This window comes from Rhizobium sp. T1470, from assembly GCF_042140505.1.
GTDB lineage: Bacteria > Pseudomonadota > Alphaproteobacteria > Rhizobiales > Rhizobiaceae > Rhizobium > Rhizobium favelukesii.
The window spans coordinates 1-56834 of record NZ_CP148095.1; the positions used below are offsets into that span (position 1 = coordinate 1).

At 59.6% G+C, this 56834-nt stretch carries 48 protein-coding genes and 12 pseudogenes; 16 read left to right on the plus strand and 44 right to left on the minus strand.

Translation table 11 applies throughout. The annotated features are described in order from the left end of the window. The 6 genes and pseudogenes from WGT02_RS38315 to WGT02_RS38340 form a co-directional block, all read right to left on the minus strand. On the minus strand, positions 1 to 705 hold a 705-nt coding region (locus tag WGT02_RS38315; protein ID WP_375680032.1), incomplete at its 3' end, for a condensation domain-containing protein. Then, complete coding sequence (locus WGT02_RS38320; protein ID WP_375680027.1) at positions 590 to 1846, minus strand: phosphopantetheine-binding protein; 1257 nt, start codon at positions 1844 to 1846, stop codon at positions 590 to 592. The genes WGT02_RS38320 and WGT02_RS38315, both read right to left, overlap by 116 nt. A 273-nt stretch (positions 1847 to 2119) precedes the next feature. Further along, positions 2120 to 2359: an AMP-binding protein gene (locus tag WGT02_RS38325; RefSeq protein WP_375680033.1), complete on the minus strand. Its 240-nt coding sequence runs from the start codon at positions 2357 to 2359 to the stop codon at positions 2120 to 2122. Next, positions 2308 to 6285: an amino acid adenylation domain-containing protein gene (locus WGT02_RS38330; RefSeq protein WP_375680028.1), complete on the minus strand. Its 3978-nt coding sequence runs from the start codon at positions 6283 to 6285 to the stop codon at positions 2308 to 2310. The genes WGT02_RS38325 and WGT02_RS38330 overlap by 52 nt, the downstream gene beginning before the upstream one ends. A gap of 97 nt (positions 6286 to 6382) precedes the next feature. After that, a pseudogene (locus tag WGT02_RS38335) lies at positions 6383 to 6583 on the minus strand (condensation domain-containing protein); the annotation flags it as partial. A gap of 370 nt (positions 6584 to 6953) precedes the next feature. Then, positions 6954 to 13979, minus strand: coding sequence for an amino acid adenylation domain-containing protein (locus WGT02_RS38340; RefSeq protein ID WP_375680029.1), 7026 nt, complete (start codon positions 13977 to 13979; stop codon positions 6954 to 6956). Between the two features lie 363 nt (positions 13980 to 14342). Here WGT02_RS38340 and WGT02_RS38345 point away from each other — a divergent pair, with 363 nt between their 5' ends. Next, a complete protein-coding gene (locus WGT02_RS38345) occupies positions 14343 to 15137 on the plus strand; it encodes an IS5 family transposase (protein WP_208245172.1) in 795 nt (264 codons plus the stop codon). 505 nt (positions 15138 to 15642) lie between these two features. Here the strand turns inward: WGT02_RS38345 and WGT02_RS38350 are convergent. The 5 genes and pseudogenes from WGT02_RS38350 to WGT02_RS38370 form a co-directional block, all read right to left on the minus strand. Next, positions 15643 to 15987, minus strand: coding sequence for a hypothetical protein (locus WGT02_RS38350; RefSeq protein ID WP_208244972.1), 345 nt, complete (start codon positions 15985 to 15987; stop codon positions 15643 to 15645). Then, positions 15987 to 16822, minus strand: a pseudogene (locus WGT02_RS38355) (IS5 family transposase); the annotation flags it as partial. The gene WGT02_RS38350 and the pseudogene WGT02_RS38355, both read right to left, overlap by 1 nt. Positions 16823 to 16878: 56 nt before the next feature. Then, entirely contained in the window at positions 16879 to 17304 is a 426-nt protein-coding gene (locus WGT02_RS38360; RefSeq protein ID WP_208244974.1) for a hypothetical protein, read from the minus strand. Next, positions 17301 to 17852, minus strand: a complete 552-nt coding sequence (locus WGT02_RS38365; protein WP_208244976.1) for a recombinase family protein — start codon at positions 17850 to 17852, stop codon at positions 17301 to 17303. Before WGT02_RS38365 ends, WGT02_RS38360 begins: the two co-directional genes overlap by 4 nt. Before the next feature lie 141 nt (positions 17853 to 17993). Then, the gene (locus tag WGT02_RS38370) at positions 17994 to 18656 is read right to left on the minus strand and encodes a hypothetical protein (protein WP_225040610.1); all 663 of its coding nucleotides are present in this window, start codon (positions 18654 to 18656) and stop codon (positions 17994 to 17996) included. Positions 18657 to 18927: 271 nt separating this feature from the next. On the opposite strand from WGT02_RS38370, the gene istA reads away from it, so the two are divergent. Both istA and istB read left to right on the plus strand, forming a co-directional pair. Further along, complete coding sequence (istA, locus tag WGT02_RS38375; protein ID WP_208245170.1) at positions 18928 to 20400, plus strand: IS21 family transposase; 1473 nt, start codon at positions 18928 to 18930, stop codon at positions 20398 to 20400. Further along, complete coding sequence (gene istB / locus WGT02_RS38380) at positions 20397 to 21293, plus strand: IS21-like element helper ATPase IstB (protein WP_208245168.1); 897 nt, start codon at positions 20397 to 20399, stop codon at positions 21291 to 21293. Before istA ends, istB begins: the two co-directional genes overlap by 4 nt. Positions 21294 to 21298: 5 nt before the next feature. Here istB and WGT02_RS38385 read toward each other — a convergent pair whose 3' ends face one another. The 4 genes from WGT02_RS38385 to WGT02_RS38400 form a co-directional block, all read right to left on the minus strand. After that, positions 21299 to 22213 (minus strand): hypothetical protein, encoded by a 915-nt coding sequence (locus WGT02_RS38385; RefSeq protein ID WP_225040611.1) that lies wholly within the window; start codon positions 22211 to 22213, stop codon positions 21299 to 21301. Positions 22214 to 22228: 15 nt separating this feature from the next. Next, positions 22229 to 25138, minus strand: a complete 2910-nt coding sequence (locus tag WGT02_RS38390; RefSeq protein WP_208244980.1) for a Tn3 family transposase — start codon at positions 25136 to 25138, stop codon at positions 22229 to 22231. A gap of 611 nt (positions 25139 to 25749) precedes the next feature. Further along, positions 25750 to 26109: a hypothetical protein gene (locus WGT02_RS38395; protein ID WP_208244982.1), complete on the minus strand. Its 360-nt coding sequence runs from the start codon at positions 26107 to 26109 to the stop codon at positions 25750 to 25752. Positions 26110 to 26197: 88 nt separating this feature from the next. Continuing rightward, positions 26198 to 27314 (minus strand): IS630 family transposase gene (locus WGT02_RS38400; RefSeq protein ID WP_375679399.1). Its coding sequence is split into 2 segments (ribosomal slippage): positions 26198 to 26665 and positions 26667 to 27314, totalling 1116 coding nucleotides; the frame shifts between segments, so codons are not numbered across the junction. A gap of 28 nt (positions 27315 to 27342) precedes the next feature. Here WGT02_RS38400 and WGT02_RS38405 point away from each other — a divergent pair. Beyond that, positions 27343 to 27627 carry a LexA family transcriptional regulator gene (locus WGT02_RS38405; protein WP_225039569.1) on the plus strand — a complete coding sequence of 95 codons (285 nt, stop codon included), beginning with the start codon at positions 27343 to 27345 and terminating at the stop codon, positions 27625 to 27627. 297 nt (positions 27628 to 27924) lie between these two features. Further along, positions 27925 to 28083 (plus strand): annotated as a pseudogene (locus WGT02_RS38410) (ATP-binding protein); the annotation flags it as partial. Positions 28084 to 28174: 91 nt separating this feature from the next. On the opposite strand, the gene WGT02_RS38415 reads toward WGT02_RS38410, so the two are convergent. From WGT02_RS38415 to WGT02_RS38445, 7 genes and pseudogenes are all read right to left on the minus strand, one after another. Next, positions 28175 to 29206: a tyrosine-type recombinase/integrase gene (locus WGT02_RS38415; protein WP_225040614.1), complete on the minus strand. Its 1032-nt coding sequence runs from the start codon at positions 29204 to 29206 to the stop codon at positions 28175 to 28177. After that, positions 29203 to 29325, minus strand: a complete 123-nt coding sequence (locus tag WGT02_RS38420; RefSeq protein WP_263623212.1) for a hypothetical protein — start codon at positions 29323 to 29325, stop codon at positions 29203 to 29205. The genes WGT02_RS38415 and WGT02_RS38420 overlap by 4 nt, the downstream gene beginning before the upstream one ends. Positions 29326 to 29448: 123 nt before the next feature. Continuing rightward, positions 29449 to 29946: pseudogene (gene repC, locus WGT02_RS38425) on the minus strand (plasmid replication protein RepC); the annotation flags it as partial. 78 nt (positions 29947 to 30024) lie between these two features. After that, positions 30025 to 31596, minus strand: a complete 1572-nt coding sequence (locus WGT02_RS38430; protein ID WP_208245164.1) for an IS66 family transposase — start codon at positions 31594 to 31596, stop codon at positions 30025 to 30027. A gap of 54 nt (positions 31597 to 31650) precedes the next feature. Next, entirely contained in the window at positions 31651 to 32004 is a 354-nt protein-coding gene (gene tnpB / locus WGT02_RS38435; RefSeq protein ID WP_208245162.1) for an IS66 family insertion sequence element accessory protein TnpB, read from the minus strand. Then, complete coding sequence (locus tag WGT02_RS38440; RefSeq protein WP_208245161.1) at positions 31985 to 32443, minus strand: transposase; 459 nt, start codon at positions 32441 to 32443, stop codon at positions 31985 to 31987. The genes tnpB (WGT02_RS38435) and WGT02_RS38440 overlap by 20 nt, the downstream gene beginning before the upstream one ends. A 94-nt stretch (positions 32444 to 32537) precedes the next feature. Beyond that, a pseudogene (locus WGT02_RS38445) lies at positions 32538 to 32738 on the minus strand (replication initiation protein RepC); the annotation flags it as partial. A gap of 47 nt (positions 32739 to 32785) precedes the next feature. On the opposite strand from WGT02_RS38445, the gene WGT02_RS38450 reads away from it, so the two are divergent. Beyond that, the gene (locus WGT02_RS38450; RefSeq protein ID WP_208244986.1) at positions 32786 to 34000 is read left to right on the plus strand and encodes an IS701 family transposase; all 1215 of its coding nucleotides are present in this window, start codon (positions 32786 to 32788) and stop codon (positions 33998 to 34000) included. 158 nt (positions 34001 to 34158) lie between these two features. Here WGT02_RS38450 and WGT02_RS38455 read toward each other — a convergent pair. After that, positions 34159 to 34332: pseudogene (locus WGT02_RS38455) on the minus strand (helix-turn-helix domain-containing protein); the annotation flags it as partial. Between the two features lie 47 nt (positions 34333 to 34379). Between WGT02_RS38455 and WGT02_RS38460 the strand changes: the two are divergent. Then, the gene (locus WGT02_RS38460; protein WP_318246623.1) at positions 34380 to 34865 is read left to right on the plus strand and encodes a DUF1612 domain-containing protein; all 486 of its coding nucleotides are present in this window, start codon (positions 34380 to 34382) and stop codon (positions 34863 to 34865) included. Between the two features lie 32 nt (positions 34866 to 34897). Here the strand turns inward: WGT02_RS38460 and WGT02_RS38465 are convergent, their stop codons facing one another. From WGT02_RS38465 to WGT02_RS38475, 3 genes are read right to left on the minus strand one after another with little or no spacing between them, the layout of a single operon-like run. Then, positions 34898 to 35254: a pyrophosphatase gene (locus tag WGT02_RS38465; RefSeq protein ID WP_208245157.1), complete on the minus strand. Its 357-nt coding sequence runs from the start codon at positions 35252 to 35254 to the stop codon at positions 34898 to 34900. A 30-nt stretch (positions 35255 to 35284) separates the two neighbouring features. After that, positions 35285 to 36463, minus strand: coding sequence for a radical SAM protein (locus WGT02_RS38470; protein ID WP_208245154.1), 1179 nt, complete (start codon positions 36461 to 36463; stop codon positions 35285 to 35287). Further along, a complete protein-coding gene (locus WGT02_RS38475; protein ID WP_208245152.1) occupies positions 36463 to 37779 on the minus strand; it encodes a radical SAM/SPASM domain-containing protein in 1317 nt (438 codons plus the stop codon). Before WGT02_RS38475 ends, WGT02_RS38470 begins: the two co-directional genes overlap by 1 nt. A 304-nt stretch (positions 37780 to 38083) precedes the next feature. Between WGT02_RS38475 and WGT02_RS38480 the strand changes: the two genes are divergently transcribed. From WGT02_RS38480 to WGT02_RS38495, 4 genes are all read left to right on the plus strand, one after another. Continuing rightward, positions 38084 to 38797 (plus strand): hypothetical protein, encoded by a 714-nt coding sequence (locus WGT02_RS38480; RefSeq protein ID WP_208245150.1) that lies wholly within the window; start codon positions 38084 to 38086, stop codon positions 38795 to 38797. Positions 38798 to 38931: 134 nt separating this feature from the next. Beyond that, entirely contained in the window at positions 38932 to 39828 is an 897-nt protein-coding gene (locus WGT02_RS38485) for a hypothetical protein (protein WP_208245148.1), read from the plus strand. Between the two features lie 28 nt (positions 39829 to 39856). Next, positions 39857 to 40585 (plus strand): dTMP kinase, encoded by a 729-nt coding sequence (locus WGT02_RS38490; protein ID WP_208245146.1) that lies wholly within the window; start codon positions 39857 to 39859, stop codon positions 40583 to 40585. After that, complete coding sequence (locus WGT02_RS38495; protein ID WP_208245144.1) at positions 40585 to 41145, plus strand: hypothetical protein; 561 nt, start codon at positions 40585 to 40587, stop codon at positions 41143 to 41145. The genes WGT02_RS38490 and WGT02_RS38495 overlap by 1 nt, the downstream gene beginning before the upstream one ends. Positions 41146 to 41472: 327 nt before the next feature. Here the strand turns inward: WGT02_RS38495 and WGT02_RS38500 are convergent, their stop codons facing one another. Both WGT02_RS38500 and WGT02_RS38505 read right to left on the minus strand, forming a co-directional pair. Continuing rightward, positions 41473 to 41868, minus strand: a complete 396-nt coding sequence (locus tag WGT02_RS38500; protein ID WP_375680034.1) for an IS630 family transposase — start codon at positions 41866 to 41868, stop codon at positions 41473 to 41475. 14 nt (positions 41869 to 41882) lie between these two features. Then, positions 41883 to 42065 (minus strand): annotated as a pseudogene (locus tag WGT02_RS38505) (transposase domain-containing protein); the annotation flags it as partial. Positions 42066 to 42365: 300 nt separating this feature from the next. On the opposite strand from WGT02_RS38505, the gene WGT02_RS38510 reads away from it, so the two are divergent. After that, positions 42366 to 42542: a hypothetical protein gene (locus WGT02_RS38510; protein ID WP_208245142.1), complete on the plus strand. Its 177-nt coding sequence runs from the start codon at positions 42366 to 42368 to the stop codon at positions 42540 to 42542. Beyond that, a pseudogene (locus WGT02_RS38515) lies at positions 42535 to 44599 on the plus strand (recombinase family protein). The gene WGT02_RS38510 and the pseudogene WGT02_RS38515 overlap by 8 nt, the downstream one beginning before the upstream one ends. Positions 44600 to 44627: 28 nt before the next feature. On the opposite strand, the pseudogene WGT02_RS38520 reads toward WGT02_RS38515, so the two are convergent. The 3 genes and pseudogenes from WGT02_RS38520 to WGT02_RS38530 all read right to left on the minus strand — a co-directional run. After that, positions 44628 to 46058 (minus strand): annotated as a pseudogene (locus WGT02_RS38520) (IS66 family transposase); the annotation flags it as partial. Positions 46059 to 46133: 75 nt separating this feature from the next. Next, positions 46134 to 46466 (minus strand): IS66 family insertion sequence element accessory protein TnpB, encoded by a 333-nt coding sequence (gene tnpB / locus WGT02_RS38525; protein WP_318246625.1) that lies wholly within the window; start codon positions 46464 to 46466, stop codon positions 46134 to 46136. Then, positions 46455 to 46703 (minus strand): annotated as a pseudogene (locus tag WGT02_RS38530) (IS110 family transposase); the annotation flags it as partial. The pseudogene WGT02_RS38530 and the gene tnpB (WGT02_RS38525), both read right to left, overlap by 12 nt. A 64-nt stretch (positions 46704 to 46767) precedes the next feature. On the opposite strand from WGT02_RS38530, the pseudogene WGT02_RS38535 reads away from it, so the two are divergent. Continuing rightward, positions 46768 to 47124 (plus strand): annotated as a pseudogene (locus WGT02_RS38535) (ISNCY family transposase); the annotation flags it as partial. Here WGT02_RS38535 and WGT02_RS38540 read toward each other — a convergent pair. The 4 genes from WGT02_RS38540 to WGT02_RS38555 form a co-directional block, all read right to left on the minus strand. Then, on the minus strand, positions 47098 to 49182 hold the full coding sequence (locus tag WGT02_RS38540; RefSeq protein WP_208245135.1) for a recombinase family protein: 2085 nt from the start codon (positions 49180 to 49182) through the stop codon (positions 47098 to 47100). The pseudogene WGT02_RS38535 and the gene WGT02_RS38540 overlap by 27 nt on opposite strands. After that, positions 49172 to 49441 (minus strand): hypothetical protein, encoded by a 270-nt coding sequence (locus WGT02_RS38545; protein WP_225040396.1) that lies wholly within the window; start codon positions 49439 to 49441, stop codon positions 49172 to 49174. Before WGT02_RS38545 ends, WGT02_RS38540 begins: the two co-directional genes overlap by 11 nt. 22 nt (positions 49442 to 49463) lie before the next feature. After that, positions 49464 to 49913 (minus strand): helix-turn-helix domain-containing protein, encoded by a 450-nt coding sequence (locus WGT02_RS38550; protein WP_225040398.1) that lies wholly within the window; start codon positions 49911 to 49913, stop codon positions 49464 to 49466. 182 nt (positions 49914 to 50095) lie between these two features. Continuing rightward, positions 50096 to 50434: a DUF5372 family protein gene (locus WGT02_RS38555; protein ID WP_210362994.1), complete on the minus strand. Its 339-nt coding sequence runs from the start codon at positions 50432 to 50434 to the stop codon at positions 50096 to 50098. Here WGT02_RS38555 and WGT02_RS38560 point away from each other — a divergent pair. Continuing rightward, positions 50404 to 51081, plus strand: a pseudogene (locus tag WGT02_RS38560) (ISNCY family transposase); the annotation flags it as partial. The gene WGT02_RS38555 and the pseudogene WGT02_RS38560 overlap by 31 nt on opposite strands. Before the next feature lie 6 nt (positions 51082 to 51087). On the opposite strand, the gene WGT02_RS38565 reads toward WGT02_RS38560, so the two are convergent. Next, positions 51088 to 51825, minus strand: coding sequence for a hypothetical protein (locus tag WGT02_RS38565; protein WP_208245133.1), 738 nt, complete (start codon positions 51823 to 51825; stop codon positions 51088 to 51090). 299 nt (positions 51826 to 52124) lie between these two features. On the opposite strand from WGT02_RS38565, the gene WGT02_RS38570 reads away from it, so the two are divergent. Then, positions 52125 to 53141, plus strand: coding sequence for an IS30 family transposase (locus WGT02_RS38570; protein ID WP_208245180.1), 1017 nt, complete (start codon positions 52125 to 52127; stop codon positions 53139 to 53141). Positions 53142 to 53830: 689 nt separating this feature from the next. On the opposite strand, the gene WGT02_RS38575 is transcribed toward WGT02_RS38570, so the two are convergent. The 8 genes from WGT02_RS38575 to WGT02_RS38610 form a co-directional block, all read right to left on the minus strand. Next, complete coding sequence (locus WGT02_RS38575; RefSeq protein ID WP_024318940.1) at positions 53831 to 54262, minus strand: hypothetical protein; 432 nt, start codon at positions 54260 to 54262, stop codon at positions 53831 to 53833. A gap of 124 nt (positions 54263 to 54386) precedes the next feature. Beyond that, positions 54387 to 54698, minus strand: coding sequence for a hypothetical protein (locus WGT02_RS38580; RefSeq protein WP_208245131.1), 312 nt, complete (start codon positions 54696 to 54698; stop codon positions 54387 to 54389). Continuing rightward, positions 54695 to 55018 (minus strand): hypothetical protein, encoded by a 324-nt coding sequence (locus WGT02_RS38585; protein ID WP_208245129.1) that lies wholly within the window; start codon positions 55016 to 55018, stop codon positions 54695 to 54697. Before WGT02_RS38585 ends, WGT02_RS38580 begins: the two co-directional genes overlap by 4 nt. Further along, a complete protein-coding gene (locus WGT02_RS38590) occupies positions 55015 to 55326 on the minus strand; it encodes a hypothetical protein (protein ID WP_024318937.1) in 312 nt (103 codons plus the stop codon). The genes WGT02_RS38585 and WGT02_RS38590 overlap by 4 nt, the downstream gene beginning before the upstream one ends. Continuing rightward, positions 55247 to 55645, minus strand: a complete 399-nt coding sequence (locus WGT02_RS38595; protein ID WP_208245127.1) for a hypothetical protein — start codon at positions 55643 to 55645, stop codon at positions 55247 to 55249. The genes WGT02_RS38590 and WGT02_RS38595 overlap by 80 nt, the downstream gene beginning before the upstream one ends. Next, positions 55642 to 55863: a hypothetical protein gene (locus WGT02_RS38600; protein ID WP_024318935.1), complete on the minus strand. Its 222-nt coding sequence runs from the start codon at positions 55861 to 55863 to the stop codon at positions 55642 to 55644. The genes WGT02_RS38595 and WGT02_RS38600 overlap by 4 nt, the downstream gene beginning before the upstream one ends. Continuing rightward, the gene (locus WGT02_RS38605) at positions 55860 to 56345 is read right to left on the minus strand and encodes a lysozyme (RefSeq protein WP_208245125.1); all 486 of its coding nucleotides are present in this window, start codon (positions 56343 to 56345) and stop codon (positions 55860 to 55862) included. The genes WGT02_RS38600 and WGT02_RS38605 overlap by 4 nt, the downstream gene beginning before the upstream one ends. Continuing rightward, the gene (locus WGT02_RS38610) at positions 56329 to 56556 is read right to left on the minus strand and encodes a hypothetical protein (protein WP_208245123.1); all 228 of its coding nucleotides are present in this window, start codon (positions 56554 to 56556) and stop codon (positions 56329 to 56331) included. The genes WGT02_RS38605 and WGT02_RS38610 overlap by 17 nt, the downstream gene beginning before the upstream one ends. Between the last annotated feature and the right edge of the window lie 278 nt (positions 56557 to 56834).

The window sequence follows — 56834 nt, forward strand, 5'->3', positions numbered from 1 at the left end:
AGTGCCCAGCGCCCGGTCGGCCCCGGCACCGGCATGCATGCGGCCGAACAGCACCGTGCCGAACACCACCTGCTGACGGCCGCTGCTCAGCGCCACCACCTGACCCCAGGCCAGATGGCAGAGGCTCGCCAGGCTCACCCCCAGCCGCCGCGCCTGGGCCCGCAGCCGATCGTTGAGCGCCTGCGGCAGCATCCGATGCGCCTCGCCGATCCCGCTGCCGTCACCATGCACTTGGCTTAGCCCGAACGGCAGCGTCGGCTCGTCGATGTCGGCCAGCATCGCCCGGAAGAACGCTTCATGCGCCTTGGCATCGACACCCAGCCGCGCCTGCGCCACCAGGTTGCGGAACGGCTGCGGTGCTGCAAGCTCATGCCCGCGTCCTTCCAGCACGGCCCGCACCTCGGCATGCATGACCTCCAGCGTCGTGTGATCGCCGATCAGATGGTGCAGCAGCTGCAGCAGCAGCCAGCGCCCGCTGCCCGGCTCGCGCGCGATGACAATCCGCAACAACGGCGCCCGGCCAAGGTCGATGCGGTCCTGGCGCGGATCGAACCGCCGCTTCAGCTGCTCGGAACCGGGACCGCCATCCTCATCCAGCTCGACCTCGCGCACCTCCAGGACCGCCTTGCGCCACACCACCTGGGCCGGGCTCGACAGACCCTCCCAGACAAAGGCCGTGCGCAGGATGTCGTGCCGATCCACCACCTGCTTGGACCGCGCCAAGATAGCGCTCCAACAGGCCACGATCGGCAAAGGCCATCTGCGACACCAGCAGATAGGGATCGCCCCGGCTGGCCAGCAGATGATGGAACAGGATGCCGTCCTGCAGCGGCGACAGGCCATAAATGTCCTGGATGTTGCCGACGCCGCCGGGAACCGTGGCGACGATCCGGTCGATCTCCGGCTGGGCCAGCTCGATCAGCGGCAGCATCCGCGGCGTGATCACCGTGCTCTGCTCGCCGATCAGGTTGGCCGGCACCGCCACCTCGCGATGGCTGCCAAGGCTTACGGCCAGATCGCAAAGCACCGGCCGGGCGAACAGGGTGCGCACCTCCACCCCCAGCGACAGCCGCCGCAGCCGCTCCATCAGCTGCACCGCCAGGAGCGAGTGGCCGCCGAGCTCGAAGAAGTGGTCGTGGCGGCCGACCCGCTCGACACCGAGCAGCTCTTGCCAGATCCCGGCCAGCAGCGTCTCGACCTCGCCCTGCGGCGCTTCATAGGCGGTGCGCGCATAGGCATCGTCGTCGGGGGCCGGCAGCGCCTGGCGGTCGAGCTTGCCGTTCGGTGTCAGCGGCAGCCCATCCAGCCGCACGAAGGCCGACGGCACCATGTAGTCGGGCAGCAGGCTACCCAGATGGGCGCGCAAGGAGGCAGCAAGCTGCGCGCAATCGGCCTCGTCCGATCCGTGCGCCGGCTTCGCCACCACATAGGCGACGAGCCGCTGGTCGCCGGTGCGATCGGCGCGCGCCACCACCACCGCATCGCCGACAAGCTCGTGCTCGCAAAGCCGGGCGGCGATCTCGCCCGGCTCGATGCGGAAGCCGCGGATCTTTACCTGATCGTCGTTGCGGCCCAAAAACTCCAGATTGCCGTCCGGCAGATAACGCCCAAGGTCGCCGCTCCGGTACAGACGGTCGCCCTCCACAAACGGGCTGGCGATGAACCGCTCGGCCGAAAGCTCCGGCCGGTTGAGGTAGCCGCGCGCAACACCCGCCCCGCCGATATAAAGCTCGCCCACCGCCCCGAACGGCACCGGCTGACCATGAGCGTCCAGAAGGTAGATCCGCGTGTTGGCGATCGGACGGCCGAGCGGCACCGCGTTGCCGCTATCGAACTCAGCAGGCACCGGTGCGAGACGACGGTGATTCTCTGTCGGGCCATAGCATTGTTACCAGAGCTTCGGATGCGCTTCTGGCATGCCCTGATGGAAGCCGCGGAGACGCTTCGCCCCCGACCAGCAGTTGCTGTAGCCGATCTTACCCGCTCGTCCTGCAATGCGTCGAGCAAGCGGGCGTCAGCAAGGCGACTAGTGACGCTTGATCATGCGATGATCTGGCCAGCGTTGCGGTCGCCAGGTGCCGCTCAGGTCGAGAGCACAATGCTGGCGCCGTTGCCAAGGCTACCAAGCCTCGAACGTGGTCGCGTCGAAAGCTGGGCGAGGTGCGTTGCAGCAAGCGTCTCTGCGTTGCGAGATCCACGAAACGTTCACTGCCACGAAGACGACCACTCCGTGATGCTCGACCATGACGCCCTTTGGGGTTCCGGTGGAGCCTGAGGTGTAGATGACATAGGCGAGATGGCGCGGGCTCAGGCCAAGGGCGCGCGGGTCCGGGTTCGCAGCGCCGGCAGTTCGGCCCAGGCCGGGGTGGCCGTCTCCAGAGGTCGACCACCGCTCAGATCGGCCAGCGCCTCGGGGCCGAGTGCGGCGCGTCCGGCCGTATCGGCCAGCAGCAGCTTGGGGGCGGCATCGGCGAGCACCTGGTTGAGCCGTGGGCCTGGATAGGCCGGATCGAGCGGCACATAGGCGCCGCCCGCCTTCAGGATCGCCAGCAGCCCCACCACCATCGCCGGGCTGCGCTCGACGCAGATCGCCACCCGGTCGTCCGGACGCACGCCCAGTCCGATCAGATGATGGGCCAGCCGGTTGGCCCGGGCATTGAGTTCGCCATAGCTCAGCGCCTCGCCCTCATGCACCACCGCCACCGCCTCGGGTGTGCGGCGCACCTGTTGCTCGAACAGCTCGTGGATGCAAAGATCCGACGGATAGTCCGCGTCCGTCCGGTTCAGCTCCTCCAGCAGATAGGTGCGCTCGTCGGACGGAAGAATGTCGAGCGCGCGCACCGGCCTGTCGGGAGCCTGCTCCAATGCCTCCGACAGCGCTTCGAGCGCCTGCTGCATGTAGCCGCAGACCCGATCCGCAGAGATCGGCTCCACCACCTGCGCGGTGAGGCCGAGCGCCTCGCCAGAATCCTCCACCGACAGGGTCAGCGGATAGTTGGTGCGCTCCTGCCCGCCCAGCCATTCCACGCCGGACAGACCATCGTCCGTTCCGGAGCCGGCCATGGCCGCCGGCGTGTTGTGGCGGTAGTTCAGCAGCGCGCTGAACAGCGGCGCCGGCGCCGCAACGCCGCTGCAGCGTTGCGCCAAGGCCAGCGAGGCATGCTCATGCGCCAGCAGCTCGGAAAGCCGCGCATGCGTGGTGCGCACGCTCGCCTCGGCCCCGGTGCCGTCGAGGTCAAGCCGCACAGGCAGGGTGTTGATGAACAGGCCCAGCGCCCGGTCGGCCCCGGCACCGGCATGCATGCGGCCGAACAGCACCGTGCCGAACACCACCTGCTGACGGCCGCTGCTCAGCGCCACCACCTGACCCCAGGCCAGATGGCAGAGGCTCGCCAGGCTCACCCCCAGCCGCCGCGCCTGGGCCCGCAGCCGATCGTTGAGCGCCTGCGGCAGCATCCGATGCGCCTCGCCGATCCCGCTGCCGTCACCATGCACTTGGCTTAGCCCGAACGGCAGCGTCGGCTCGTCGATGTCGGCCAGCATCGCCCGGAAGAACGCTTCATGCGCCTTGGCATCGACACCCAGCCGCGCCTGCGCCACCAGATTGCGGAACGGCTGCGGTGCTGCAAGCTCATGCCCGCGTCCTTCCAGCACGGCCCGCACCTCGGCATGCATGACCTCCAGCGTCGTGTGATCGCCGATCAGATGGTGCAGCAGCTGCAGCAGCAGCCAGCGCCCGCTGCCCGGCTCGCGCGCGATGACAATCCGCAACAACGGCGCCCGGCCAAGGTCGATGCGGTCCTGGCGCGGATCGAACCGCCGCTTCAGCTGCTCGGAACCGGGACCGCCATCCTCATCCAGCTCGACCTCGCGCACCTCCAGGACCGCCTTGCGCCACACCACCTGGGCCGGGCTCGACAGACCCTCCCAGACAAAGGCCGTGCGCAGGATGTCGTGCCGATCCACCACCTGCTGAACCGCGCCAAGATAGCGCTCCAACAGGCCACGCTCGGCAAAGGCCATCTGCGACACCAGCAGATAGGGATCGCCCCGGCTGGCCAGCAGATGATGGAACAGGATGCCGTCCTGCAGCGGCGACAGGCCATAGATATCCTGGATGTTGCCGACGCCGCCCGGCACCGTGGCGACGATCCGGTCGATCTCCGGCTGGGCCAGCTCGATCAGCGGCAGCATCCGCGGCGTGATCACCGTGCTCTGCTCGCCGATCAGGTTGGCCGGCACCGCCACCTCGCGATGGCTGCCAAGGCTTACGGCCAGATCGCAAAGCACCGGCCGGGCGAACAGGGTGCGCACCTCCACCCCCAGCGACAGCCGCCGCAGCCGCTCCATCAGCTGCACGGCCAGCAGCGAGTGGCCGCCGAGCTCGAAGAAGTGGTCGTGGCGGCCGACCCGCTCGAGGCCGAGCAGCTCTTGCCAGATCCCGGCCAGCAGCGTCTCGACCTCGCCCTGCGGCGCTTCATAGGCGGTGCGCGCATAGGCATCGTCGTCGGGGGCCGGCAGCGCCTGGCGGTCGAGCTTGCCGTTCGGTGTCAGCGGCAGCCCATCCAGCCGCACGAAGGCCGACGGCACCATGTAGTCGGGCAGCAGGCTACCCAGATGGGCGCGCAAGGAGGCAGCAAGCTGCGCGCAATCGGCCTCGTCCGATCCGTGCGCCGGCTTCGCCACCACATAGGCGACGAGCCGCTGGTCGCCGGTGCGATCGGCGCGCGCCACCACCACCGCATCGCCGACAAGCTCGTGCTCGCAAAGCCGGGCGGCGATCTCGCCCGGCTCGATGCGGAAGCCGCGGATCTTTACCTGATCGTCGTTGCGGCCCAAAAACTCCAGATTGCCGTCCGGCAGATAACGCCCAAGGTCGCCGCTCCGGTACAGACGGTCGCCCTCCACAAACGGGCTGGCGATGAACCGCTCGGCCGAAAGCTCCGGCCGGTTGAGGTAGCCGCGCGCAACACCCGCCCCGCCGATATAAAGCTCGCCCACCGCCCCGAACGGCACCGGCTGACCATGAGCGTCCAGAAGGTAGATCCGCGTGTTGGCGATCGGACGGCCGATCGTTTCAACGACGGTGTCTCCCCTGGGCATGCAAATCCAGGTCGAGTACGTCGTTGTCTCGGAAGGGGCGTATAGGTTACAGATCTTCTCGACGCGGCTGTGCTCGAAGATTCTCTCGATCAGAGCTGCGCTCAGCGCTTCGCCCGCCAAATTGATGGCGCTTGCCGCGGCGGGGACTGCTTGCTTGTCGAGCAGAGCGGCGATCGCAGAGGGGACTGTATTGATCAGCGAGACGTCCAAAGGCGTTTGCGCCAGTGCCAGCGCATTGTCGACGAGATAGAGCGTGCCGCCCTGTGACAGGGTAGCGAAGCACTCATAGACGGACAGATCAAAGCTGATCGAAGTGGAGAACAGCATGCGGCTGGTCTGCGCTTGCGCGTAGACGCCGCTACTCCAACGCAGCAGGTTCATGGTGCTTTGATGCTCGACCATGACGCCCTTTGGGGTTCCGGTGGAGCCTGAGGTGTAGATGACATAGGCGAGATGGCGCGGGCTCAGGCCAAGGGCGCGCGGCTCCGGGTTCGAGGCCGGCAGTTCGGCCCAGGCCGGGGTGGCCGTCTCCAGATCGACCACCGTCAGATCGACAAGCGCCTCGGGGCCGAGTGCGGCGCGTCCGGCCGTATCGGCCAGCAGCAGCTTGGGGGCGGCATCGGCGAGCACCTGGTTGAGCCGTGGGCCTGGATAGGCCGGATCGAGCGGCACATAGGCGCCGCCCGCCTTCAGGATCGCCAGCAGCCCCACCACCATCGCCGGGCTGCGCTCGACGCAGATCGCCACCCGGTCGTCCGGACGCACGCCCAGTCCGATCAGATGATGGGCCAGCCGGTTGGCCCGGGCATTGAGTTCGCCATAGCTCAGCGCCTCGCCCTCATGCACCACCGCCACCGCCTCGGGTGTGCGGCGCACCTGTTGCTCGAACAGCTCGTGGATGCAAAGATCCGACGGATAGTCCGCGTCCGTCCGGTTCAGCTCCTCCAGCAGATAGGTGCGCTCGTCGGACGGCAGGATGTCGATGCGGCCGACCGGCTGCCCGGCATCGGCAACCATCGCCCGCAACAATGCCACCAGATATTCACGCTGCCGCTCGATCGTCGCTTCGTCGAACAGCGCCGTGGCATAGTGCAGCGATCCGGCGATCTGATCGCCATCTTCGCCAAGGTCGAGCTCCAGATCGAACTTGACCTGATCGAGCCCCTCCCCGGCAGCCTCCACGCACAGCCCCCGGCAGATCCAATGACCCGACGGTGTTGTTCTGCCAGGCCAGCATCACCTGGAACAACGGCGTGTGATCAAGATGCCGCGGCGGCTGCACGATCTCGACCACCTGCTCGAACGGCAGGTCCTGATGCTCCTGGGCGGCCAGTGCCGTGCGCCGCGTCCGTTCCAGAAGCTCCGACACGCTCGGCGCGCCCGACAGGTCCAGCCGCAGCGCCAGGGTGTTGACGAAGAAGCCGATCAACTCTTCGATCTCGCGCCGGCCTCGATTGGCGCTCGGCACCGTGCCGATCACAAGGTCGTCCTGCCCCGACAGGCCGCTGCACAGCGCCGCCGCCCAGGCCGCCAGGCACCGTCATGAGCAACGTCGTCGCCATGCTGCACGGCCCAGCCGCCTCAGACCTGGGCCGCGTCAGATCCGCATCGATGAGCGACTGCGGCAGCATCCGATGCGCCCCGGCGAACGACTGCTGGGCCGGCACGCAGGCACTTGGCTCCGCCGGCAACGGCAAGACGTCGGCTCGTCGATGTCGGCCAGACAGGGTGTCGCGCCGAATACTGCGCCTGGGTCATGCAGCCGTTCGCCCCGACAGCCACTGCCGTCGCCAGGCGGCATAATCCGGATATTGGATCGCAAGCGGCGGCAAAGGATCGTCCTGTCCAGCTCATGCGAGCGCCCGGTCAAGCTGACTGAGTTCACGCACCACGGCACGCCCATCGACTCCAGCCGTCGTGAGATCGCCGATGTGATGCTGCAGCAGCTGCAGCAGGAAGACATCGCCCGCTGCCGGCTCGATCGCGATACAATCCGGATCACGGCGCCCGCGCCAGGTCGATGCGGCCCGCGCGACAGATCGAACCGCCGCTTCAGCTGCTCGGCCGGGACCGTCCTCATCCAGCTCGACCTCGCGCACATCCAGGCCGCCTTGCGCCACACCACCTGGGCCGGGCTCGACAGACCCTCCCAGACAAAGGCCGTGCGCAGGATGTCGTGCCGATCCACCACCTCTGACCGCGGCAAGGTAGCGCTCCGAGCACAAGCCACTGCGGCAAAGCGCCATCTGCGAGCACCAGCAGATAGGGATCGCCCCGCGCGGCCAGGAGATGATGGAACAGGATGCCGTCCTGCAGCGGCGACAGGCCATAGATATCCTGGATGTTGGCGACGCCGCCCGGCGAGCCGTGGCGACGATCCGGTCGATCTCCGGCTGGGCCAGCTCGATCAGCGGCAGCATCCGCGGCGTGATCACCGTGCTCTGCTCGCCGATCAGGTTGGCCGGCACCGCCACCTCGCGATGGCTGCCAAGGCTTACGGCCAGATCGCAAAGCACCGGCCTGGCGAACAGGGTGCGCACCTCCACCCCCAGCGACAGCCGCCGCAACCGGCTCAACAGCTGCACGGCCAGCAATGAATGACCGCCGAGTTCGAAGAAGTGGTCGTGGCGGCCGACCCGCTCGAGGCCGAGCAGCTCTTGCCAGATCCCGGCCAGCAGCGTCTCGACCTCGCCCTGCGGCGCTTCATAGGCGGTGCGCGCATAGGCATCGTCGTCGGGGGCCGGCAGCGCCTGGCGGTCGAGCTTGCCGTTCGGTGTCAGCGGCAGCCCATCCAGCCGCACGAAGGCCGACGGCACCATGTAGTCGGGCAGCAGGCTACCCAGATGGGCGCGCAAGGAGGCAGCAAGCTGCGCGCCATCGGCCTCGTCCGATCCGTGCGCCGGCTTCGCCACCACATAGGCGACGAGCCGCTGGTCGCCGGTGCGATCGGCGCGCGCCACCACCACCGCATCGCCGACAAGCTCGTGCTCGCAAAGCCGGGCGGCGATCTCGCCCGGCTCGATGCGGAAGCCGCGGATCTTTACCTGATCGTCGTTGCGGCCCAAAAACTCCAGATTGCCGTCCGGCAGATAACGCCCAAGGTCGCCGCTCCGGTACAGACGGTCGCCCTCCACAAACGGGCTGGCGATGAACCGCTCCGCCGAAAGCTCCGGCCGGTTGAGGTAGCCGCGCGCAACACCCGCCCCGCCGATATAAAGCTCGCCCACCGCCCCGAACGGCACCGGCTGACCATGAGCGTCCAGAAGGTAGATCCGCGTGTTGGCGATCGGACGGCCGATCGTTTCAACGACGGTGTCTCCCCTGGGCATGCAAATCCAGGTCGAGTACGTCGTTGTCTCGGAAGGGGCGTATAGGTTACAGATCTTCTCGACGCGGCTGTGCTCGAAGATTCTCTCGATCAGAGCTGCGCTCAGCGCTTCGCCCGCCAAATTGATGGCGCTTGCCGCGGCGGGGACTGCTTGCTTGTCGAGCAGAGCGGCGATCGCAGAGGGGACTGTATTGATCAGCGAGACGTCCAAAGGCGTTTGCGCCAGTGCCAGCGCATTGTCGACGAGATAGAGCGTGCCGCCCTGTGACAGGGTAGCGAAGCACTCATAGACGGACAGATCAAAGCTGATCGAAGTGGAGAACAGCATGCGGCTGGTCTGCGCTTGCGCGTAGACGCCGCTACTCCAACGCAGCAGGTTCATGGTGCTTTGATGCTCGACCATGACGCCCTTTGGGGTTCCGGTGGAGCCTGAGGTGTAGATGACATAGGCGAGATGGCGCGGGCTCAGGCCAAGGGCGCGCGGGTCCGGGTTCGAGGCCGGCAGTTCGGCCCAGGCCGGGGTGGCCGTCTCCAGATCGACCACCGTCAGATCGACAAGCGCCTCGGGGCCGAGTGCGGCGCGTCCGGCCGTATCGGCCAGCAGCAGCTTGGGGGCGGCATCGGCGAGCACCTGGTTGAGCCGTGGGCCTGGATAGGCCGGATCGAGCGGCACATAGGCGCCGCCCGCCTTCAGGATCGCCAGCAGCCCCACCACCATCGCCGGGCTGCGCTCGACGCAGATCGCCACCCGGTCGTCCGGACGCACGCCCAGTCCGATCAGATGATGGGCCAGCCGGTTGGCCCGGGCATTGAGTTCGCCATAGCTCAGCGCCTCGCCCTCATGCACCACCGCCACCGCCTCGGGTGTGCGGCGCACCTGTTGCTCGAACAGCTCGTGGATGCAAAGATCCGACGGATAGTCCGCGTCCGTCCGGTTCAGCTCCTCCAGCAGATAGGTGCGCTCGTCGGACGGCAGGATGTCGATGCGGCCGACCGGCTGCCCGGCATCGGCAACCATCGCCCGCAACAATGCCACCAGATATTCACGCTGCCGCTCGATCGTCGCTTCGTCGAACAGCGCCGTGGCATAGTGCAGCGATCCGGCGATCTGATCGCCATCTTCGCCAAGGTCGAGCTCCAGATCGAACTTGACCTGATCGAGCCCCTCCCCGGCAGCCTCCACGCACAGCCCCGGCAGATCCAATGACCCGACGGTGTTGTTCTGCCAGGCCAGCATCACCTGGAACAACGGCGTGTGATCAAGATGCCGCGGCGGCTGCACGATCTCGACCACCTGCTCGAACGGCAGGTCCTGATGCTCCTGGGCGGCCAGTGCCGTGCGCCGCGTCCGTTCCAGAAGCTCCGACACGCTCGGCGCGCCCGACAGGTCCAGCCGCAGCGCCAGGGTGTTGACGAAGAAGCCGATCAACTCTTCGATCTCGCGCCGGCCTCGATTGGCGCTCGGCACGCCGATCACAAGGTCGTCCTGCCCCGACAGGCGCGACAGCACCGCCGCCCAGGCCGCCAGCACCGTCATGAACAACGTCGTGCCATGCTGCCGGCTCAGCCGCTTCAGACCCCGCGTCAGATCCGCATCGATGACGATCGGAACCGTCGCCCCGGCAAACGACTGCTGGGCCGGCCGCGGCCGGTCCGTCGGCAAGGCAAGACGGGCCGCAGCGCCAGACAGGGTGTCGCGCCAATACTGCGCCTGGGTCTGCAGCCGTTCCCCCGACAGCCACTGCCGTTGCCAGGCGGCATAATCCGGATATTGGATCGCAAGCGGCGGCAAAGGATCGTCCTGTCCAGCCTCGAACGCCCGGTAAAGCTGACTGAGTTCACGCACCAGCACGCCCATCGACCAGCCGTCGGAGACGATGTGATGCTGGGTCAGCAGGAAGACATGGTCGTCATCCGACATCCGGATCAGACGCCCGCGCATCAGCGGCCCGCGCGACAGATCGAACGGCGTGTGCGCCTCTTCACGGCACAGATCCGAAAGCGCCGCCTTAGCGTCAGCCCGGCCGGATAGATCGTGCTCGACCAGTGGCAGCCCGGCATCGGCCGGCAGCACCTCTACCCGGGGCTGGCCCTCCGGGGCGACAAAGACACTGCGCAGCGCCTCGTGACGAGCAAACAAGCGGTCGAGGCTGAGCTGCCAGGCGACGCGGTCGAGCGCCCCCCGCAGCCGCAAGGCCAGCGGCATGTGATAGTTGGTGCTGCCCTCGTCGAGCTGTGCCAGGAACCACAGCCGCTGCTGCGCGAACGACAGTGCAAGCGGCTCGTCGCGCGACACGGCAACAATCGCCGGCAGGTCTTTGCGATCGGCGCGGTTCAACACCTCGACGATGCTTGCCGCCAGATCGGCAAGCACCGGCCTGGCGAACAGCGTGGCCAGCGGCAGCCCGACACCGACGGCTTGCGGCAACCGGCTCAACAGCTGCACGGCCAGCAATGAATGACCGCCGAGTTCGAAGAAGTGGTCGTGGCGGCCGACCCGCTCGAGGCCGAGCAGCTCTTGCCAGATCCCGGCCAGCAGCGTCTCGACCTCGCCCTGCGGCGCTTCATAGGCGGTGCGCGCATAGGCATCGTCGTCGGGGGCCGGCAGCGCCTGGCGGTCGAGCTTGCCGTTCGGTGTCAGCGGCAGCCCATCCAGCCGCACGAAGGCCGACGGCACCATGTAGTCGGGCAGCAGGCTACCCAGATGGGCGCGCAAGGAGGCAGCAAGCTGCGCGCAATCGGCCTCGTCCGATCCGTGCGCCGGCTTCGCCACCACATAGGCGACGAGCCGCTGGTCGCCGGTGCGGTCGGCGCGCGCCACCACCACCGCATCGCCGACAAGCTCGTGCTCGCAAAGCCGGGCGGCGATCTCGCCCGGCTCGATGCGGAAGCCGCGGATCTTTACCTGATCGTCGTTGCGGCCCAAAAACTCCAGATTGCCGTCCGGCAGATAACGCCCAAGGTCGCCGCTCCGGTACAGACGGTCGCCCTCCACAAACGGGCTGGCGATGAACCGCTCCGCCGAAAGCTCCGGCCGGTTGAGGTAGCCGCGCGCAACACCCGCCCCGCCGATATAAAGCTCGCCCACCGCCCCGAACGGCACCGGCTGACCATGAGCGTCCAGAAGGTAGATCCGCGTGTTGGCGATCGGACGGCCGATGGGAGGCACTTGCGGCCAGCATGATGGATCAGCCGCGAGGCGGTGCGCCGTGACTACGTGGGTTTCTGTAGGCCCATACTGATTTATCAACCTCGCCCTCGGATGAGTCTCGAAGAACGACCTGAGCTCGGGGGTGGCTCGCAATTGCTCACCCGCTGTATAAATTTCTCTCAAAGAGGGCAGCAGCGCTCCCCGAGCGCACCAGGCTTCCGCAAAATGTTTCAAGGCCACGAATGGGAGGAAAAGCCGCTCGATCCCTTCTCTGCACACAAAGTCCAGCAACTCGGAAAAGTCGGCACGGGTCTCTTCCGGCACGAGCGCCAGTAGCCCGCCGTCCCTCCAGCAACTAAACAATTCCTGGAACGAGACGTCGAAGTTCAAAGTCGTGAATTGAAGTGTACGTAGCGCACCAAACTCCGGCGAGGACCAAAGCAAATTCATAAGCGAGCCGTGGGGCATTTCGACGCCCTTTGGGGTTCCGGTTGAGCCTGAGGTGTAGATGACATAGGCGAGATGGCGGGGGGTGAGCCCCAGCGCGCGCGGGTCGGGGTCGTCAGCGCCCTGGCCGGCCCATGGACGCGCGCCGTCCGAGAGGTCGACCACGCTCACATCGGCCAGCGCCTCGGGGCCGAGTGCGGCGCGTCCGGCCGCATCGCAAAGCAGCAGCTTGGGGGCGGCATCGGCGAGCACCTGGTTGAGCCGTGGGCCTGGATAGGCCGGATCGAGCGGCACATAGGCGCCGCCCGCCTTCAGGATCGCCAGCAGCCCCACCACCATCGCCGGGCTGCGCTCGACGCAGATCGCCACCCGGTCGTCCGGACGCACGCCCAGTCCGATCAGATGATGCGCCAGCCGGTTGGCCCGGGCATTGAGTTCGCCATAGCTCAGCGCCTCGCCCTCATGCACCAATGCCACCGCCTCGGGTGTGCGGCGCACCTGTTGCTCGAACAGCTCGTGGATGCAAAGATCCGACGGATAGTGCTTCGACGTCTCGTTCCATGTCTCCAGAACAAGCTTCCGCTCTTCAGGCGGCAACAGGTCGATCCGGGCGATCGGAATGTCGGGATCCGCTCCCAGAACGTGCACGAGGCGGCTCAACCTATGTTGGTGATACTCCAGTTCGTCCAACGAAGCTGAAGAATTTCCGAAAACATCAATCGCGAGTTCCGATTCTCCAGCTCGGTAAAAAACGAATGAGATATCGTTGGCTGGCCCCAGTGCGAGCTTTCGTACAGCGAAAGACGCATTATCGAATCCCCCATCGCAGTCGAACAACATGACATTGACAATCGGTGCCGATGTCACCGATGCTCGCCGATCCTCACCGAAACCCCTGCCAATAAATTCACCGCGATACCTTTGATGCTTGAGCAAAGAAGTAATGCGCTTCGAGGTTTGCTGAATAAGGCTTCGGAAACTCTGTTCACGTCGGACGCGCAATCTCAGCGGCAACAGGTTGGATGTCATTCCAACCGTTTGTGCGTGCTTTGTAGCTCCTATACGCCCCTTGACCGGAAAACCGAGTACCAGCTCGTTGACGCCCGTGAAGCGATGCACATAGGCAGCCACGACTGCAACTAATAGCTCAGCGGCCTTCCGGTCACCACCTTTCCCAGTAAAAAGCGGTCCCAAATCCCTCAACGAAACGCATCCACCGCACCGCACAGCTTCTGGGGTAGTTGCAATGGTCTGCCGCGCCAGACCAACAGGAGAAAAGTAATTGGCGACGCGCCTTTTCCAAAATTTCTGGTCATCCAGGAACTCTTTAGACGTTAGATATGCGACATCGTTTTCCAGCAATGATAATTGTGAGTTTGGCACCCAATTGCTTTTGAATTCGCCTCGACCAAGTTCGGTGTATACGTTCGCTACTCGTCCGGCGATGAGAGACATACTTAGACCATCCACAATAATGTGGTGGTACATTTGAAACCAAAAGCAGCGATCTTGTGCAACTCGAAAAAAGACAAAGCCAAAGAGAGGCCCTTGGTTCAGATCCATAGGACACGTCAATTGCACCTGCATATGAGCAAGCGCTGCTGCTTCTGGATCTGGCTCAGCGCGGAGATCGAGAACCCGAAGCGACCAATTGGTCGCCAGCTCAAAGATCTGTCGAGGCTCACCATTCCGATCTGCAATTCGGACATGCAGCGCATCGCATTCAGAAACCACATGATGCAATGCGGTCTCAAGCCGACCAGCATCAACTGGACCAAAAATATCAAGGTATTCACCGATCACATACTGGGGACTATGCGGATCCAGCTGTTGAGCGATCCAGATCTCCATCTGCGCAGCCGACAGTGGAAAGTCGATGTCGCGAGTTGGCCTTTCACTTGTCCCCACCTTCGATGCGTCAATAGCCGCGCTAGCGTCATCTCGATGCATATCAGCCTTTTCTCCTAAGCGGCAGCTCGCAGGTCGCGAACACACGAGTTTAGTTGTTGGGTATTTGCGTCCTGGACGGTGTTATGGATTTGATCGTGAGGTGGTCGTGCGTTCGGCAGGTGCGATTGGCCAACGTATAGGGTCAAAATAAACTACTTTAGAATGCAAGAGACTCTCGTTCCGATAATCAGGCGATATGGTCCGCCGCAATATCCAGTAAGAGTGAAAACATTCTCGTGCAGGAGATCGTGAACAGCTAGTGCTCGCTCGTATTTCGCCTGCGTTCCTCCAAAACGGGACATGTCTAATCTTCTTGCTGGACGACAGTGGAACTGCCTGTTCTCGTGCCCAGTGCTGCTGCCAATGGTCGCCGCGGAGCTGACCAAGCGCTACCCGTCCGATCTGACGGACGAGGAGTGGGAACAGATCGCTCCGCTGATGCCCAAGCCTAGGCGTCGCGGCCGTCCGCGCGAGGTTGATTTCCGTGAGGTGATCAACGCGGTGCGCTACCTTGTGCGCTCGGGTTGCGGCTGGCGGATGCTGCCGATCCATTTCGGCGCCTGGCAGACGGTCTACGGCTGGTTTCGCGAGTTGGCGCGGCGCTTTCTGTTCCAGACCATCCACGACGTGGCGCTGATGCTGGATCGCGAGCGAGCCGGGCGCAAGGCCAGTCCCACGGCGGGCGTGATCGACAGCCAGTCGGTCAAGGCTCCGCAAGCGGAAACAAGAGGGTACGACGCCGGCAAGAAGATTGTCAGCCGCAAGCGACACATTGCCGTCGATACGGGTGGGCGGCTGTTGATGGTCAACCTGACGCCGGCCGATATCTCCGACAGCGCCGGCGCTCAGGCGATCCTGGATGGTATCCGCAAGCGCTGGCCCCCGGTGAAGCATCTGTTCGCCGACGGCGCCTACGACCGGCTGAAGCTCATGGATAAGGCCGCCTATCTGGACTTCGTGGTCGAGATCATCCGCAGATCCGACGATCAGAAGGGCTTCGAAGTCTTGCCCCGCCGCTGGGTTGTCGAGCGCACCTTCGGCTGGATGACAAGATGGCGCCGCCTCGTGCGCGACTACGAGAAGCGCATCGACGTCTCTCACGCCATGATCCTCGTCGCTATGGGCGGCAATCTTATCCGCAGAAACGCCCATCCCTGAATTTCAAAACGGACTCTAAGCATCGGTCTCCCCAAAGGTAGTGAGCCGCTATGTTATTGCACCGGAGCGGAAACGCGCATGGCAGCCAAACCGTGCAACTTACATGCCAGATTAGGCACCTGTTGCTTTGCGCCACTTCTTCATTCTTGCAGGCCGATCTGGAGCTCTTTTGTCGGGCTTTCGACATTCTTGTCTGGTTGACGACCACCTCCCAAAGGGCTTTGAAGCCGGAAGCGAGTTTAATAGGTTCACCCTCCGCTTCGATGCTGGAAACAGAGGGTGGCATGCATGTGGTCGGTCTCGACGTGGAGGAACGGATGCCGACGGACGTCGCGTACGTGTTTGGAACTCGCTATCCGTGTAGCCCATCTTGGCCAGCGCTCACATACCGGCGCGCAAAAGGCCGGACATATGAGCGCAAGCGATCCGATCAACTATCTCAGCCAAACCTTGCAAGCAGGGGCCAATGGTATGGACCCCGCCCTCTAGCAGGCCGTTGAAGAAGTCATTCGCGTTCGCAGACGAAGCCTGAATCGTCTCCGTTGTGGACGTAGAAGTGCCCGACAAGGCGTCCGGCGGAGCCGAGAGCAGCCCATCCGCGACCACAGGCCGGGTCGCTCTCGTCTTGTCCCTCCCATGAGAACTCCGCACAGGCTGATCCGTCGCGTGCGCCGTAACGGACATCGAGGAAGCCCTTGAGCGCGCCGAAGGCGATTTCGCCGTCCGCCGCGCCCTGGAATGTTAGATGCGCCTCTTCGACGAGATCGAGGACGTCGTTGTCACAGTTGTCCATCTCGACGATGCGCCAACGACCGGCGAAGGCCTTGGCGAAGGCAGAAACCCTGGCCATCAGCCTATCTCCGTCATGAGCTTCGGCAGCCGCACCAGATTGTAGGCGGCGGCCGCGAAGGTGAAGGCCCATCCGACGCGGTCGCGGCCACGAAACTTCGTCTTGTCCTGCCCCGCGACGGTCTTGATCCAGCCGAACGCATCCTCGATGCGCTTGCGGATGCGCAAGCTGATCCCATAGCCGGAATGGCGCGTCGTGCGCCCATCAATCGCCGAGCGGCGACCATTGACGTTCTGCGCCACATGGGCGTCACCCTCATCGACCGCAAATCTTGGACGAAGTCCTTTGTGTCATAGGCCTTGTCGGCACCCAGCGTGACTGCTTGTGGCCGGTCGCAGAACTGTTTGATCATGTGAAGAGCCGCGACCCGTTCGGCGTATCCGCTGGCCTCTGTCAGATAGGCGTCGACCAGCAGGCCATGGCGGTTTTCCATCAGCCCATGACCCATGAAGCACAACTTGGCCTCCTTGCCTTTTCCCTTCCTATAAAGCTTCGCCTCCGGATCGGTCGTTGACGCATGGGTCTCATTGGAACGCTTTTCGCCATGGAAGTCTGCTTCCGCATTTCGGCCGCCACCGTCCCGTGGTGGTTCACCCGAGTCGCCCGTCGGCTTGAAACTCTTCACCGATGCCCAGGCTTCAATCAACGTGCCATCGACAGAGAAGTGGTCCGTTGATAGCAGCCGCTTTACCTTGGGCTGAGAAAGGATTGCACCCAGGAACTTCGCCGCGATGTCACCTTTCAGCAAGCGGTCGCGGTTCTTCGAAAACACCGAATGGTCCCAAGCTGGATCATCAATGCCGATTTCGACGAACCAGCGGAATAGAAGGTCGTATGCCCTGTCGGCTCGAAGCTGGGATTTTGGCCAAGTTGAAGAACGTTTCATGAACGTCAGGGTTTGGCCTGTGCTTTGAGCAACATGGCAACATTGTCGGCGGTGAACTTGAAGCCGCGGTGATCGGGGATACGCTCGACGGAGATGGGATATTTAGGTCTTCGTGGATCAATGCCGGTGATCCGGAAACGCTCGCCACCAGCGATAAACTCGCGTTCGAAGTCAGCAGCCTCCAGACCGTACTGTTCGGCCAGCAGGGCGAACATCTCCTTATCCAGATTGAGTGGCTTGCCGTCTGGGGCGGGAATACTGATGCGGAATGCTGGTTCGAACGAAAAGCCAGGCTCCTGGCCGCGCCACCCGGCGCTTTCGATAACCAGTCCGTGATCTGCGGTGATCTTTCTGCAAGCCTCAAGCATGCGGGCCTGGATTTGCTCGCAGGTGGCGGATGTCAAGCGGGTGATGCGGTTGGCCTTGCTCATTCGGAAGTACCTTTACGCACCTGATAGACCGTGCCGCGCGATATGCCGAGATCGCGGGCGATCTTGCTGGGGCCCTGGCCCTGTTGCAGCCGAAGCAGGATTTCTGCGCGGTCAATCTTCGGTGGGCGGCCTTTGTAGATGCCACGTTTCCTGGCAGCGGCGATACCCTCAACCTGCCGCTCGCGCCGCAGGTTAGTTTCGAATTCCGCGAAGACGCCGAGCATGTCGAAGAACGCCTTCCCGGCAGCTGTGGAGGTATCGACGGGCTGCTCAGTGGCTACCAGATGCGCGCCCTTGGCCTTGAGGCGGTCGACTACCACCTGAAGATCTCGCAACGATCTGGCCAGCCGGTCGATGCGGGTGATGACAAGGGTTTCGCCGGCATGGATGAAGTCAAGAATGGTCATCAGCTGCGGCCGGCCTTCGAGCGAGGCACCACTTTTCTGCTCCTCGCGGATGACCTCGCAGCCGGCGTTCCTGAGCGCCGCGATTTGCGCGGCAAGGTTCTGGTCTGTTGTGGATGTACGGGCATATCCGATACGAGCCATGTCCTATACCATGCAAACTGTTCAATTTGGGTGTGCCATCGTGTCGATTTGTTCATTATCTCACTTTGGACCCAAAATAAACAGGAAACCACGGTCTCGACCTGTTCATTGATAGTGTTCACGACGGTATACTCAAAATATTCACCACAGAGATCCGCCACCTGCGTCCAGTGTGGTCACAACGATATCTTCCACGAGCGGGATGTCCTGTAGAGGATGCTTGTGCATAAGCGCGAAGGCAGCGGCCGCCAGTGCTTTTGACAGCCGCTCCTTCTTAGCCGATTTGAGAATGATCGCGGTTTGCAGAAATCGCCTTGCCCAGATGTCTCGCCGGCCTTCGAGAAAGGCCCAGATCCTTTTTTCAACAGTCCGCACCGACCGAGATCCTTGGATGATGCCGCGTGTTTCTCCTGTGTCTTCAAACCAGCTGTCGGTGAACGGGACGAGCGCATCCAGTGCGGGCTCATTGCGGAGCATCCGATCCAGTTGTGCCGCTGTCGCATTCTGGATTTCCTTTTGCGGATCGACGTGATCCAGCAAAGCCTGCAGATCCCTTTCCTGGGGCCGCAATTGGCTCAAGCTGCAAGCCTCCATGACGTCAATGAAACCTGGCGCTGGTGGATGGCCGTTTTCTATCCCATCCGCCAGAGCCGCCTCCAGCAGAAGCTCGGCAGTCATTCGATCTATTCGGACGCTGTTTGCTTCCTGGCGGGCATAGGAGATGATGTTGGTTGCTTCGCGCTTTGAGCGGCAGCGAATGACAAAGGCATCTTTGATGCCGTACCCGGTTTTTAGCAGGATCATCGCGACAAATGTCTGGGCTTGCAGTCTTCCGACAATCGTTAGGCTGCGCGGCGACAAACAAGGTGAGACTCAGCGTCAATCAGGATGAGACTCGGCGGCGGGGGTGTGACGAAGGGAGGGCGTAGCCCGACTGGAGTTACACCCCCGCCGCGGCGCAATTTTTCGGCGTCTCATGATCGCGGTTGGCCCGGTAGCGTCGGTGATTTTCTGAGAATGGAGAATCACCTTTGTGCCGGGTCGCCATGTAACCGATCATCAGACGAGGCTTTTTATGAAGTACCGACAAAACAACCCCATTGAGGTCGCTGCCGCCAAGGCGTCGATCAGCCGGGCGACGGCTTACCGCATCGAGAAGGATGCGCGTCTTCCATCGCAGACCAAGCCGCCGCGCGACCGGCGTCGCCCCGATCCCCTTGAGCACATCTTCGACGCCGAGGTTGTTCCGCTCCTCAAGGCCGCGCCCGGCATCCGAGCGGTCGCCGTTTACAACGAGATGCTGCGGCGTCATCCAGAGCTGTCAGAAGGTGTTCGCCGTACGATTGAGCGTCGTATCCGATCATGGCGGGCTGTTCACGGTCAGGAGCAGGAAGTGATCTTCCGTCAGATGCACGAACCCGGTCGGTTAGGACTGTCGGATTTTACCGACATGGGCAGCCTCGGCGTGACGATCGCCGGCCAATCGCTCGATCATCTGCTTTATCACTTCCGGCTGGTCTGGTCGGGCTTCGAGCATGCCCATGTCATCCTGGGTGGAGAGAGCTTCGTCGCTCTGGCCGAGGGGCTGCAGAACGCCCTGTGGTCGGTTGGCGGTTCGCCGCTCTATCATCGCAGCGACAGCTTATCGGCCGCCTTCCGCAACCTCGATGCCGACGCCAAGGTCGATCTGACGCATCGCTACGACGAACTGTGCGCCCATTATCGCATGACGCCGACGCGCAACAACAAGGGCGTCGCGCACGAGAACGGCTCGATCGAAAGTTCCCACGGCCATCTCAAGAATGCGATCCGCGATGCTCTGCTGATGCGCGGAACCAGGGACTTTGGCGACCTCGGATCCTATCGCGCCTTCATCGATGAGATCGTCAGCCGCCGCAATGCCGCACATGGCAAGCGCATCGATGCCGAGCGCACGCATCTGCAAGCTCTTCCCGATCGTCGCACCACCGACTTCGAAGAGGTCATCGTCACCGTATCGAGCACCGGCGGCTTCGCCTTGCGCAAGGTCTTCTACACCGTGCCTTCCCGTCTGATTGGCCACCGGCTGCGGGTGCGTCTGTTCGACGATCGCCTCGACGTCTTCATCGGCGGCACGCATCTGCTGACATTACCCCGAGGCCGCGCCCATGCGAGTGGCAAGCACGATCAAGTCGTCAACTATCATCACGTCATTCATTCCCTGCGCAAAAAGCCGATGGCGCTTTTGGGGCTCGTCTATCGCGACAAGCTCTTCCCCAGGCCGGAATATCGCAGGACTTTCGACGCGCTCATCGAGCAACTGCCCGAGCGGCAGGCTTGCAAGATCACCGTGGAACTGCTTGCCTTGGCTCACGATCGCAGTTGCGAGCGTGAACTGGCCGAGGAGCTTGCCAAAACGCTCGACGCCCACAAACTGCCTGATCTGGCGGCTTTGAGAGCGGTCTTCAGCCCGGACCCGGATCAGTTGCCGATCGTTCATGTGCAACTCGCGTCGCTCAATGGTTATGAAGCCCTGATCGGCACGGCCTATGCGGGAGAGGTCGCATGAAGAGCAACATCCACACAGTCGATGAAGCCCGCCTCGGCATCATGCTCAACGAACTGAGGCTGCCGACGATCAAGACGTTCTGGCACCAATTTGCCGAGCAGGCCGATCGGGAAGGATGGCCTGCTGCCCGTTTCCTCTCGGCCATCGCCGAGCATGAATTGGCCGAACGCGCCCATCGCAGGATCGAAAGACACCTCGCCGAGGCCCACCTGCCACCCGGAAAGACGCTCGACAGCTTCGCCTTCGACGCTGTTCCCATGGTCTCCAAGGCCCAGGTCATGGCGATTGCAGCCGGCGATAGCTGGCTCGCCAAAGGCGCCAATATCCTGATGTTCGGTCCGCCCGGCGGCGGAAAGAGCCATCTCGCCGCAGCCGTCGGCCTCGCGCTAATCGAGAACGGCTGGCGCGTGCTCTTCACCCGCACGACCGATCTCGTCCAGAAGCTTCAGGTCGCGCGGAGGGAGCTTCAGCTCGAAGCCGCCATCGCAAAGCTCGACAAGTTCGATCTTCTCATCCTCGACGACCTGGCCTACGTCACCAAGGACCAGGCCGAAACGAGCGTGCTCTTCGAACTCATCTCCGCAAGATATGAGCGGCGTTCCATCATGATCACCGCCAATCAGCCCTTCGGAGAATGGAACCGCGTCTTTCCAGACCCGGCCATGACGCTTGCCGCGGTGGACCGACTTGTCCATCACGCAACAATCTTCGAGATGAATGTCGAAAGCTACCGGCGGCGTTCGGCCATGGAAGCCAAACGCCAGCGCGGCAGACCCGCCTCATTCGCGACAATCAAAAGCTCTTCCCAGCTTGTCGCGGAGCGGCAATCAGAACACGATGAAACTCTTGCCAGCGACAATCAACATGATAACTTCGCTCCAACCGCGACATAAGAATCTCATCCAGATTGTCGCTCGCGTCTCATCCTGATCGTCGCGCTATACGTTAGGCCTTGCGCCCCAACACCGTCAGCGGTGGTCGCCATGATGTCGCTGACTATCGGCTCCGTCCTGTTGTTATGGGGATCTGCGGCGAGACCTTGTCGCAGAGCCAGCTTGCCAATGTCATCGATAACTGCCCGGGCGGAGCTCGCTGGCAACCAGCCGCGAATGATCGGCAGATAGGATAAAGTTTCAGGCTCCAGCTTCCCGCGCATGAGCCTTTCTCGTAGGCCGGCGGCCACGGCCTCTCGCGTCAATGATGCGCCGGACACCAGCCAATAGAGCGCACAGCGCTCCAGAAAGGGATTGTCGAGGCTCAACAGATGATGGACAAACGCGGCCTTGGCATCCTCCGGCATTCCTGCCGACATCTCATCCAGGCCACTGAAGAACTCATACGCACCGCCGCCTTCAGCTTCAACGTCCGCCGCTAAAGCGGCAAGCGCGCCATCAAGATCCGGCATCGGGATCTCGTCGGCGGGATTTTCGCCAACCGGGTCGAGCATCAGTATGTCTGGCACGGGCAGACCGGCACGCCGATACAAGCCAGCAATTTTCAAACGGTGAAGTGGCTCGCCAGTACCGGTAGCAATGCGAGCCTTGATCGCCTTCTCCGCATTTTCCAGGAAAACCTTTCCATATGGGCTGTCATTCTCGACGCCCATTCGGGCCTCATCCAGCAGCAATCCGAACAAGGTTGCCGAATCCGGATGACCTTCCATGGACTGCATAACCTCCGCAACGATGGCGTCGCAGGCCATGTCATCGGCCAGGAGATCATGCTTTGCTCTTTCGAAACAAAACTGGAACTGCGCCGACGACAGCCCATGTTGGTAGAGAACATTCAGGCATGTTTCAGCAATTCTAACCATTAGCGCCTCCAAAAATTATGCAGCCCGGCGTTCGAAATCGATCCGCCGTTCGAGGTCGAGATCGAAACGGCCATAAGGGTTGACGTGACTGTAGATCAGCGGCGTGAGACCACGATAGTCTTCCGGCGTCATCCGATCAGCCCATTTCTGCTCCACCAGGACGGTCTGCAGCATGCGGGTGTTCACATAGACCAGTGACGCCTGCAGCAGGTGCAAAGCCAGAGCGGAAATCTCCTGCTCATCGATCCGGTTCGTGGCGATCTCGCCGCCCTTGCCGAAAAACACGAAGCCATTAGCGCTGTTCCAGTTTTCGACGACATTCAGCCCTTCATGGATTTCCTGGCGGAAGGCTTCCTGTCGAAGGTAACGGCATAGAAAGATCGTCTTGACCGCGCGGCCGAGTTCGCTCAGCGCCTTGTAGGTCGGGTGCATCACTTCGGCACGGGCGAAACGACGCAGGACCGCCTCCGGGTCCGCCGTTCTCGTCTGCATGGCGGCGGTGTATTTGACCATCTCGTCATATTGCTGCTCGATTTCGTCCCAGTTGATTGCGCCAGAAAGGATCGGCAAGAGATTCGGCAGCCTTGCGCGCATTCCCGCCTCCGGGATCGCCAGCTTCTGGCGGGCAATGGCTTTCAGGCGCGGGGCGAGCTCAAAGCCGAGCAGCCGACAAAACGCGAAGCCGACCGCGCTTTGACCGTGGCTGTCGACATATTGGCGCTGGATTTCCATATCGGTGCAATGACGCAGCACACCTTCGATCATGGAGGCGACCTCCGAGGAAGAGCACCGCTTGAGCTGGGAATAAACGCAAGTTGCGCGTTTCTCGACATGCCAATAGATCATGACACCACGCCCGCCGTAACGGGCATGCCATTCCGTCATGAGATTGCGATCCCACGCGCCGAACTTCGTGGAATCGGACGCGCATGCGGCGCCGGCGTCTCCCCAAACGGCGGCATTGCGGATGGCCAGGGTCGCGTTTGCAACCCGTGCGCATGCCTCCCTCAGCGCCGGCGCATGGATGAAGCGGCGGTGAACATGCAGCAGCTCGTCGTAGCTGACATCAGGTGTCGCGCCGGCGACCCGCTTGAGCCCGGCATTCGTGCCGAGACCATAAAGGCACAACAGAAGCCGCCGATCCAGCGCCTCGCGCGACAGGGCTACTCTCGACGCCGATGTTTCGAAGGCCTCCAGCAGACAGGTATCGAGTGCGGCTTCTTTCAACACGTCGAGCAATCCTGTCATCGGCCAGCGCTGACCGATCTCGCCCTTGATCGCTTCAAGTCCCTTCGGCTCCGGTAGAGGCTTGAACGGTGTGATCGATATGCGTGTTTCGCCGCGCCACAGCAGCCGGACCTTGTCGTTTCGTGGGATCGTTTCGTTCAGAAGTAGCAATTCATACTCAAGCTCCTGACGGATGCCAGCCGTGAACGCTCGCGCGTCCGGGGTCAGGTTCAGGCCTGTGTAATAGGCGTCACGGCGGATTTCGAAGTCTTTGGGTAGATCGTCATCCGGGTTCCGGTAGCGGTCCGCGCCGACAACCCAGATCTCCTTGGAACGGATGCGGTCACGCAACTGGGTGAGGACGCAAAGCTCGTAGCTGATCCGGTTCACACGGCCATCGTCATCGATGACGGAACTGCGCCACCTGGCAGGAATAACCTCGTCAATCGGCACATCCTCCATCGGCACAAAACGGCAGCCATCATCCACCTTGCTCCTGATCCAATCCAGCGCCACTAGCACCGGACGCCACACGGTGTTGTTTGACGGGAATTCCAGAACCGAAAGCAGGCTGGGCAGCATACGCCGGTAATGATTGGCCCAGGATGAGCGCATCACCTTATATATGCGCCGGTCGAGAGCCCCTTTTGCCTGGCTCTCCTTGACGATCGCCTCCAGCTTGTCCTTGCCGACGATCGGGAAAATGACATCGCAGACGCGCCCTGCGGGCTCGTCGATCGAAGCGCTGGCAATCTCGACCAGCAACCGTTCCTTGCCATAGACCCGCTCGATATCCTTGGCGATATCGCCGACCACCTTGCGTTTCGAACGCGTCCCGATCTTGTGGACCGTCTCGATCAGCAGGTCGACCATGGCGTCCGTGAGTTGCGCTTCCCGCGACAAGAGATAAATCGCATAGAGGCCGATTTGTCTGGCCGGCGCGTGCCGCCGCATCTCCCAGGCCTTTTCGCCGGCGACACGGCGGACAATCTGTTCCACCCATGCCTTGCCGGTCGTCGACAAGATATCCCGTGGCAGATCAAGCTTCTGAATGAAGGCAAGTTTCGCCGTCATGCTGAGGATGTTGTCGAGCGACGCCTGGCCAACATCACCCCTCATCGTGTTGAAGCCGGTCTGGCCGTCTGCCTCGGCAATAGAAGCATCCAGCAATGCGAGCGTGCTTGATGAAAGGCGAGCGCTCACCCCGGTCAACCAGTCATCGAGATAGTGTTGCCGTTGCGAACGCACCAGGCGTTCCAGTTCCTTGTGCGACGGGCCGTATATACTACGGTCCCGGCACCAAAGAAAAACCTGCTCGAGCATGGCGCCAACCGATCGCCCGGTCGGACACAGTTCGCCAGCGATCCACAATGTCAGCTCTTCCCGATCGGGCCGTTTCAGGCGCCGAAAGCCGAGATACTGCAAAATCTCGGCACAATGCCGGCGCGCAGTCCGGCCGGAGAAATCATACTGGTTCACGGCGTCACATTCGACGTCAAGCTGCTCAGCCAGCCAGCAAACGCTGTCGGTCGGGATCGAGGCAGGGTCCTGTACAAAAAAGCCGTGTGCGGCGAAGAACTTAAGCTGAACCGCCAATCCCAGTCGCGCCGGGGCCGGCTTGCCGTTCACAAAATCCATGTCGGAAAAGCTCAGGCTCCAGCGCCCGATAAAATCCTCATTCGAAATACTCAAACCCATCAGCCTACTCCATAATTCGGAGCAGACTGTCATTCCCCGCAAATCACTCGTCAATTAGCGAGACAATGTTCCCACAACGTTCTTCAACTTGGCCAAAATCCCAGCTTCGAGCCGACAGGGCCGTTTTGGAGGTGTTGCTGTGAAGAGCAGCCTCAAATTTCCCACGGCAACAAAACAGCCGCAAAATGAAGGTTGAAAACTCCCATTCCGAAAAGATGTTGGCTCTCAAGCCATCGTGCTAAGTAGATCATCCGGCAGCTCGACAGGCACTGCTCAATAGTCGTCGAACGCGACAGGTCTGATGACGTGTCCCGTGATCTGGAACCGATTGACGGGTCCGTGTAGCGCGTCTCGGGCCGACTGCGAACGATACAGTCGGACGCCCTCACATTTTACGGTGGCGACTGGGTGGAAAACGTGGACAGATACGGAATTCTTGGGGTAGACCCCGCTCGCTTTGCGATACTCATGACTTCCTCGCATATGAACGATTGATCGCAGCCGCGGGCATCGCGGCTTGGCGGGATCAACCTATTCGTATGGGGTGTGTCAGGTGCTTTTCCATATGGGAACGAATAGAGAACAATTCTTACGGAGTCAACAGGGTGGAACTAGATCGACCGCGCAGCTGCTAAAGCGAGATTTTCACGACGCTTCAATGCGGGGCCGTCCTTTCTCGCGCCAATCACGATCCGTTTCCCGACAGGGTTAAATCCGACTTCATCCAGGGCCGACCCGAAGGAACGGTTCCGCGCCGACGAGCGAATGAGGGTAGCGAGGTCCTTGAGCGAAATGACAACGGCCATGTCTTCGGTCTTCTTCCCGATGAGCTGAATGCCGCCTTCCCTCGCCCTGGCGAGGACTTTCGTGAACGAGTCACGCGCCGCTTTGACGGTGATTGGGCCGTCGACCGAATTCGCAAGGATCACTTCAAGTTCCTTAATCACATCGATACCGGCCGAAGCGGCCATATCGGTCAGCTGCTTGACAAGTCTGCTGTCCACAATGATCTCCAGCGGAATCTGAATGAGATGGCCACCTAGTGCCGCGCCACAGAGATTATGACTCTTTGACGGGGTAAGCTTTGCGGAGCTTTTGGCGGGCTTTTTCGGTTGTGAACATCCATTGGATCTTTGCGCCATTAGCGTTGCGTTGCTGCTCCCAGGCTGCGACTTCGGCGATTATGGTGTCTTTATTGTCGATACGACGGTCGAGGCATTGGCTGCGCAGGACACCGATCTCGATCTCGACCATGTTGAGCCAACTGGCGTGCTTGGGCGTGTGGTGGAACTCCAGTCGCTTCAGCACCCTTCGAGCCTCCGGGGCTGGAAATGCGTCGTAAAGCGCCCCGGCGGAATGGGTGGAGAGGTTGTCCATCACCACGCGGATGATCGGGGCGTCGGGATAATCGACGTCGACCAGTTCGCGCATGCACTGGGCGAAGTCTTGGTTGGTTCGCCGATCGGTGACCTTCACCCTGCGCCAGGGCTGGTGGGCGTCCATGAAGACAAACAGATTGACCGTGCCGTTTCGGCGATACTACGCAGTCGTAGCGTTCAAGCTGGCCAGGCTTGGCCGCAATGGGCTCGCGCACTTCGCCGATGAGTTGGGTCGGGCTCTCGTCGAAGCAGACCACGGGCCTTTGTGGATCAGGCGTCTCTGCGTAGAGGTCGAGAACATCCTCCATGCGCGCGACGTATTCCCCATCGAGCTTTGGGATGCACCACATGTCTTTGCGCCAAGGTTTGAGATGATTCTCAGCCAGCCGGCGACGTACGGTCTCCGAGGACAACTCGTCATGATCGGTGAGTCGGACCATCTCATCGGCCAGAAGCTCCAGGGTCCAGCGGGCTCGCCCGGGCGGCGGCTTTGAGCAGGCGGTCGCCACCAACAGCGCCTCCTCCTTGCTCGATAGCTTGCGCTCAACACCCGGGCGCGGTTCTTCACTGAGCGCGCCTTCCAGATTGGCTTCCACAAACCGGCGCTTGGTCCGGTAAATCGTCGATCCGCTGACGTTCAAGGTTGCCGCGATCACCTCGTCGCTGAAGCCTTCGTCCGCCGCCACCAGGATCTGGGCGCGCTTGATCTTGCGCGACGCATGGCGTCCCCCGCTCAACAAAACGGCCAGTTGATCACGTTCCGATTGGCTAAGCTCTACGTGAAACTTTATAGTCATCGACACCTCCTTCAGCGCGGAGACGCAGATGAATCCGAAAATGAGTCCCTCACTTGACCCGCAAGCCGCAACGGCAAGACATGGCCTTACGCAAGTCCAAGGCCAGTACCTGGCCTTCATCTACGCCTACAGCCGCATCTTCAAACAGCCTCCGGCCGAAGCCGACATGCGTCGCCACTTCGCCGTTACGGCTCCGTCTGTTCACCAGATGGTGCTGACCCTCGAGAAGGCAGGATTTATATCCCGCGTGCCAGGCGCAGCACGCAGCATCCAACTTCTCATCCCACCAGAAGACTTGCCCATTCTACGATAACCCAACCCGTCATAATCTCTGTGGCGCGGTACTAGTACCTCTGCACAGAGGTTATGACGGGTTGAACCGGCTGAAGTTTGGGTAGGATGTCGTGGTCGACGAGCAGTTGGATGCTGCGCGCGATACCTGGTTGCCTGCGGATGAGGCCGGTGCGTTCGAGGGTTGGTGACCGCGCCCAACCAGAGCAACTACATGCCCTCACCGGTGAACAAATCGACCTGGGAAAAGCGATCTTCGAACGAAGACTGATGGACCCTGCTACGCGGCTGCAGCTATCGTCGGTGACGCCGCGTTCGCCTGGCCTGCGCCTTCGGCAGGCAAGCGGCAAGGCTCGGTCACTCCGTCCTCTATGTGCGCGTGCCGCGCATGTTCGAGGATCTCGCGCTTGCCCGCCTCGATGGCTCTTTCCCTCGCCTCATCGACAAGCTCACCCGCGTCCAGCTCCTCATCCTCGATTAACGTGCACTGCGCAGAGATGTGGAGCTGACACCGCAAGAGCCCGCAACTACGCGACTTTCCCACGATACAACTCCACATAACTGAGCGTCTACAAGCGGCGCAGCCAGCCTAACATCCCGCCATCATAAGCGATGATCGTCTGATCTTTTGCCGATGACCTCACGTCGGGAAAGACTTGCTCAAGCGCTTGCCGCTTCATATCGATATCGGCCCGCGCGTAGCGCATCGTTACGTTCAGCCCCGAGTGGCCAAGCCAATGGCTGATGGTGGCAATGTCCACGCCCGCCTTGAGAAGGTGGATGGCAGTCGTGTGCCGCAGCGAGTGAGGATGGATGCTTTTTTCGGCCAGGGTGGTTTCTTCCCCCGCAGCCATATCAACATATTTGCGCAGTAAGTATCGAACACCGAACCGGGGCAGCGGTGTGCCACGGTCATTGAGAAAGACCCATTGCTCGGCGGGATTATCTGAGGGTGGATGCAGCGTGTTGATCAATTCCTGAAGAAGCTGGGCCGTGTTTCGCCAGATCGGGCAAAGGCGAACCTTGTTGCCTTTACCGTGCAGGCGCACCTGACAGGGCGATACCAGACGAAGGTCACAAATGCGAAGATTCAGGATTTCCTGAACTCGTGCACCCGTATTGAACATCAGCGAGAACAGCGCGTAGTCCCGCCGTCCCGCAGGCGTGCGGCGGTCGATACGCGACAGGACGCTTTTGATTTCGGGCTCTTCGAGATATTCGACAGGTGCCACCCGCGCGCGCCTCTTGAAGGGAAGTGTCACCACCAGTTGCAGGGTGTCCATATATTCGGGATGCTCCGAGATCAGGAACCGCGCAAAGGTATGCATCGCCGCCAGCCTTGCATTGCGGGTCGCAATGCTGTTGCCACGCTCGACCTCAAGTGACGTGAGAAAGTGGCCGATCCTGTCGGCATTGATGTCGGAGACGTCGATGCTTTCAACGGATCCATTGGTCTCTGCCGCTGCAAATCGCAGGAACAGGACCATCGTGTCGCGATAGCTTTGGATCGTATGATGGCTCATGCCGCGGAGAGCGGGAAGATATTCTTGAAAGAAGCGTGCCATGCTTCGGCCCAATGCGGTGGATTGATGTTTCCTCATGCCACGACCTCGCTGACGAGACCGCCGAAAGCCCCTTCAAAGCGGTCGCTGGCGATCTCTCTCAGCTTTGGAAGGAAGTGCAGATAACATGCCGTCGACGCGATGCTAACGTGGCCCATGTAGAGAGCTCTCTTTAACCCAGGCGCACCCGCCAACGACGCTTAGTCCGGGTTGAGGATCGGCGTCACGCCCATGGCTGTGGGGCGCTCGCAACGGATACCTTCAATCTTCTTGCGCACTCGCTATCCGGCCTTCAGTTGAGCGTGGCCGTTTGCCTTTAACGGCGCCATAATCATCGGCCCAAGAGAAAATTCAGATTGCTCTGACCGCCGGGTGAGATCCCGTAGATATCCGCCAGCCGAGTTGATCATATTAGCGCGCTCCAGGATGCAAGCCATGGCCACAGCGGCGTTTTCTGGTCCCATAATCTCACAGGCGCTTTGGTAGGCTGACGGGCTTACCCCGAGCATCGATCGGATCACCACCGCGGCGGACATCAGATCGCGCCAACTTCCCACCGAGCCCCCAGGCCCATAGTCGGCCGCCTGGGGGCAAGCCTTCAAAACCACAGAAAGTGGGAACGGCTTCAGCGGCTCTCTCGAGGTCGCTGTCTTGTTCGGCTTTTCGCCCTGCTCTTTCTCAGAGCGAGGTTCAAGTTCAGTAAGGGATTCTGGTTTTGAATTCTGTATGTGCTGCTCATCATGGGCATCATTGGTGCTATTGTTTTGAGGATTTTGTTTGTCTTCCGTAAGCGCTCATTTCCATGCGCGTTGACGTGGCCCATTTGACGTGGGTCGCTTTGTGACGGCCCTATCGGATCAGGCAGCGGTAGTTTTGGCGAAGTTGAAGGGCAGCAAATCAGTGATGTCGGAATCTGTTGCGCGCTGCGGCAGTTCGGTAAGCACGTGGCGCAAGTAGGCCAAGGGTTCGATGCCGCAAGCTCGGCAGGTCAGCATTAGGCTGTAGACGACGGCACTGGCCCTCGCTCCGTCCACGGTGTCGCTGAACAGCCAGGATTTTCTGCCAGTGGCAAAAATTCTGATATCGCGCTCGAGTAGGTTGTTGTCGATCGGCATCCTGGCGTCTTCTGTGTAGCGCGTCAGGTAGTCCCACTGATTTAGGGTATAGGACACGGCATCGCCGATCTTGCTGTCGGGCAAGACCTTCGGGGCGATGTCGTTGAGCCATACCTTGAGAGCATTCAGGATGGGGACACTGTGTTGCTGGCGGAAACGGCGAATGCAATCGGCTTGCGTTTCGCCCTTGTCAGGCTTTGCGTTGCGCGCCTGGCTTTCAATCCGGTAGATCTGCTCGAAGAATTTCAGCGCCTGCTCCGGCGGACCGCCGCCTTTCTTTCTTGCCTTGAGGGCATCGACGAAGCGACGCCTGGAATGCGCCATGCATCCCAGATGGGTGGCCCCTGCCAGCGTGCGCCAGGCGGAATAGCCATCGCTCATCAGGATGCCGTGGTAATCGCCGAGGAAGGCCTGCGGATAAATCTGGCCGCGGCCGGGTTGATAATCGAGCAGCACGATCGGCTCGTCGCTGTCCTCTCCACTCCGATACGCCCACATGAATGATGTGCTGGTGGCCTCCCTGTCCTTTTCCTTCAGCACCTGGACCGTCGTCTCGTCGCCATGGATGATGGCTTGAGACCTGAGCCGCGATTTCAGCGCGTCATAGATGCGGGAGAGATGCCTCTCGCTCGAGCCGATCACCCAATGGCCCAGAGCACCGCGGCTGACGGGAACGCCGGCGCGCTCGAAGGCCTGGGCCAGGCGGTAGAGCGGCGTGCCATCGACATATTTGTGAACAAGAGCAAATGCCAGCGTCGAGGCCGTGGCGATGCTGCCCGGCAAGGGCTGCGCGGGCATTGGCGCAAGGACAACAGGCGTGTTGATCCCGGTGCGATCGCAATGGCGGCAGGCATACTTGAGCCGCACATTCTGCAGGACCTTGGCCTTCACCTCGATGTGGAGCTGCTCGGTGACGGCCTCGCCCATGCGATGCATCTGGTGACGGCAGCAAGGACAGGCCTTCTGGTCGTCGGCAAGGTCATATTCGACGCGCTCGCGCGGCAGATGTTCCGGCAGGGGCTTGCGGCCACGTTTCTTGCCCTCTGGCTTCTCGATCGCCGCAAAGCCCGTGTCCGGCAGGTCGACGACCTCCCCATTGTCTCCGCCGGCGTCGTCTTCATCGGCAACCTGCTCGGCTTCATCGAAGAGGCGGTCCACGTGCTTTTCGCTTTTCGGCGCAAAACGATGAAGCCGCGCCAACACCAGTTCTTCCTCGAGCTTGACCACGCGTTCCGTGAGCTGACGGTTCTCCGCCTGCAGCGCCGCAATGCGCGCCATCAACTCCTCAACAGTGGGTTCGCCGGGTCGGATCATCAGATTCTTGAATCTGAACCGTTTCGCCCCGTCAACCGCAGACGTCGAGAACTGTCAGCCGGCGATCTGGTATTGCCGAACCGGATGGCGGACCATCGCGTCGATATCAATGCCGTCGAGAATCCAGTGTAATTGCTCGGTCGTCAGCGTTACCACCATCATCTCCCGACGTGGCCATCGGAACCGGTCTTCCGACAATCGCTTCAGCACCATCACAAAACCGGACCGATCGAAGAACAGGAGCTTCATCCGGTCACGGCGGCGATTGCAAAAGGCAAAGACCGCAGGCGCAAACGGATCGAGCTCCATCACCTCCTGCACCAGGACCGCAAGGCTGTTGATACCGGCCCGGAAGTCGATCGGCTCGCGGTGCAGGTAAACCTTGATATCAGCGCCCAGTCTGAACATGACCCAGAGCTCCGATGATCGCCGTCAACGCATCCACATCACCGCATTCCAGCGAAAGCTTCACGCCGTTCGGCAGCAACGCGCTGATTTTGGAAAAACCTGACAGATGGGCCGTCTTCTCCAGTGATGCCGGTTGTTCTTCACCATACGCGACCGGTATATCCAGCGAGCGCATCCCGACAGGCAGGCTGCCGTCTGCTGCGACGACCGGGATAAACGGCGAGCTTGCAGATACCGCCGACAAGCCAGCCTCCCTGGCCTCCTTGACCCACTTGCGTAGAAGGTTGGCATTGACCCCATGGCCAAGCGCAAGGCCTGATATAGAAACACCAGGCTGGAGGCAAGCCGTAACAAGCCGCGCCTTTGATCCTGGATCATAGCGCCGCCGACCATCACGCCCCACCAACCGCACACGCAGCTTCTGCTCTTCGTCATTCATATTTGGTGTCCACCTATTTCAAGTGGACACTTCATGCGGCAGAGAACTCAACGCGAAAAGGCGCATGGAAATGAGCGCTTACTGTCTTCCAAGCGATTGAGGACTTCAGCATTTCCATTTCTTCGAGGATGGCGGTGAGGTCCTCAAGGGTCGGCGAGCGAGGCAGGCGGGAAACCAGCCCGATGTACATCTCTTCAATCGCTTGCCAATTGCCGTCCGCACCTTCTTCGATTGCAGCTGTGATGAGCTTGCGAGTATCCCGCCGGCAAATCGTCAGCCTCTCCTTGGCTTTCCTAGCATTACAGTTGCATATCTATCTGTGGTCTGAATCTATGGGTCTCCATGATTCGGAGGTCATGGATGACAGGTGCATCAATCGAGACTACGCTTGAGCTTTGGGCATCATCGTTGCGCGACGTGAAGGCTCGCATGCGCAGACTGTTTACGCAGGAGCGAGTTGCAGCCTCTGCGAACCTTTTCCTGGACGGCTTGCTGGGTGACGAGCGGCGTAAGACAGGTTGGATGCGTGCTGAGGCGGCCGGTGATCCAGGCCCGTGGCGGCAACAAGCCATTCTGGGGCGCGGGCGCTGGGACGCGGACGCACTTCGCGACATCGTGCGAGAGTATGTCGTAGAAAACCTCGCCACGGATGATGCGGTCCTGGTCATCGACGAGACGGGCTTCCTCAAGCAGGGCAAGACATCGTGCGGTGTTGCACGTCAATATACAGGTTCGGCTGGCAAGATAACGAACTGCCAGATCGGTGTGTTCGCCGCCTATGTGTCCGTTCGCGGTCATGCCTTTATCGATCGGGCCCTGTACTTGCCCAAAAGCTGGACCGGCGATCCGGCAAGGCTGGCAGCAGCTCATGTTCCTCAGGCTACAGCCTTCGCTACCAAGCCAGGCCTGGCTGTCGAGATGATACGGCGTGCGCTGGCAGCCGATGTGCCGTTTTCATGGGTGGCCGCAGATGCGGTCTATGGCGTCGGGGACGTTGAAGGGACCCTGCGTCGAGCCTGCAAAGGCTACGTTCTTGGGGTTAAATCGGACCACCATTTCGGCTCCTGGTCGGGTAAGCCTCCGGTCGCCGGCACAGCGCAGGAGATCGCCCGTGATCTCGATCCAAGTGCATGGCAACGTCTTTCCGCCGGTGAGGGCACCAAAGGCGCGCGGCTTCATGACTGGGCCTATTGCGAACTCGCCGACCTCGATGCCGACGAATACAACGAGACGACATCTGGGCTTTGGACCCGTGGCCTCCTGATCCGGCGCAATATCAGCGACGGTGATCTCGCATTCTTCACCACATGGTGCCTGGCCGGGACGGACATCCAGACGCTCGTTTCCGTTGAAGGCCATCGCTGGGCGATCGAAGACAGCTTCGAGACCGCCAAGAACGAGCTCGGACTCGATCACAACGAAACCCGGTCATGGCATGGCTGGCATCGCCACGTCTCCCTCGTCATGCTTGCCTTCGCCATGATGGCGGTGATCCGGTACCGCGCCAATGACGCGACGCCCCAAAAAAGACCGCGGATGCCGACCATCAGGACTTGATCCGCTGGTCTATCCAGGAAGTCCGGCGCATCGCCATAAGACTCGCTCAGCGTCGCATAAGCCCCGCCTACGTCATCGCATGGTCATGCTGGAGGCGCGCCCATCAGGCGGCCGCTCGACGAGCTCACCTCAAAACTAAAATGCACTGTAATGCTAAACGCTGCCCTTGAGGTGACAACCTGCTGAGCCAGCATCGCCAACTCTTCGGCACGGGCGAGGAGAGGGGAAAGATCGAAGCCGAACGCACACTCAACGTCACCGGCATCGCCCTTGCGTGCAAAGCGCTTTCCGTTGGCGCTATCGTCTATGATCTCGATTGGGACGAGGACGGCTCAGCGAATGGCGGGCCGTCCTCCGCGAGCTCGACAGTTTTCCACCCGTGCTGCAGGCGGTGGTCGCACTCGATGCCTGGAACCGTTTGGACGTCCTGCAGCATGCGCTCTGGCTCGGCGGGCCGCTGGCGGCTTCCATTCTGCGCCAGGCGGGCGCGACGACCGGGACGCATCTGGCCGCGATCAATCTCGGCCTGAAATCCATACCCGCCTGTCGCCGACGGCATCGCGATCGCGAAACCCGGTTGATGGCCGTTCTCTCAGGCCTGACCGCCGCCGCTGAGCTTGGCCTCAAGGAGCACGGCCGGCTGACTCTTGCCCGACAGTCGATGGAGCGTCGGCTGATCGGCCGGCGCCAAACGTCAAAGCTGCCGGAGCTGATTGAGCTGGTGATGTCGCGGCCGCTTGTTTCCGCCGGAATGGTGGCCAAGGCGATCGACGTCACACCGCAGGCGGCGCGGCGGATCCTCGGCGAGCTCGGTTTGCGCGAGATGACGGGGAGAGGGAGGTTTCGGGCGTGGGGGACGATTTGATCAGCGACAGTCGCGCCGAGCAGATCGATGTGTCACGACGACGGCGGAGTTGCGTTTTCAATGGAGTCGGTAGTCGCCGCAACTGTAAGATAGGTCAGCCACTTACTTGCCAATGCGCGGTCGAGATCAACGCCCTCATGGTGCGCGATCAAGAGGGTGTGTGCGATCACATCAGCAAGTTCCGCTGCGAAATGCTCTTTGGCCTCAACCAGATCCGCCTTATGGCGGCTTCTTCCAGTCATTCGCAGCCATGCAGCAACGGCCTCGCCTGCTTCCTCTTGCAGCTTGAGGACATACCAATCCCTGTCGCGTTCGATCCCGAATCTTTCCGCATAGCCAAAAGACACGCTTTCGAGATCACGAGCGAGCAAAGCAAAATTGGTCTTCATGGCGCTTTTCCTGCGACTCTCTGATTGTTTCTATTGCATAGTCGCGAAGTTGACTAAGTCCGGGACCTGACCAAAGACCCTTTCCTGATCTCCGCCACGTCCTTTGCAGGAAAGGCACCAACTGTTATTGATCGAGTGTTGACGCAGACGATCGAAAACGATCCCATGCTCCTCGTGCCTCAAGTTGCCGGCCGCTAAGTTACCAAAGCTGAACGAACAGGGGTATAGGTTGCCATCCGCATCGACCTCACAGGTTTCCTCACCGGCACGACAAAGACTAAGCTGGCCATCTCCTCCCTTTCTATATTGGTGTGCCGGCATCTCGACCGCAATGTCGTGACGAATGGAATATTTGGCTAGCAGATCGCGTGCGCGTTGGAATTCTTCACCAGTCAGCGAAAGGCCCTGCTGTCCATGCGCTCGGCCATAGGCGTTGAGCCGATTGACCTTTACCTCTCGTATTCCGAGCCTCACTGCCAAGCTAACGAATTCTTCCAGCGAGTCGGCGTTGCTCTTTGCAAGTGTTATGCGCAACGCGACGGGCCTGTCGAAATGACGAAGCAACCTGCGTGTGCCGGCAACAGTTCTCGCGAAGGCATTAACTCCCCTGATTGTGTCATTGACAAGAGAATTGCCGCCATCGAGCGAGATGGTTATTGACCGGATGGCAGGATTAGAGGCAAGCCGCTCCGCCCGTTGATCGGAGATACATATACCATTCGTTACGATGGATACGTAAAGATCTGTCTTTGCGAGATATTCCGCGATTGCATCGAAGGAAGGATGATAGAGCGGCTCTCCGCCAGAAAGGGTGATCTTGAATATTCCACGGCGCACAAAAGTATCAATGACGCGCAGTACTGTGGATAGATCGAGTTCTGGCGAGCTCGCATGGCCAGAATCGTTGTAGCAATGCACGCAGAAGAGGTTGCATCGCTTCGTGAGATTGAAAAATGCCTTAAGCGGCGCCGATAGTCGATCCTGCGTCGGATTCAGGACTGATCGAATGCGCATTTTCGCGGCGTCAAGCTCGGCCCCACCATCGGGGTAGAAAGGCGCTACGATGCGATTGCCCGATAGGGGGCATGTGTCTGGCAAGCTCCCAAGTGCATCAAAATGCTCCTGAGTGATATTGAAATAGCGTCCAGATGTTGGCTCGAACACGATGCCGCCAAAAAATTCCTTTCGAATATATAGTAGCCTATCCATCACTCGGCTCGAGCAACCTCCAGTTCGCGAGCTAGGCGTTTGGGCGCTGTCGGCTCGAGATTGCGATATTCGTAACAATAGGGGTCTGTTGCATTCAAATCCCCGGTCGCGGTGAACGATCGAAGATAACATCCCCCGCGGCATCCGTTGTATGTCGGGCAAGATTGGCAAGCCGAACTTCCGTTTAGTCCCCGAAACATATTCATAGCCCGGCCGTCATTCCAGGCATCGATCAACCGCGTACCGCGAACATTGCCATCGACGTACTTCCGCGCGCCGAAACTTGTACAAGGCTGAATTGAGCCAGTAGCCGTGATACAGAAACTCTCCTTGCCCGCATAGCAGCCGAAGCCGAGTTCGCCGATTACGTCGGGGGCATCCCCCTCAAACTTTTGATACGGGTTCACTGGCAGGACCATTTTAATTTTGGACTTCTTCGAATTGTACCACTCAGCCAAAAAGCGCATTGAGTCGATGTATTCGTCCTGTGTCGGGATAAGGCTGTTGCGTTCAATCGCACGGCCGGCCTCGCGGACACAGTTAAACTTCACCACGTCAAAACCAAGCGCTTCTGACAATGCGATGATGCTATCGAGGTTCCGAATGTTGCTCGTCATCAGAGTGCACTTCGCAGCGATCTTTCCATGATAATGTTTGCGCAGCCGCTCCACGCCGCGCAACATATAGCGGAAGCGTCCGCTGCCCCTTACTTGGTCGTAAGACATGTCATCCCATCCATCGAGGCTTACGTTGACGGTTCTGACATCTAGTTCCCCAAGCCGTCGCGCGACGCGCTCTGTGACCGGGATCCCGCTCGTCGAAAAGGACACGTCGATATCCTTGGAAATAGCGTGTTCAACGACGGGAAAGAAATCCGGATCCACCAGTGGCTCTCCGCCGGCAATTGAGAGGCGAAAACAGCCCATCGATTCCATCTGACCGACAATTGACTTCTTCTCAGATAGCTCGAGCTCATCAGGTCGCCGCGGCCCCGATTCCGTATAGCAGTGCGCGCACTTCTCGGGACATTGGTAGGTTATCTCAAGGAAAATGCGCGTTGGCGCGGAGAGTACCTGTTGTCCTACGGCATTGCCGAGATACATCGAATTGCCCGGGAGATCACGCTTCTTCAACTCTTCGCGCAGCAAGCGAACCTCGCCGCGATCAGTACCGTATTCGTGATACTCCGTACTAGAAAGGCGCCTATCCGGATTTCGTAACAGTCTGGTAGTGAGATGGTCAAGATGAATATAGTCTTTCTCAACCTTGTCGTAAGCAAGGCTTCCAAAAAATTCGTTTCGGATAACATATCTCATCGCCGCCTCGCAACATTGTAGGCAAACTATAGTTCGCTATGATGTTTTCAGTCTCACTCTGTGAGGGTATCGCAGTTCAATGGTGAAAGGTTGAAACCTTGAATATCCGCTTCTTAATCGATGAGCTCTCGCGCTTCGGCTCGATATCCGGCTGAACAGCCTTGTTCTTCTTAACTGTCTTATGAGACGCGCTGCTGGACTTCTTGGTAGCCATCAAAATCACTCCTTGTCCACAGGGTGACGTAGAAATACCATTTTTATTTTCAGGTTGCAAATGCTATGTTTCTATCGCTGATGAGTTGAGTTGAAAGTGCCGAATTCATTCTCGTTCCGCTTTCCAAACAACAAAGGGATGATGGCGATGCAATCAATTGAAAACATCGAAAGCCAGCTTGGGGTGCGACAGGCAGAGTCGGCGGCGGCAGGAAAGTTCTTGAAAGCCCTTCGAAAGTTGAAGGAAAACAGTGCCGAGTGGCACTTGACCATCGGATTGGCAAACTATGCCATCAGGGAGTATGGCGTGGCGCTAAAGGAGTTCGAGGTCAGCTATGCGCTTGAAGGGTCAGCAGAGTGTGCCGCACGGCTTGCGCTCGCTGCCTGGCGGCTTGGGGACAACGACAACGCGCAGGATTGGATCCAACGCGCCATCGCCGTAGATTCAAAGGGCTCTATTCAGGCTCCCGTCGGAGGCCAACAGGTTAGCTTTATGGGCGTCCTCGCAACGATCTTGTTGTCGAAGGGTGATATCGAAGCCGTTGAAAAGGCCAGTGTGGCAGCGCTTGAACAAACGGCGGAGGATCACACTGCGATGTGGACGTTGGCGACCGTGCGTATGACCCAGGGCAACGCAAAAGAGGCCAGCCAGCTCTTGTCGCGCGCAGCGAATTTTGCAAGCCCGGACATCGTAACCAAACGCATTGACAATCAGCTTAGTGTGTCAAGGGGCCTGTTAGAGGCCGGCATCGCGCTGCGACCTGGCAGCGCGGCAATTGATGCGATTTCGCGACTTGTCGTCTAGTGATCATCGTGGGACTAGGGGAGCCACTTTACTCAGGTGGATTGCCAGGCGGGCGAAGTCGCCACGTTATCCCCTGATCGCCCCAAAATTCCGCGTTTTCCCGCAGAGTGATGACGCAAGGAGCTATGTAATCATTGGGAAGTGAATCGCCGCATGCGCCGGAGGATATGAGCTTTCTCTGTTGTCTCGGAGGGTCTTCCGTTGCGCGCTATCGAAGTGCTCTGTCCGACATTGACTATTTCATTATCTCGCGGGAAGAACATTTTGCCGGGATTAAGCGTGCCTGGTGTGTGCAAGCTGGAAAAGTTGACTACGAAACGCGTACCCTCGAATGGCTGGCTGACTTCGTTTCTTGCTTGGACGGCTTCACAGCAAACCTCAGCGGCGGTCACTCTGCTCTCAATTTTTGGGACATGCGTTTCGCTGCACGCGTACTGCTTGGCAAGACCGTGTCTGGCTCGGCCGACTTGAAAGACATTCTCGAAAGAAGACGAGACCTATTGCGGCGCGCCCTCGCTGGGTATTTTTCATCCTTTCTTTTGTCAACCTATGAAGACGCGCTGGGGCTTTGTCTGTCCGGTAGATATCGCGAGGTCCCAGTCATCGCCGGCGAGCTTGCCCAGCGAGCAGTGCTTGTTGCACTCCTTCAGCTGGAGCTCGTGGATCCCGCGCCAAAGTGGAGTTTATGCATAGCTTCTGATCATTCTGACATGGCTGTAAAGCATTGCGCAATCGCATTATTAGACCATCTTGGAACGGATATTCGGCCGAATCCTGCGCACTGGGCGAACTCCTTGCTCCGACTCACGAACAGCGTGGTCGCCGCGGGAATGGCAGGTGCGGCCGCAAGCGAGGAGCCAAGTAAGTACACCGAGGCGACTGATGGCCTTTCGATGGACCAGAGCATTTCATATTGTTTGATGGGTGTACCCGGTTATAACACGCTCATGGACCTGCGTTCCAATAAGGTCCATGCCTGCAACGTCCATTTCCTACGACATATAGCGGCGGGATCATTCCCGACCATATGATCCTCTGTGACAAGAAGGAAGGCTGATAATGTTGGTGACATTCGAAGGTGGTGACGGCGCAGGTAAATCAACCATTGCGGCCATGGCGGTGGACAGGATTTGTGCGATGGGGGTCGACGCGATATTGATTGCGCCAAAGAGACCGCGTATCCGGGAGTCGGCGCTTGCTGGCTACATGCAACGTTTTGCGTCGATTTTGTGGGAAACGGGAGAAGATGAAAATCGGGAAGTCTTTTCGACGGATCACTGGCTTCGGTTGTCCTCAGCATGGTACGAAATCGTTGACACAGCAGTCATCCAACCGGCTCTGCACAGCCATGATATGGTCATACTGGATACGTGGTATCACAAGTTGATCGCGCGATTTTCATTGAAGCCTGGCATCGAAAGCGTCAGTCTCGATGAAACTTACAAACGCTTAACACGACCAGATATGACAATGTTCCTTGACATCGAACCAGCCCAAGCCGCCCAAAGGAAGAAGATTTTCGGGCCATCGGAGTGCGGTAACCTCGATGGGCTGAGAGGGCAAACGGCCGAGAACTTCATCGCCTACCAGTCTCGTGTTCGCCAAAGCTACCTGGGCTTGGCGAGACGCCACAATTGGTTCGTAGTCGACGCCGGCGGGCTTTCTGCCGATGAGGTTGCTGCGCACGTGGTAAATTCGATCGCTGGCGTTTTAGCAAGTCATAGGTCGCGACGTGCAACTATGACATCGACGCGCCCGCTGCGGTCCGTACCTAGCGGAAGGCGCTGATGTCAGAGAACGAGCGACAGGCGTCCGGAACAGAAACCGATCTGGATGACTTTCGACTGGAGATTCCGCACGCACCGACAACATCGCGGTTGGCCAGTGCGTTCATTTATGGCCTGATTTTCAACTACGCGCAGGATTCAGCCCGGTCTTGGGCGGCGCCGTACAAGCTGGAAAAAAGGATTGGCTCGATCGAAGCGTCAGCCTTGGCTGTGATGCACGACACAATAGTGGAGAGGATTGCAACGCGGCCCGCTTTGCATCGGTTCCCAAGAGTTGTCGGTCGCAGCATAACGGCTGCGGCGTCTTTTATCCTGACCGAGTTCGATGGCGATCCGCGGCGAATCTGGGCCGCACCCTTATCAATTGAGGAGATGCAAGATCGGTTCGAGCGGCTTCCGGGCATTGGTGCGCATAAGGCAATGGTGGCCTGCTATCTCCTTGGGGTTTTCCGCTTGGTAGAGCCCGATGAAATACTGATTAAGAAAATTCGTCTTGAGTGCCCAAAGCTTTATGAAGTCAGTCACTACCTCCTCCCGAGTGAAATACGCGAGCTGGATTAGGATCTGGGCCATAGACTATTCTGATTTTATCCCTGTTCTGCTCGGCGGCCGAGCAGCGAGAAGTCCCCTCTAATGAGAGGATAAACTGCGGTTCCGCGGTCGGCGCCTGCCTAACCTCCAGCAACGACCGTGACTTTGCCTTATTGGACTAGAGCGCGAAGTAATCCACAGTGGGGCGAGGTATGTAATTTGATATGTCGCGGTAGTATCCGAGTACACTTTCATGAAAAGCGTCAAAACAATGTTTGATATCGTGCATATCGTTTACCGCCTCGTGTAGGTCGTTTGTCGCGATACTAGTTCAGCGTTTTCGTGGTTCGAATCATATCAAGCGGCGTCGGCGAGCTTGTAGGACCATGTGTGGATGACGGGATGGCGATTGACGTCTTCGATACCGGCCATAATGCGTTCCTTAAGCTCATGTTTTGAGGTCACCCGGATGTGACGCAGGACGGAGCGGGCGAACTTGGAGAAAAAGCCCTCGATCAGGTTGAGCCAGGATCCGTGTTTGGGCGTGAAGGTAAATTCGAAGCGGCCTGCCGGTCGTTTATCGAGCCAGGCTCTGGTTTCTTTCGAGATGTGTGCGGAATGATTGTCGAGGATCAACTTGATGGCGGTGCCGGCCGGATAGGCGGCATCGAGCAGCTTGAGGAATTCGATGAACTCGCGGCTGCGGTGGCGATCCTTGACGAGCGCGTGGACCTTGCCTGTCAGCAGGTCAATTCCAGCGTAAGCGGTTAGCCGATGGCGTCAGGCTTGAAGTTCCACGGCATGAGCGCCTCGATTTCGGATACCGGCCAGCCTTGAGCGATGCGGGTCAAGGTCTGGGAGAGCCAGCCGAGCGGATCGACGTTGTTCATTTTGGCCGTCTGCAGCAGCGTGGCCAGCGTCGCCCAAGTCCGTCCACCGCCCTCGAAGCCGGGTTCATAATGCCGGGTTTCTGGCATTCGAATCCAAGGTCACTTATCCCTTCCCTCCACTGGTTGACCAAACCGTATTGGTAACCGGCAGCGATGAGCACGAAGGTGTTCATTATCTGCTGATTCGACAAGTCCATGGTGGCTCATTTCAAATCCCCGCATGGATGTTTGATCCTGCGGCAAGTTCGATCGAGATTGTAGCCGAGCCGCGCCTTTCGGCAACGAAGCTTATTGAACTGCGCGCTTTCATTGATTCTCTCGTACCCTGTCGCTCGGTGCAAGAAGCCGAAGGGATAAGCCATGAGAAAGCAATTTCGCATGCAATTGGATCTGTTCGTGACAGCCCGGCCGGTAGACCTGAGCGACACCCAGCGCCGGGAAGCCTTAACACTCCTGCAACTACTGTTGACAGAAGCGGCGGCAAAGCTGGCCGGCAAGCGGCGCGCCGACGGCGGAAAGGAGGCGGGCAATGAGTAAGATCACTGCCGACCATCTTAGCCTTAGCGCCTTCGTCTACGTCCGGCAGTCGACGGCCTACCAAGTTGCCAATAATCTGGAAAGCCAAAGACGGCAGTACAGCTTAGTCGAGCGTGCTCGACAGTTGGGTTGGGAGACCGTCGAGATCGTGGACGATGACCTTGGACGATCCGGAGGTGGCACGGCCCGCCCGGGATTCGAGAAGCTGTTGGCGGCGATATGTGAAGGTCGGGTGGGAGCAGTCGTATCGCTTGAGGCCTCACGTCTGGCGCGCAATGGCCGTGATTGGCACACCTTGCTGGAATTTTGTGGTCTGGTCGGCACTCTGATCGTCGATGAAGAGGCTATTTACGATCCGCGCTCGCCTAACGATCGTCTCCTTCTTGGCATGAAGGGCACTATGAGCGAGATGGAGTTATCCGTGTTTCGGCAACGATCGGTCGAGGCCATGCGCCAAAAGGCGCGGCGCGGCGACCTTCATCTCACCGTTGCCGTCGGATACGTGAAGACGGATGATGCCCGTGTCGAGAAGGATCCAGATCGGCGCGTTCAGGAGAGCATTCTGCTCGTCTTTCGCAAATTCGCCGAACTGCAGACCGTCCGCCAGGTGTTGCTCTGGTTCAGGCAAGAGAATGTCTTGGTCCCGTCTGTCATTCAAGGGCGCGGCAAACGGCCGATCGAGTGGAAAGCTCCGGTTTATCACACCCTTCATCACATACTGACAAACCCGGTCTACGCCGGCTCCTACGCCTACGGCCGGCGTGCGACACGTGTGATGATCAAGGATGGGCGCAAACGGGTCACCCGTGATACGTTGCGGCGTAATTCGAAGGACTGGGAGGTTTTGATCCACGACCATCATGAAGGCTATATTAGCTGGGCCGAGTTTGAAAGGAATCAGCATCTGATCGCCGAGAATGCGAATGGAAAAAGCTACATCGATAAGACGTGGCGAAGCTTTATTGCCCGGACTATTCCGCTGCGGTCGCTGCGGTCGCCGACTGCATATTCAATACTCTGGGAAAGGCGGCAATACGCAGCGATATGTTTGTCGCGGCACGTTCGGCGACATGGCGGTCGGCAACTGTATCGGCTTCGGTGGCATGCGAGTTGATCGGGCCGTCGCGCAGGAGGTTCTCGAACGGTTGCAACCTCTCGGAATCGAGGCGGCCTTGCGAGCAATGGAGGCGCACACTCAGCGTCATAGCGATAAGCATCAGCAACTCGAGAACTCAATCAAGCAAGCACAATACGAGGCTGCCCGGGCGCGCCGCCAGTATGACGCTGTCGATCCCGACAATCGGTTGGTCGCGGGCGAGTTGGAAAGGCGCTGGAATGAGAAGCTGATCCAATTGCGTGACCTAGAGATCGAGCTTGAGACGCTCTCGACCGACCGTGACATGCCCGCACTATCGGCAGATGACCGTGCAAGACTGATGAAGCTCGGTAGCGACCTGGGGCAGGCATGGGACAGCCCCAGTGTATCCACCGAGACGCGCAAAAAGATCATTCGGTTACTGATCACGGAAATTATCGTCGATGTCGTCGACGACACATTGGCGATCATCATTCATTGGCAAGGTGGCGATCATACCCGGATGACAGTGAGGAAGAACAAGATCGGCCAGACCCGCTGGGCAGTTAAGGCTGATGTCGTTGATCTCGTGCGCGCTTTGGCCAGGCAGTTACCTGATTTGTCAATCGCAGCGATCCTGAACCGTTCCGGCAAGCGGACCGGGCATGGCGCCAGCTGGACGCGAAGCCACGTCTGCAGTCTTCGCAACATCCATGGTATCTCCGTCTATCGAGAAGGTGAGCGGGCCGAACGCGGTGAGAGAACCCTCGATGAGGCCGCGGACATTCTGAAGGTGAGTCGAGCTACGGCCTATCGGATGGTCAGCAGCGGCGCCCTTCCGGCGCGCCAGCTATGCACCGGGGCGCCTTGGATCGTTCGACTTTCCGACCTCCAGCACGACGTCGTGCGCCGCGAAGCCGATGCCAGGCGATCACGGCGCCCGAGATCTCAGGATCTGGTTCAAAATCCCCTTTTATTATAAGGACATCATCAGATGAGCAGTATGACGCGCCAACGTCGCTACCAGCGAAGAGACTATTTTTTCTTGTAATTGTTTGGGGCCGGATCGCGCGTTCAACGATGTTGGAGTCGATTTCGATGCGGCCATCGGTCAAGAAGCGCTCCAGCGCTTCCCGGCGTGTCATCGCATAGCGGATCGCCTCAGCAGTCTTGGACTTCCCAGAGACTTTGGAAAGCTCCTGTTCCCACAATTGGAAGAGATCGGCGACGATGGCGGCGGACGTCTCCTGACGACGCGTGGCACGGGCTTCGGCATCACTGCCGCGGATCTCGTCCTCAACCTTCCACAGTTCCGTCATGGCTGTAATCGACGCTGTCGCAGCCTCATTGATACCGCCGACGTGCAGCTCATAAAACTTACGACGTAAATGCGCCCAGCATCCGGCCAGCTTGATCGTTTCATTGCTGCCGGACTTGGCGCGCTCTTTTATCATGCCGGTGTAGGCCGAGTAGCCATCAACTTGCAGGATGCCGCTGAACCCGGCGAGATGACGCGCGACACACTTGGCACCTCTGCTGTCTTCGAAGCGATAGGCAACCATCGGCGGACCGGACCCGCCAAACGTTCGGTCATCGCAGGCATATGCCCAGAGCCACGCCTTCATCGCTTTACCAGAGCCGGGAACCAATGTCGGCAACGTCGTCTCGTCCGCAAAGACCCTCTCACTGGCTTTGATGCGCTCCAGGATGTAATCCGCCAAGATCCGCAACTCGAAGCCCAGATGCCCCATCCACTGGGCCATCAAAGAGCGGCTGAGAACCACGCTGTCGCGCAGATAGATCGCCTCCTGGCGATAAAGTGGAAGACCGTCGGCGTATTTCGACACGGCGATATAGGCAAGCAACCGTTCCGTCGGTAGGCCGCTTTCGATGATATGCGCTGGTGCCAAAGCCTGCAGCACGCCGTCACGTTCCCTGAACGCATATTTGGGGCGGCGTGTGACGATAACCCTGAACTTCGGCGGTATGACATCGAGCCGCTCGGATCGATCTTCACCGATCAGAACCTTTTCCAAGCCCTGGCATTCTTCCGGGATCTCCGGCTCAATGACTTCCTCGATACGTTCTAGATGCGCGGCAAAACCTTTGCGAGGCCGCGCTGCCCTCTTCGGCCGGTCTTTGTCTCCCTGGCCAAGTTCGCTATCAATCGCGGCAAGGCCAGTCTCGACCTCCTCAAAAGCGAAGTCTATCTGCTCGTCATTTATCGCCAGCCGCAGACGCTCGGAGCGCGTACCATTTTGGGCACGCTGCAAAACCTTCAAGATCGCCGTCAAAGTGGTGATCCGCTCGTCGGCTTTCTGTTGGACAGCCTTCATTCGGGCGATTTCGGCCTCAGTCGCAGCCTTCTCTGCGCTCATCGCGATGATCATCGCTTTCAGCGCTTCGACGTCGTCAGGAAGGTCGGAACCAGGTAAAATCATGAGATGCACTAAAGCATAAAATCAGCCGATTTCCCAACACTTACAGCGACATGATTCATCTTGCCGCAGGCCTGTTCAGCCAGTCGAAAGCGGTCTGCGCACTTGGGCAGGCCTGATCCTTTTCCAGTCCATACCGGCCAGAAGTGCCATCAACTGCGCATGGTCGAGACGGATGCGCGTGGCTGATTGCGCTGGCCAGCAAAAACCATTTTCCTCAAGAATTTTTGCATAAAGGCAGATACCTGTACCGTCCCACCACACAATGCGGATCCGGTCTGCCCGCTTCGAGCGGAAGACAAAGAGCGCGCCACTGAATGGATCAAGGCCGCCATCCCTCACCAAGGCCATCAACGACGCAGCGCCCTTCCTATTATGCGGAGCACCGCATAATAGGAAGAAGGGCTTCACATAGGACGGGTTGACCAGTTTGATCTCATGGCCCAATTTACCGATCTCCCGTCCCCAATAATGGGCGCTGGCGCAGGCTTCCATCGCGACCACGCAGGTGGGTAGCTTGGCGAAAAACTCGAGCAATCTGCCGCGGTTCAGTTTCTTACGCAGGGCCACCCTTCCGTCTGGGCCAGCGCCGTGGATTTGGAATACGTTCTTTGCCAAATCCAAGCCAATGATGCTAATCTCGTTCATGGACGTCCTCCTTGCTGGTTCTAAGCACACCCGCACTTTGGCACATTTGATGCCGTCGGGGGGCGTCCACTCCACCGGTTCGCATCACTGGTGGTTCGAGAACCGCGGCCCCAAATGCGCCCTGCTCGTCTATATCGATGACGCCACCGGCAAGCTTTTGCATTTGCGCTTTGCCGGATCGGAGAACACGTTCGACTATCTGCATGCGACGAAGGCCTATCTGCAGCAATGGGGCAAGCCGCTGGCCTTCTACAGCGACAAGCACGGCGTTTTTCGCTCCACCCATGCGTCGGAGAAAGACCGCACGAGCGGCCTGACGCAGTTCGGTCGGGCGCTCTATGAGCTGAACATCGATATCATCTGCGCCAACACCCCGCAGGCCAAGGAGCAGACATCACGATGCACCTTGTTGGATTGGTTGAGCGTCAATTAGCCGGGGCTGGCGGCTACCATAGCGACCGCCGACGCCTTTTGCGAGTCTGACGTTTCCCGGAGGCTCATACAGGTAACGATGGTTGGTCGCATAACGGTGGCGCTTGAGAACGCCATCGCGACCGAGTTGATGGATGGTTGTGGCGCTGACGCCAAGTTGACGAGCCACTTCCTCGCCGGTGAGCATGCCGCTCTCACGCAACCGTTCGAACCGAGTCTTCAATCCGTAGGCTCGACGAACGAGCATGACTTTCTTCAACGTAAATGGCTCATCGCGCCAGTTACGATGCCCGAGTGCGTTGAGACGACTGGCAATCTGCTGGTCGTTGTCGGTCTCCAGCAGTTCGTTGATCAGCGCTACGACCGTTTCCGGGGTCTTGCGGATCACGGCCATGGGCCGGGGGCGAGCTACTGCCAAGCTTTGTGTGCGACCTCCGCGCCAGCGGATATGTATATTGATCTGCTGGTCAACCAATAGCGTCACGTCTTCGATGAGGAGACCAAGCATGCGTTTACGCTCGACGGCGCTCGTGCGTTCGTTGCTCCAGACGCTAGGAAAATCTGCGGCCAGCGCCCGGATCCGTTCCTGCGTAGGGCCGTCCAGCAATGACTGGTCTTTCTCGTGCTGACGCTCATGTTCGCGCTGAAGCGCATCGAGGTCGCGTAGCTTGCCATTCCAGTCCGCTTCGAGTGCGTCGGCAACCAAGCGGTTGTCGGGATCGACCTTTAGATAGCGACGGCGTGCGAGTTCAGCCTCATACCGGGCGCGCTGTAACTGCTTGTCGCGCAGCGAGGCGGCTTGCTCGACACGTTGTGAGATCTCCTCCTGCACCGCCAGCGCGACCTCTATCGCCGTTGGTGCCATTGCTTCGAGCAGCAGCGCGCTGACCGCTTCATCGATCGCTGGTCCTCTTGCCCATTGGCAGGTCTTTCCAGCGTGACGAACGACGGCCTCGTTGCAGACGTAATAGGGACGGAGTTTGCCCTCGAACTGTTCATAATGGACCCGCATGCGGGCGCCGCAGCGACCGCACAAAACTCGTCCTTGCAACAAGCCGTTGCCCTGGCGAGGCATACGACCCCGCAGGCCCGGAGAAAAACCGACTGCATTTTGTTGGAGGCTTGTTTGATTGCGCTCGAACTCATCCCAGGAGATATAGCCTTCATGGGCCTGAAGGATGAGCACCTGCCAGTCGGACCTCGGCATCTTCTGTTGTACGGACTTGAGCTTGGCATTGTAGGCAGTGCGTGTACGTCCGTATGCGAAAGCGCCAGCGTATCGTGGATTGTGCAAGATCTGAAGCAGTCGGGAGTGATCGATCTCGCTCCAAAGGACATCACCCTTGCCGATACCGCGCCGGATGCGCCGAGGAAACAGGATCTTCTCGCTGCGCAGACGGCGCACGACCGCACAAGCTGAGCCCGCCTCCCGGAAGGTATCGAACAACATGCGCACCGTGTCCTGAATCTGGCGATCCGGATCGAGCACCACGCGCATATCAGGCGTGTAAACCAGTCCGATCGGCAACGGTAATTCGAGCTCGCCACGACGCTCCTTATTAAGAATGCCGCCTTGCAGTCGAGACTTCAGGATGTGCAGTTCGGCCTCACTCATCGTGCCCTTGAGGCCGAGCAGCATACGATCGTTGAACGACGACGCGTCGTAGACGCCATCTTCATCCATGATGAGCGTGCGCGACATCGCAGCCAACTCCAGAAGGCGATGCCAGTCAGCATTGTTGCGAGCCAAGCGAGATACTTCCAGTCCCAGCACGATGCCTGCGTGCCCCATCGCGACCTCGTTCACCAAGCGCTGAAATCCGTCGCGGTCCTGCGACTGTGCACCGGAAAGGCCGAGGTCGTTGTCGATGACGTGGACGCGCTCAATCGGCCAACCCAGCGCCACCGCGCGATCTCGCAGTGCATATTGCCGCTTCGTGCTCTCGGTGTTCTCGAACACCTGACGAAGGGAGGACTGGCGGACGTAGAGAAATGCATCGCGCCGCAGGTGATCGGCACTAATCTTCAAGGCATTATCAGTAGACATGGCTTCCTCCTGTCTCTGCTGCCAGCACCATATTGGCGAGCATGTGCACGAGCTGGCGATCGTGCGCGACCAGTGAAGTTGTCTTGAGCCGAGGCGCCGACGGCTGTCGCGCTATCATGGATTGATGTGGCGCGATCAGCACTGCCAGGCCGCGCCACAGTCCGTGAAAGACGATGGCGCCCACGCGCCTGGCGCAAGCCGTGCCGCAAACAACATCGGCGCGGAGCGCTTCGTAAACATCCTTGCCGTTCGCCGGCATGGCGATTGCGTGCGTCCGCTCGTCATCGTTTTTTTTTACGCGCCACCGCACGTTCGATACTACGAGGATGGACGCTGATGCCCAGTCTCGTATGCACCAGGTCCGCCAGCGAACGGGCCTGTAGTTCACCGTTCGCTTCGAGATGCTCCTCGACGAGACGCATGACCTCGCCAGTAAGCTTGTGGGCTGACTTGGGCCCGCGGGTGCGCGGCAAGAGGCCGGCAATGCCATCGCGCTCGAACGCGGCCTCCGCTTGATAGTAGGTCTGCCGAGACAGTCCGAAAAGCGCGGCGGCATCGACTTTGTTGGTGTCGTCTTCGCGGGCGTGACGAAGCATCTCATACTTCACTTGCACGAGATCGAGCGGATCGAAGAAACCTGCTTCCCGGAACCAGGGGGCGCGGACGCCGTCGGGTCTGGGGTTGAGAGCGCCCATCTGGCGCAGGCGATCGGGCTTGCTTTCTTTGGCCATGGATGCCTCCTGTGTGTAATGTAAAATATGCCGCTACCGGCTTGAGTGTCAATTGAATTATATCGAACTTTTAGCCAAAATTGTAGCATTATCATGACGATTCTCATAAGGAAGCCGCCCGCAAACATCACATGAGCGGCATAATTACCTTGACATTTGCGCATAATTTACTTGACGCATCTTCACTCTCTATGGCGGTCCTTGATGTGAGCAATCAATGAAGCCAGCGCCGACAGATCGTCCGGACGCGAGAAGGACCGACCTGCGGCTATCTGGCGGAATGCGTCGATCTCATCGGCGTCGGTCCACGAGGCCGGCAGCGAACGCAGCCGTCCTCGTGCGTCATAGAACATGACGCGGTCTTCGCCCCAGTTCTGCTTGCGCGTCGCCAGAACGAAACGTTGGCCACGCCATGGATGATAGGGGTGCGTTATCTCGAACTCTATGCGCGCTTGGCTAGTTGCACGACCTGCAGTCCTGGACTTGAAAGAAGGGTCGGGTGGAACGTGCCAACCAGACATTGCAGGATCGGCTGGTCAAGGAGATGCGGCTTCGCGGCATCGATACGATCGAAGCTGCCAATGCCTATGCGCCTGAGTTCATTACAGATTTCAACACTCGTTTCGGCAAGCCGCCACGCAATCCGAAAGACATGCACCGGCCGCTGGCCGACCATGAGAACCTCGATGGTGCCATGTGCCGCAAGGAAGTGCGCACGCTGTCGCAATCGCTGACGCTGCGCTACGACAAGGTGCTGTTCATTCTCGATCCAACCGAGATTTCCAAGCCATTGGCGGGCCAGAAGGTGATTGTCTGCGATTATCCGGACGGTCGGCTCGAGATCATGCACGAGAGCTTTGCCCTGCCCTACAGGACCTTCGATACGTTGCGCTCGGTGCATCGTGCCGAGGTCGTCGACAACAAGCGGCTGGACGACATGCTGTCGATCGTCGCCGAGTTGCAGGCCGGCAGAGAACAGCAGCGCAGCAAGAGCGGCCCCCGACGCACCGGGCAGAAGGATCATATGTTCGGCATTCGCGACGGCAGCACAGCCAACGGCTACCAGAAGCGTGGCCGCAAGCCGGGGCCGAGGACGGATTTCATGAATGATCCTGCGGTGATTGCGCGGCGAGAGAAAGCGTTATTGAGGCAGCCAGCGGCGGAATAAAGATCGTCAATGCACGCCGATGTCGCTTTGCGTATCCGATTCCAACTGCAGGCAAGCTGCCCAAAGTGGCGTCTTGTGGAAGGATCCGTCCTGCAGAAGAGTGAGCCCCTCTCGTGCCTCATAGAGCAAGCCGAGCCAGCATAAGCGTTGGAAGACGCCATACTGAAGGTCGGATTTCAACTCCCAAGCTTCTATGGTCATTTCGGTGTCCGACAGAGGCGCCAGGTCTGGATAGAGGATCTTCACAACGTCCATTGGCGTGCAACCTTCTCTGGCCTTGATATTGAGAAGATTGAGGAACAGGCGCCACCAGCGTAAGCGCGCTCGGACCTCCTCTTCCCGCTCGGTGGCGTGGACATACGAATAGAGATAATCCGTGGCGACCAGATCGAAGAAGGCTTGCGGGTTTCCCAAAAACTCCCGGCCGGGTCTGGTTGGCAGCAGCACATCCTTTTTCCGGCGAAGAAGCTTCAGATGACGGGCCATGTCGCGCACGACCCAAAGCGGCGGCATGTCGCTTTCATTGAGTACTTTGTTCATGCTGTAGAGGTCCTCGGCTGTGAATCCTGGCCAGAGGAAGTGCACAGCGGCCCAATGCACGAATTTGCGGTTCATGGCGCCGGTCGCCGTCAATCCTATGCCACCCTCACCGTCGGCATAGGCAACCGAAAGAAGCATGCCGCGAAGAAGTGGTGACAGCGCGGCGATGTCGACGTCACCTTGCAGGTTGATTTCCGGAAGCATCGTGCGGCTTTGATCCCCAACTGCGCCATGCAAGTGCCAGCGAGTATCGAGCGGTAAAAGAACAATTGCTAGTGAGAAAGCTAAAGCCGAAGGGGTGCGTCTCACCCGCCCCCGCTCCTCCCTCTCAACCCGGCCCAGCCGGTCGGATCGGGGGCTGATCGTCGGTGCCAGTGTCGCGTTTCTAACTCGCTGGCGACGCCGCATCTCTAATCAGCTTTGACAAAAAAATGTAAGGGGGTACATTCTATTTTCAAGTGCGACATGCCAATGATTTCAACGGCTTCACTTTGGAGTTTGGCATGTCCCGACGCTATACGCAGCTTGCTCTCGCCGACCGACGACGCCTACATCAGCTGGTGGCGGCAAAAGTTCCCGTCAACGAAATGGCACGTCAGCTTGGCCGCCATCGTTCGACGATTTACCGCGAGATCAAGCGCAACACGTTTAGCGATCGTGCACTGCCGGACTACGACGGCTACTACAGCACGGTAGCCCACGATATCTCTAAGGAACGGCGACGCCGGCTGAGAAAGTTGCGGCGGCACCCGAATTTACGCACGCAGATCATCAACCAGTTGGAGGCACGCTGGTCTCCGGAGCAGATCGCCGGGCGCCTGTTGTTGGAGAGGCACAGCCTCGTCCGCGTCTGTAAAGAGACAATCTATCGCTTCATTTACAGCAAGGAAGATTATGGGCTTGGCCTCTATCAGTATCTACCGGAAGCGCGTCGCAAACGTCGTCCACTGCGCTCCAGGAAGCCGCGCGACGGTGCGTTTCCAGCCACGCACCGCATATCCCAACGTCCTGATTTTATTGGAGATAGATCGCAGTTTGGACATTGGGAGGGCGACCTCCTCATCTTTGAGCGTCCACTCGGCCATGCCAATGTCACGTCCCTCGTGGAGCGCAAGAGCCGCTACACCGTTCTCATCAAGAATCCAAGCCGGCATTCTCGCCCGATCATGGACAAGATCATCAGGGCTTTTTCTCCTTTGCCGGCCTTTGCGCGTCAAAGCTTCACGTTTGATCGCGGTACCGAGTTTGTCGGATTCAGGGCTTTGGAAGAAGGGATCGGCGCGCGTAGCTGGTTCTGCGACCCTAGTGCGCCGTGGCAAAAGGGAGCCGTGGAAAACGCCAACAAACGCATTCGCCGCTTCATGCCAGGAGCTACAGATCTGGCCACCGTGTCACAACGCGACCTGATCCAACTCGCACGTCATCTGAACGACCAACCCCGTAAATGCCTTGGCTATAAGACCCCAGCCGAGGTGTTCGTGGCGCATTTGCACGATGAGACGCGATCCCCTACCCTGTAAAACGGGCGTGATGCACTTGGGTTAGCTTCTCCACCGCTCAATGGCCCGAATATGTTGTGCTCGAAGCGCCACTTCGTCGCAGGTCTGAGCATGCCTCCACCCCCGCTGGCTCCCATCTCTTCGACATGAGTTCTTTGCACCTGAAAGGACCAGAGAAATGCCCCTAAACCTTTTTCTTGATGGTATGGACACCGTTGCGAACACGGGAAGGTTTTTCGTCGAACTCACCGAGCGCATAGGAGATGGTAAACTCGTTGGCGACGAGGACGTTACGCATCTCGCGAGAGCATTCGGATTAAAGATTCCCTCCGAACTGGTGGGAGCTTCCATAGTTTCGTTGGAGGAGGGTCACGACGCAGAGCAAGCGACGGAGCGAAAAGACGAGCCTGGTCGGCTCCGAATGGTTGTCACCTATCCACCCGGTAGTAGTTCCTCCAGACTCGGGCGTAGTCGAGAAAAAATTCAAGAAGTGCCTCAAGGTTTGTCAGACTGTTGGCGGTGCTAAGATATGTGCAGAGGTATGTGTCAACATTGACATTGGCTTTGGAGGAATCGGCGGCAAGATCACTGCAACCGTATCGGTAGCTTTTTAGCAGGCTGCCTGGCGCACCAGGACTGATCACGACGTGACTAATATTGCACAACAGAAAAAGCCGCCTCCCCGATTAAGGAGGAGGCGGCCTGATTGCTTAAGGAGCGGGAGCCGACGTGGAAATCATGATTGTCCATTCGCCTTTCGGCTTCCCCCAGGGCTTCTCTTTGTTAGTGCTGAGACCAATCTTGTCGATTCCGGAAACGCCCGGCCCCACAAATTTGAACCACGTTTCGGCACCCTTTCCGCCAGCGTTTGGTGAAGGGCAATAGACATGATAATCCTTCTTCGCGACGCTCTGACCTCCAGACATGAAGTTCGCATGTGCGACTACCCACATCGGTCTCCAAGGCCTGCCATTACTAGCCTTTATAGTGACGTTGCCATCGTTGTTGAGCCAAAGATCTACGAACTGATTTTTGTCATCATTAAAGAATGCGTGAACGCCGCTCGTGTCATAGGCGTTCGCACGTTCCGCGCATACGGCAAAGAGTATAGCGAGAAACGCGCTGACCAAAAGATTGCGCATTGCATCATCCTCCAACCTAGTTGCACTTCGGTATAACGGACGCCAGTTTAAATTGAATAGAAACGCCATAATATTTAAACCTTAAGATGCACTACGTCATCCAAAAGAGGTATTGCCGCCTTATCTATGAGCGATTTTGCGTTCGCGAGTTCGACTGGTTCTCGACCATCCGATCTACGCGGAGCGTCATATTGTCGACAGCCGCCTTCACCCCGCTGATCGCCTCCATGATCTGGTCAGTCGTCTCGCGAAGCCCAGCCTTTGAAACGTACTGCTCGGCCACGTGAAGCTTGTGGGATGCCAACGTTTCTGCGACCCTTTCGATGTCCTTGCGGTTTTCCGCGACCTTGCCCTCAATGCGCCACCAGATCGCCCAGCCGGCGCCGGCGACCGTGAGGAAGAACAGCACCACCTTCATGATTTCTTCTGGCGTCATTGCGAAGCCTCGCGGGCTGTGATCACATTCGAATCATCAATCGGAGAAGTTGCATGTTCGAAGATGTTGAAATCAACATTCCATGCCCCGGATGCGGACAGAAGACGAAGAAGAGCGTCGCTTGGTTGAAAGCGAACAAGCAATTCACCTGTGACGGATGCAGCAAGGCAGTCACTGTGGACGCAGAAAAGCTCTTCGCCGGAATCAAGAAGGCCGACAAGACCTTGGCGGATTTCCGGAAGAAGCTCGCTCGCCGCGAAAAGCGCTGACAAGTAGTCTTCTAGGTCGGCGGTATCGCACCGCAATTTAATCGTGGTCATTTCGTCACCACCTTACCCGTCAGTCCGGCGTCGCGGTCGGCGTAGAAGTCACGTAGCTCGAGGTGCTTGCGGGCGCACGATAGTAGTCTGGCCCGGTCTTTCTTCCAGTAATATTCAAGGAGTGCCAGAGTTAGCTCCTTGTCGCCCAGGTCGACAGGCCCGACGCACCGCTCGAGCAATACGCTGTCCGGCTTGGTGAGCTTGGGCAACGGCGGGACGACGACCAGCTTATCGGATCTGGTTGATGCGGCGCACGCTGGGAGCGCTAAGCACAACGCGACCAGCATCAGGATCTTGGTCAGCTTCACGCTGTAGCTCCTCGATTTGAGTTTGGAGGGATTCGCTTTCGGACTGCATCGCAGCAATGCGGGTAGCCTCGCGAGCTTTGGCTGCGTCCTGCGCTGCAGACTGCCGTTCGATCTCAGCATCGCGCGCCGTTACGGCCTGCCGCTTCATCTCGGCGATTTCTGCCGTGAATTTTCCGGCCGCAGCCTGATATCCGGAATCGTAAATCCGGTTATAGGCTGTGCTGGCCGCAAAGAAGACAAAAGCGGCGAGGACCAGCGCGCCGACGGCGCTGACAAGCCACTTGTCGACGCCAAGGAGTCTTGCGATTGCGCCGATCATTGCGCCACCTGCGCGGCGGCGATCTGCTTGGCCATGACTTCAGCGGTCGCTATCCAGCCCTTGATAATCGCGCCGAAAGCGTTGATCCCGCTCATGACGGCGATTGTCTGATCCTTCGTCAGGAATGCAGACCAGTCGAACAATTGCAGGCCGCCCACGAGCGAGGAAAGGATCGCCAGACCGTAGAAAATGTAGTTGGTGATTTTGGTGGAGTTCATGCGACCGCCTTGAGGCAAAGCGCCTTTTCCTGCGCGCGCCGCTTTACCAACCCGCCCACTACTCGGCCGCCCGCCTTGTTGAACATGGTGAGTGAATCGCACGCGCCTCGTATGTCGCCAGCGTTCAACTTGTGGGCCGCAGTGGACCTGCAGAACGTGCCGACACCGACGTTGTAGGTGAGAGACAGACCGGCGACGTAGGTCTCGATCGGCAATGCGTCTGGTGCCTTAAGGCACGCGCGCATCCCCTGCTCATGCACGATGAGGCTGTCAACGAGCATGTTATCGCAAGTCGCCTTGGAGAATTTCATCCCCGGCTTGATGTCCTTGGTCTCGCCGTAGCAAGCGGTCCAGATGCCGACCACGTCGCGGTATGCGTAGAGCCGCAGCCCTTCAAAGCCGCCGACAGTCTGGATTGCCATCGATCCTGCGAGCGTCAGCGCTGCTAGGCCGCCGCCCGCGGCCTTAAGCCTTGTTTTCATCAGTGGTTTCCTTGTGTTCCGCCGCTTCAGGCTGCGCCAGCATGCGGCCGACGTACGCCCCGCCAAGCAGCAGCAGCGTCAGCCACCACGGCAGGTAGTCGGACACGGCCGGGACCAGATTGAGGATGATGTCGGCCAGCGCCGCGAGCTCCATGAGCCGCAGCGACCAGGCGCGCGAAAGCACCCGGCGCCAGTCGGGGATGAGTTTCATGGGGATGTCCTGATTTTTGTAGCGTCCGTTAAGCTGGCAGCACAGCATCGAAGAAATGCTTGCGGTCCATAAAAACGCTCCAGATTGCGTGGTAAAGAAGAGGCGCTAACCAAAGGAAGAGGCGCAGAAATCAATACGCCCGATTACGATCCGAAGAACGTCGCTCGGTACGGCCGTGCGACCATCATCCTGGGTGCGCTCGCTGCCGCGCTGTTCACCTACGGTCTATGGTCCGTGCTCCCGTGGGTGTATTTTACCTACGGTAGGCGCTGGTTGGG

Excerpts from the sequence above, each read along its gene's own strand:
- WGT02_RS38490 (WP_208245146.1), top strand. The coding sequence starts at position 39,857 with ATGTTGGTGACATTCGAAGGTGGTGACGGCGCAGGTAAATCAACCATT.
- WGT02_RS38585 (WP_208245129.1), bottom strand. The coding sequence starts at position 55,018 with ATGACCACGATTAAATTGCGGTGCGATACCGCCGACCTAGAAGACTAC.
- WGT02_RS38610 (WP_208245123.1), bottom strand. The coding sequence starts at position 56,556 with ATGAAACTCATCCCCGACTGGCGCCGGGTGCTTTCGCGCGCCTGGTCG.
- WGT02_RS38385 (WP_225040611.1), bottom strand. The coding sequence starts at position 22,213 with ATGGTTAGAATTGCTGAAACATGCCTGAATGTTCTCTACCAACATGGG.
- WGT02_RS38360 (WP_208244974.1), bottom strand. The coding sequence starts at position 17,304 with ATGAGCAAGGCCAACCGCATCACCCGCTTGACATCCGCCACCTGCGAG.
- WGT02_RS38510 (WP_208245142.1), top strand. The coding sequence starts at position 42,366 with ATGAGAAAGCAATTTCGCATGCAATTGGATCTGTTCGTGACAGCCCGG.
- istB (WP_208245168.1), top strand. The coding sequence starts at position 20,397 with ATGAAGAGCAACATCCACACAGTCGATGAAGCCCGCCTCGGCATCATG.
- tnpB (WP_208245162.1), bottom strand. The coding sequence starts at position 32,004 with ATGTTCAGACTGGGCGCTGATATCAAGGTTTACCTGCACCGCGAGCCG.
- WGT02_RS38575 (WP_024318940.1), bottom strand. The coding sequence starts at position 54,262 with ATGCGCAATCTTTTGGTCAGCGCGTTTCTCGCTATACTCTTTGCCGTA.
- WGT02_RS38600 (WP_024318935.1), bottom strand. The coding sequence starts at position 55,863 with ATGAACTCCACCAAAATCACCAACTACATTTTCTACGGTCTGGCGATC.
- istA (WP_208245170.1), top strand. The coding sequence starts at position 18,928 with ATGAAGTACCGACAAAACAACCCCATTGAGGTCGCTGCCGCCAAGGCG.
- WGT02_RS38555 (WP_210362994.1), bottom strand. The coding sequence starts at position 50,434 with ATGTCTGGTTGGCACGTTCCACCCGACCCTTCTTTCAAGTCCAGGACT.
- WGT02_RS38580 (WP_208245131.1), bottom strand. The coding sequence starts at position 54,698 with ATGACGCCAGAAGAAATCATGAAGGTGGTGCTGTTCTTCCTCACGGTC.
- WGT02_RS38440 (WP_208245161.1), bottom strand. The coding sequence starts at position 32,443 with ATGAATGACGAAGAGCAGAAGCTGCGTGTGCGGTTGGTGGGGCGTGAT.
- WGT02_RS38605 (WP_208245125.1), bottom strand. The coding sequence starts at position 56,345 with ATGAAAACAAGGCTTAAGGCCGCGGGCGGCGGCCTAGCAGCGCTGACG.
- WGT02_RS38450 (WP_208244986.1), top strand. The coding sequence starts at position 32,786 with ATGATTCGGAGGTCATGGATGACAGGTGCATCAATCGAGACTACGCTT.
- WGT02_RS38395 (WP_208244982.1), bottom strand. The coding sequence starts at position 26,109 with ATGGCCGCTTCGGCCGGTATCGATGTGATTAAGGAACTTGAAGTGATC.
- WGT02_RS38350 (WP_208244972.1), bottom strand. The coding sequence starts at position 15,987 with ATGGCCAGGGTTTCTGCCTTCGCCAAGGCCTTCGCCGGTCGTTGGCGC.
- WGT02_RS38390 (WP_208244980.1), bottom strand. The coding sequence starts at position 25,138 with ATGGGTTTGAGTATTTCGAATGAGGATTTTATCGGGCGCTGGAGCCTG.
- WGT02_RS38550 (WP_225040398.1), bottom strand. The coding sequence starts at position 49,913 with ATGGCCAAAGAAAGCAAGCCCGATCGCCTGCGCCAGATGGGCGCTCTC.
- WGT02_RS38470 (WP_208245154.1), bottom strand. The coding sequence starts at position 36,463 with ATGGATAGGCTACTATATATTCGAAAGGAATTTTTTGGCGGCATCGTG.
- WGT02_RS38340 (WP_375680029.1), bottom strand. The coding sequence starts at position 13,979 with ATGCATCGAGATGACGCTAGCGCGGCTATTGACGCATCGAAGGTGGGG.
- WGT02_RS38405 (WP_225039569.1), top strand. The coding sequence starts at position 27,343 with ATGAATCCGAAAATGAGTCCCTCACTTGACCCGCAAGCCGCAACGGCA.
- WGT02_RS38540 (WP_208245135.1), bottom strand. The coding sequence starts at position 49,182 with ATGTCTACTGATAATGCCTTGAAGATTAGTGCCGATCACCTGCGGCGC.
- WGT02_RS38365 (WP_208244976.1), bottom strand. The coding sequence starts at position 17,852 with ATGGCTCGTATCGGATATGCCCGTACATCCACAACAGACCAGAACCTT.
- WGT02_RS38495 (WP_208245144.1), top strand. The coding sequence starts at position 40,585 with ATGTCAGAGAACGAGCGACAGGCGTCCGGAACAGAAACCGATCTGGAT.
- WGT02_RS38370 (WP_225040610.1), bottom strand. The coding sequence starts at position 18,656 with ATGATCCTGCTAAAAACCGGGTACGGCATCAAAGATGCCTTTGTCATT.
- WGT02_RS38545 (WP_225040396.1), bottom strand. The coding sequence starts at position 49,441 with ATGCCGGCGAACGGCAAGGATGTTTACGAAGCGCTCCGCGCCGATGTT.
- WGT02_RS38595 (WP_208245127.1), bottom strand. The coding sequence starts at position 55,645 with ATGATCGGCGCAATCGCAAGACTCCTTGGCGTCGACAAGTGGCTTGTC.
- WGT02_RS38415 (WP_225040614.1), bottom strand. The coding sequence starts at position 29,206 with ATGAGGAAACATCAATCCACCGCATTGGGCCGAAGCATGGCACGCTTC.
- WGT02_RS38465 (WP_208245157.1), bottom strand. The coding sequence starts at position 35,254 with ATGAAGACCAATTTTGCTTTGCTCGCTCGTGATCTCGAAAGCGTGTCT.
- WGT02_RS38345 (WP_208245172.1), top strand. The coding sequence starts at position 14,343 with ATGGTCGCCGCGGAGCTGACCAAGCGCTACCCGTCCGATCTGACGGAC.
- WGT02_RS38475 (WP_208245152.1), bottom strand. The coding sequence starts at position 37,779 with ATGAGATATGTTATCCGAAACGAATTTTTTGGAAGCCTTGCTTACGAC.
- WGT02_RS38570 (WP_208245180.1), top strand. The coding sequence starts at position 52,125 with ATGTCCCGACGCTATACGCAGCTTGCTCTCGCCGACCGACGACGCCTA.
- WGT02_RS38430 (WP_208245164.1), bottom strand. The coding sequence starts at position 31,596 with ATGATCCGACCCGGCGAACCCACTGTTGAGGAGTTGATGGCGCGCATT.
- WGT02_RS38565 (WP_208245133.1), bottom strand. The coding sequence starts at position 51,825 with ATGCTTCCGGAAATCAACCTGCAAGGTGACGTCGACATCGCCGCGCTG.
- WGT02_RS38420 (WP_263623212.1), bottom strand. The coding sequence starts at position 29,325 with ATGGGCCACGTTAGCATCGCGTCGACGGCATGTTATCTGCACTTCCTT.